Origin of the sequence: Pseudomonas sp. NPDC089918, assembly GCF_050280605.1 — a bacterium.
Lineage (GTDB): Bacteria > Pseudomonadota > Gammaproteobacteria > Pseudomonadales > Pseudomonadaceae > Aquipseudomonas.
Genome location: NZ_JBNNVP010000009.1, coordinates 26,504 through 84,174 on the forward strand (window position 1 = coordinate 26,504; position 57,671 = coordinate 84,174).

General features: G+C 59.8%; 49 protein-coding genes and 1 pseudogene (1 of these 50 cut by a window edge). 34 read left to right on the plus strand and 16 right to left on the minus strand.

The features are described from left to right. The coding region (locus tag ACQKPC_RS08850) for a retention module-containing protein (protein WP_427624154.1) at positions 1-3,063 on the minus strand (3,063 nt) is incomplete at its 3' end. Between the two features lie 359 nt (positions 3,064-3,422). Between ACQKPC_RS08850 and ACQKPC_RS08855 the strand changes: the two genes are divergently transcribed. The 8 genes from ACQKPC_RS08855 (at position 3,423) to ACQKPC_RS08890 (ending at position 13,159) form a co-directional block, all read left to right on the plus strand. Next, positions 3,423-4,775, plus strand: a complete 1,353-nt coding sequence (locus ACQKPC_RS08855; protein ID WP_038978391.1) for a TolC family outer membrane protein — start codon at positions 3,423-3,425, stop codon at positions 4,773-4,775. Between the two features lie 39 nt (positions 4,776-4,814). After that, entirely contained in the window at positions 4,815-6,971 is a 2,157-nt protein-coding gene (locus tag ACQKPC_RS08860) for a type I secretion system permease/ATPase (protein WP_050682105.1), read from the plus strand. Next, a complete protein-coding gene (locus ACQKPC_RS08865) occupies positions 6,961-8,328 on the plus strand; it encodes an HlyD family type I secretion periplasmic adaptor subunit (RefSeq protein WP_063341962.1) in 1,368 nt (455 codons plus the stop codon). The genes ACQKPC_RS08860 and ACQKPC_RS08865 overlap by 11 nt, the downstream gene beginning before the upstream one ends. Positions 8,329-8,628: 300 nt before the next feature. Beyond that, entirely contained in the window at positions 8,629-9,540 is a 912-nt protein-coding gene (locus ACQKPC_RS08870) for a TauD/TfdA dioxygenase family protein (RefSeq protein ID WP_427624156.1), read from the plus strand. A gap of 15 nt (positions 9,541-9,555) precedes the next feature. Next, positions 9,556-10,581: an ABC transporter substrate-binding protein gene (locus ACQKPC_RS08875; protein ID WP_427624157.1), complete on the plus strand. Its 1,026-nt coding sequence runs from the start codon at positions 9,556-9,558 to the stop codon at positions 10,579-10,581. Between the two features lie 5 nt (positions 10,582-10,586). Continuing rightward, positions 10,587-11,447, plus strand: a complete 861-nt coding sequence (locus tag ACQKPC_RS08880) for an ABC transporter ATP-binding protein (protein WP_427624158.1) — start codon at positions 10,587-10,589, stop codon at positions 11,445-11,447. 19 nt (positions 11,448-11,466) lie between these two features. After that, positions 11,467-12,333 (plus strand): ABC transporter permease, encoded by an 867-nt coding sequence (locus ACQKPC_RS08885; protein ID WP_063341959.1) that lies wholly within the window; start codon positions 11,467-11,469, stop codon positions 12,331-12,333. Positions 12,334-12,670: 337 nt separating this feature from the next. Continuing rightward, positions 12,671-13,159 (plus strand): glycine zipper domain-containing protein, encoded by a 489-nt coding sequence (locus ACQKPC_RS08890; protein ID WP_427624159.1) that lies wholly within the window; start codon positions 12,671-12,673, stop codon positions 13,157-13,159. Positions 13,160-13,228: 69 nt separating this feature from the next. Here the strand turns inward: ACQKPC_RS08890 and ACQKPC_RS08895 are convergent, their stop codons facing one another. The 4 genes from ACQKPC_RS08895 to ACQKPC_RS08910 form a co-directional block, all read right to left on the minus strand. Then, on the minus strand, positions 13,229-13,660 hold the full coding sequence (locus ACQKPC_RS08895; RefSeq protein ID WP_427624160.1) for an acyl-CoA thioesterase: 432 nt from the start codon (positions 13,658-13,660) through the stop codon (positions 13,229-13,231). 176 nt (positions 13,661-13,836) lie between these two features. Beyond that, positions 13,837-15,063 (minus strand): 3-hydroxyacyl-CoA dehydrogenase NAD-binding domain-containing protein, encoded by a 1,227-nt coding sequence (locus tag ACQKPC_RS08900; RefSeq protein WP_427624162.1) that lies wholly within the window; start codon positions 15,061-15,063, stop codon positions 13,837-13,839. 228 nt (positions 15,064-15,291) lie between these two features. Continuing rightward, the gene (locus tag ACQKPC_RS08905; protein ID WP_427624163.1) at positions 15,292-17,226 is read right to left on the minus strand and encodes a RecQ family ATP-dependent DNA helicase; all 1,935 of its coding nucleotides are present in this window, start codon (positions 17,224-17,226) and stop codon (positions 15,292-15,294) included. Positions 17,227-17,648: 422 nt separating this feature from the next. Beyond that, the gene (locus tag ACQKPC_RS08910; RefSeq protein ID WP_427624164.1) at positions 17,649-18,152 is read right to left on the minus strand and encodes a polysaccharide deacetylase; all 504 of its coding nucleotides are present in this window, start codon (positions 18,150-18,152) and stop codon (positions 17,649-17,651) included. A 311-nt stretch (positions 18,153-18,463) separates the two neighbouring features. Between ACQKPC_RS08910 and ACQKPC_RS08915 the strand changes: the two genes are divergently transcribed. The 7 genes and pseudogenes from ACQKPC_RS08915 (at position 18,464) to ACQKPC_RS08945 (ending at position 22,318) form a co-directional block, all read left to right on the plus strand. Then, positions 18,464-18,757, plus strand: coding sequence for a hypothetical protein (locus ACQKPC_RS08915; RefSeq protein ID WP_008076544.1), 294 nt, complete (start codon positions 18,464-18,466; stop codon positions 18,755-18,757). An 83-nt stretch (positions 18,758-18,840) separates the two neighbouring features. Then, positions 18,841-19,008 carry a hypothetical protein gene (locus ACQKPC_RS08920; protein WP_427624243.1) on the plus strand — a complete coding sequence of 56 codons (168 nt, stop codon included), beginning with the start codon at positions 18,841-18,843 and terminating at the stop codon, positions 19,006-19,008. A gap of 338 nt (positions 19,009-19,346) precedes the next feature. Continuing rightward, positions 19,347-19,643 carry a hypothetical protein gene (locus ACQKPC_RS08925; RefSeq protein WP_427624165.1) on the plus strand — a complete coding sequence of 99 codons (297 nt, stop codon included), beginning with the start codon at positions 19,347-19,349 and terminating at the stop codon, positions 19,641-19,643. A gap of 113 nt (positions 19,644-19,756) precedes the next feature. Then, positions 19,757-19,921: pseudogene (locus tag ACQKPC_RS08930) on the plus strand (transcriptional regulator); the annotation flags it as partial. A 56-nt stretch (positions 19,922-19,977) separates the two neighbouring features. After that, the gene (locus ACQKPC_RS08935; protein ID WP_427624166.1) at positions 19,978-20,331 is read left to right on the plus strand and encodes a DUF1493 family protein; all 354 of its coding nucleotides are present in this window, start codon (positions 19,978-19,980) and stop codon (positions 20,329-20,331) included. Positions 20,332-20,555: 224 nt separating this feature from the next. Next, positions 20,556-21,050 (plus strand): helix-turn-helix domain-containing protein, encoded by a 495-nt coding sequence (locus ACQKPC_RS08940; RefSeq protein WP_427624167.1) that lies wholly within the window; start codon positions 20,556-20,558, stop codon positions 21,048-21,050. Beyond that, positions 21,047-22,318 carry a type II toxin-antitoxin system HipA family toxin gene (locus ACQKPC_RS08945; protein WP_427624168.1) on the plus strand — a complete coding sequence of 424 codons (1,272 nt, stop codon included), beginning with the start codon at positions 21,047-21,049 and terminating at the stop codon, positions 22,316-22,318. The genes ACQKPC_RS08940 and ACQKPC_RS08945 overlap by 4 nt, the downstream gene beginning before the upstream one ends. A gap of 157 nt (positions 22,319-22,475) precedes the next feature. On the opposite strand, the gene ACQKPC_RS08950 is transcribed toward ACQKPC_RS08945, so the two are convergent. From ACQKPC_RS08950 to ACQKPC_RS08960, 3 genes are all read right to left on the minus strand, one after another. Then, positions 22,476-24,017 (minus strand): phosphoenolpyruvate carboxykinase, encoded by a 1,542-nt coding sequence (locus tag ACQKPC_RS08950; protein WP_427624170.1) that lies wholly within the window; start codon positions 24,015-24,017, stop codon positions 22,476-22,478. A gap of 179 nt (positions 24,018-24,196) precedes the next feature. After that, on the minus strand, positions 24,197-25,099 hold the full coding sequence (hslO, locus tag ACQKPC_RS08955) for an Hsp33 family molecular chaperone HslO (RefSeq protein ID WP_007903074.1): 903 nt from the start codon (positions 25,097-25,099) through the stop codon (positions 24,197-24,199). A 225-nt stretch (positions 25,100-25,324) separates the two neighbouring features. Beyond that, complete coding sequence (locus ACQKPC_RS08960; protein WP_007903079.1) at positions 25,325-25,732, minus strand: RNA-binding S4 domain-containing protein; 408 nt, start codon at positions 25,730-25,732, stop codon at positions 25,325-25,327. Positions 25,733-25,964: 232 nt separating this feature from the next. Here ACQKPC_RS08960 and ACQKPC_RS08965 point away from each other — a divergent pair, with 232 nt between their 5' ends. Both ACQKPC_RS08965 and rimK read left to right on the plus strand, forming a co-directional pair. Continuing rightward, positions 25,965-26,426, plus strand: coding sequence for an ATP-dependent zinc protease family protein (locus tag ACQKPC_RS08965; RefSeq protein WP_173667533.1), 462 nt, complete (start codon positions 25,965-25,967; stop codon positions 26,424-26,426). Next, positions 26,423-27,328, plus strand: coding sequence for a 30S ribosomal protein S6--L-glutamate ligase (rimK, locus tag ACQKPC_RS08970; RefSeq protein WP_007903081.1), 906 nt, complete (start codon positions 26,423-26,425; stop codon positions 27,326-27,328). Before ACQKPC_RS08965 ends, rimK begins: the two co-directional genes overlap by 4 nt. A gap of 126 nt (positions 27,329-27,454) precedes the next feature. Here the strand turns inward: rimK and ACQKPC_RS08975 are convergent, their stop codons facing one another. Both ACQKPC_RS08975 and ompR read right to left on the minus strand, forming a co-directional pair. Then, positions 27,455-28,768, minus strand: coding sequence for an ATP-binding protein (locus ACQKPC_RS08975; protein WP_063341947.1), 1,314 nt, complete (start codon positions 28,766-28,768; stop codon positions 27,455-27,457). Positions 28,769-28,882: 114 nt separating this feature from the next. Next, on the minus strand, positions 28,883-29,623 hold the full coding sequence (ompR, locus tag ACQKPC_RS08980; RefSeq protein WP_007903084.1) for a two-component system response regulator OmpR: 741 nt from the start codon (positions 29,621-29,623) through the stop codon (positions 28,883-28,885). Between the two features lie 360 nt (positions 29,624-29,983). Between ompR and ACQKPC_RS08985 the strand changes: the two genes are divergently transcribed. The 6 genes from ACQKPC_RS08985 to tauC all read left to right on the plus strand — a co-directional run bounded on the left by ACQKPC_RS08985 (position 29,984) and on the right by tauC (position 37,534). Continuing rightward, positions 29,984-32,308 carry a Tex family protein gene (locus ACQKPC_RS08985; RefSeq protein ID WP_008076563.1) on the plus strand — a complete coding sequence of 775 codons (2,325 nt, stop codon included), beginning with the start codon at positions 29,984-29,986 and terminating at the stop codon, positions 32,306-32,308. Next, on the plus strand, positions 32,308-32,691 hold the full coding sequence (locus ACQKPC_RS08990) for a PaaI family thioesterase (RefSeq protein WP_218399306.1): 384 nt from the start codon (positions 32,308-32,310) through the stop codon (positions 32,689-32,691). The genes ACQKPC_RS08985 and ACQKPC_RS08990 overlap by 1 nt, the downstream gene beginning before the upstream one ends. A gap of 339 nt (positions 32,692-33,030) precedes the next feature. Continuing rightward, entirely contained in the window at positions 33,031-34,614 is a 1,584-nt protein-coding gene (gene gshA, locus ACQKPC_RS08995; protein ID WP_427624171.1) for a glutamate--cysteine ligase, read from the plus strand. A gap of 301 nt (positions 34,615-34,915) precedes the next feature. After that, positions 34,916-35,893, plus strand: coding sequence for a taurine ABC transporter substrate-binding protein (tauA, locus tag ACQKPC_RS09000; protein ID WP_427624172.1), 978 nt, complete (start codon positions 34,916-34,918; stop codon positions 35,891-35,893). A 16-nt stretch (positions 35,894-35,909) separates the two neighbouring features. Then, the gene (gene tauB, locus ACQKPC_RS09005) at positions 35,910-36,704 is read left to right on the plus strand and encodes a taurine ABC transporter ATP-binding subunit (RefSeq protein WP_427624174.1); all 795 of its coding nucleotides are present in this window, start codon (positions 35,910-35,912) and stop codon (positions 36,702-36,704) included. Continuing rightward, the gene (gene tauC, locus ACQKPC_RS09010; protein WP_427624175.1) at positions 36,701-37,534 is read left to right on the plus strand and encodes a taurine ABC transporter permease TauC; all 834 of its coding nucleotides are present in this window, start codon (positions 36,701-36,703) and stop codon (positions 37,532-37,534) included. The genes tauB and tauC overlap by 4 nt, the downstream gene beginning before the upstream one ends. A gap of 74 nt (positions 37,535-37,608) precedes the next feature. Here tauC and ACQKPC_RS09015 read toward each other — a convergent pair whose 3' ends face one another. After that, entirely contained in the window at positions 37,609-37,920 is a 312-nt protein-coding gene (locus ACQKPC_RS09015) for a DUF6916 family protein (RefSeq protein ID WP_008076576.1), read from the minus strand. A 55-nt stretch (positions 37,921-37,975) separates the two neighbouring features. Beyond that, entirely contained in the window at positions 37,976-38,563 is a 588-nt protein-coding gene (locus tag ACQKPC_RS09020) for a phage tail protein (protein WP_427624176.1), read from the minus strand. Positions 38,564-38,809: 246 nt separating this feature from the next. Here ACQKPC_RS09020 and ACQKPC_RS09025 point away from each other — a divergent pair, with 246 nt between their 5' ends. The 7 genes from ACQKPC_RS09025 to ACQKPC_RS09055 all read left to right on the plus strand — a co-directional run bounded on the left by ACQKPC_RS09025 (position 38,810) and on the right by ACQKPC_RS09055 (position 52,569). Then, positions 38,810-40,381, plus strand: a complete 1,572-nt coding sequence (locus ACQKPC_RS09025; RefSeq protein ID WP_008076580.1) for a glycosyltransferase family 39 protein — start codon at positions 38,810-38,812, stop codon at positions 40,379-40,381. A gap of 159 nt (positions 40,382-40,540) precedes the next feature. Next, positions 40,541-41,377, plus strand: a complete 837-nt coding sequence (locus ACQKPC_RS09030; protein ID WP_427624177.1) for a sulfotransferase family protein — start codon at positions 40,541-40,543, stop codon at positions 41,375-41,377. Positions 41,378-41,511: 134 nt separating this feature from the next. Then, positions 41,512-48,711, plus strand: coding sequence for an Ig-like domain-containing protein (locus tag ACQKPC_RS09035; RefSeq protein ID WP_427624245.1), 7,200 nt, complete (start codon positions 41,512-41,514; stop codon positions 48,709-48,711). A 40-nt stretch (positions 48,712-48,751) separates the two neighbouring features. Then, positions 48,752-50,266, plus strand: a complete 1,515-nt coding sequence (locus ACQKPC_RS09040) for a TolC family protein (RefSeq protein WP_427624178.1) — start codon at positions 48,752-48,754, stop codon at positions 50,264-50,266. Beyond that, positions 50,250-50,855, plus strand: coding sequence for an adenylyl-sulfate kinase (gene cysC, locus ACQKPC_RS09045; protein ID WP_427624179.1), 606 nt, complete (start codon positions 50,250-50,252; stop codon positions 50,853-50,855). Before ACQKPC_RS09040 ends, cysC begins: the two co-directional genes overlap by 17 nt. Next, entirely contained in the window at positions 50,852-51,637 is a 786-nt protein-coding gene (locus ACQKPC_RS09050; protein WP_427624246.1) for an aspartyl/asparaginyl beta-hydroxylase domain-containing protein, read from the plus strand. The genes cysC and ACQKPC_RS09050 overlap by 4 nt, the downstream gene beginning before the upstream one ends. Next, on the plus strand, positions 51,625-52,569 hold the full coding sequence (locus ACQKPC_RS09055; RefSeq protein ID WP_427624181.1) for a sulfotransferase family protein: 945 nt from the start codon (positions 51,625-51,627) through the stop codon (positions 52,567-52,569). Before ACQKPC_RS09050 ends, ACQKPC_RS09055 begins: the two co-directional genes overlap by 13 nt. A gap of 120 nt (positions 52,570-52,689) precedes the next feature. Here the strand turns inward: ACQKPC_RS09055 and ACQKPC_RS09060 are convergent, their stop codons facing one another. Together ACQKPC_RS09060 and ACQKPC_RS09065 are read right to left on the minus strand one after the other, a co-directional pair. After that, complete coding sequence (locus tag ACQKPC_RS09060) at positions 52,690-53,448, minus strand: slipin family protein (RefSeq protein ID WP_008009522.1); 759 nt, start codon at positions 53,446-53,448, stop codon at positions 52,690-52,692. 22 nt (positions 53,449-53,470) lie between these two features. After that, positions 53,471-53,998, minus strand: coding sequence for an NfeD family protein (locus tag ACQKPC_RS09065; RefSeq protein ID WP_218396769.1), 528 nt, complete (start codon positions 53,996-53,998; stop codon positions 53,471-53,473). Between the two features lie 210 nt (positions 53,999-54,208). Here ACQKPC_RS09065 and ACQKPC_RS09070 point away from each other — a divergent pair, with 210 nt between their 5' ends. Next, a complete protein-coding gene (locus ACQKPC_RS09070) occupies positions 54,209-54,676 on the plus strand; it encodes an aminoacyl-tRNA deacylase (RefSeq protein ID WP_007899556.1) in 468 nt (155 codons plus the stop codon). A 135-nt stretch (positions 54,677-54,811) separates the two neighbouring features. Then, positions 54,812-55,057: a DUF2789 domain-containing protein gene (locus ACQKPC_RS09075; protein WP_007899563.1), complete on the plus strand. Its 246-nt coding sequence runs from the start codon at positions 54,812-54,814 to the stop codon at positions 55,055-55,057. A 3-nt stretch (positions 55,058-55,060) separates the two neighbouring features. Here ACQKPC_RS09075 and ACQKPC_RS09080 read toward each other — a convergent pair whose 3' ends face one another. Together ACQKPC_RS09080 and ACQKPC_RS09085 are read right to left on the minus strand one after the other, a co-directional pair. Then, positions 55,061-55,342: a type II toxin-antitoxin system RelE/ParE family toxin gene (locus ACQKPC_RS09080; RefSeq protein WP_008068579.1), complete on the minus strand. Its 282-nt coding sequence runs from the start codon at positions 55,340-55,342 to the stop codon at positions 55,061-55,063. Further along, a complete protein-coding gene (locus ACQKPC_RS09085; RefSeq protein ID WP_401171826.1) occupies positions 55,339-55,617 on the minus strand; it encodes an antitoxin of toxin-antitoxin stability system in 279 nt (92 codons plus the stop codon). The genes ACQKPC_RS09080 and ACQKPC_RS09085 overlap by 4 nt, the downstream gene beginning before the upstream one ends. 232 nt (positions 55,618-55,849) lie before the next feature. Here ACQKPC_RS09085 and ACQKPC_RS09090 point away from each other — a divergent pair, with 232 nt between their 5' ends. Both ACQKPC_RS09090 and ACQKPC_RS09095 read left to right on the plus strand, forming a co-directional pair. Beyond that, entirely contained in the window at positions 55,850-56,485 is a 636-nt protein-coding gene (locus ACQKPC_RS09090; protein WP_008068581.1) for a hypothetical protein, read from the plus strand. 282 nt (positions 56,486-56,767) lie between these two features. Then, on the plus strand, positions 56,768-57,671 hold the 5' portion of the coding sequence (locus ACQKPC_RS09095) for a YdgA family protein (protein WP_427624183.1). It continues 608 nt past the right edge of the window; 904 of the gene's 1,512 nt are visible here — the first part of the coding sequence; it begins with the start codon at positions 56,768-56,770; its stop codon lies off the right edge, out of view.

Below are 57,671 nucleotides of genomic sequence, written 5' to 3' on the forward strand. Positions count from 1 at the left end.
GCCGACCGGGATGGTGATGGTCTGGCCGTTCGACAGGGTCACAACCACCGGCGAACCGGTGACCGGTGCGCTGACGGACGCGGTGTAAACCACGGTCCCGCCTTCAGCGATACTCGAAGTGGCACTCAGCGAAACGGTGCTGGTGTCGATGGTGTCGTTGACGGTGGTCGCCGCCGGTGTATTGCTGGCAACCAAATTCTCGAAATTGCCGCCGGTCGCGTCTTTGATGGTTGCTTCGACGGTGCCGGTGTCTTTGTAGACGTCGTCCTTCGGCGCATCGACAGTCACGGAACCGGTGGTTTTGCCCGCTTCGATGGTGATCACGGCGCCGTTCGACAGGGTCACGGTCACTGGTGTACCGGCCGCATTGGTCAGGGTTGCCGTGTAGGTGATCTGGCCGCCTTCATCCACCGAACCGCTGGCAGTCAGCGACAGGTTGGTCATGTCAGCGGTGTCAGTGATCGAGGTGTCCGCTGACTTGCCGTCGACCTCCAGTTTCTCGTAGTTGCCGCCCTTGGCATCGTCGATCTTCACGCTCAACGAGCCGCCGCCAGCCAGCGCATCGTTCGGCGCGGTGAAGTTGACAGAACCGCTGCTTGAGCCGACCGGGATGGTGATGGTCTGGCCGTTGGACAGGGTGACAACCACTGGCGAACCGGTGACCGGTGCGTTGACGGACGCGGTGTAAACCACGGTCCCGCCTTCAGCGACAGTAGACGTCGCCGTCAGATTAACCGTCGAAGTGTCGAGAGTGTCAGTCACCTCGGTGACCGCTGCCGCCGGGTCCGTCACCAGGTTCTCAAAGTTGCCACCGGCGGTGTCCGCGATGGTGACTTCGACCTTGCCGGCATCTTTATAAACATCATCGGCAGGCGCATCGACGCTCACGCTGCCGGTAGTCGCGCCGGCGGCGATGGTGATCACCGCGCCGTTGCTCAAGGTCACAGTGACCGGCGTGCCGGCCGGATTGGTCAGGGTCGCGGTGTACAGAATCTGACCACCTTCGGCCACTTCGGTGGACGCAGACAGGCTCAGGCCGGTGTCATCTTTCGAATCGGTAATGGTGGTGAGCGCCGGCTCGCTGCTCGGGGTCAGTTGCTCGAAATTGCCGCCGGTGGTGCCGGTGATCGTAGTGCTGACGGTGCTGCCGTTGTTGTAGACGTCGTTGGCCGGCGTATCGACGGTCACGCTGCCGGTGGTCTTGCCCGCTTCGATGGTAATGACCGAGCCGTTGCTCAAGGTCACGGTCATCGGCGTCCCGGCCGGGTTGGTCAGGGTGGCGGTGTAGGTGATCTGGCCGCCTTCGACGACGGTGCCGGTGGCGCTGAGGCTCAGGCCGGTATTGTCGATCGAGTCGGTGATGGTGGTGACGGCAGGCGTGGTGCTCGGTACCAGGTTCTCGAAGTTGCCGCCGGTAGCGCCCGTGATCGTGGTGCTGACAGTGCTGCCGTTGTTGTAGACGTCATTGGCCGGGGTTTCGACGTTCACGGAGCCGGTGGTTTTACCGGCTTCGATGGTGATGGTCGAACCGTTGGACAGGGTCACGGTGACCGGTGTCTGCGCCGGGTTGGTCAGGGTCGCGGTGTAGGTGATCTGGCCACCTTCAGTGACACTGCCGGTGGCGGACAGGGTCAGGCCAGTGTCGTCGACCGAATCGGTAATGGTGGTGACAGCCGGAGTCGGGTTCGGCACCAGACTCTCGAAGTTGCCGCCGGTAGTCCCGGTAATCGTGGTACTGACGGTGCTGCCATTGTTGTAGACGTCATTGGCCGGCGTCGGAACGTTCACGCTGCCGGTGGTCTGGCCGGCATCGATGGTGATGGTCGAACCGTTGGACAGGGTGACGGTGACTGGTGTCTGCGCCGGGTTGGTCAGGGTCGCGGTGTAGGTGATCTGACCGCCTTCGGTGACAGTCGAACCCGCCGTCAGCGTGACGGTGGTGGTGTCGGCGGAATCGGTAATGGTGGTGACGGCCGGGGTTGGATTCGGCACCAGATTTTCGAAGTTGCCGCCAGTCGCGCCGGTAATCGTGGTGCTGACGGTACTGCCATTGTTGTAGACGTCGTTGGCCGGCGTCGGAACGTTGACGCTGCCGGTGGTGTTGCCAGCGGCGATGGTGATGGTCGAACCGTTGGACAAGGTGACGGTGACCGGCGTTTGCGCCGGGTTGGTCAATGTCGCGGTGTAGGTGATCTGGCCACCTTCAGTGACGGTCGAGCCCGCTGACAGTGTGACGGTGGTGGTGTCGACGGTGTCGGTGACCTGGGTCACGGCCGGAACGGTCGGCGGGGTGATCACGATACCGCTGCCGCCCGTGGTGCCGGTGACGGTCACATTGATCTGGGTCGAGTCGTTATAAACCGTGTCGTTCGGTGCCAGCGGAACGTTGACGGTGCCGGTGGTTTGGCCGGCTGCAATCACGATCACCGAGCCGTTGGACAGGGTAATGGTCAGGTCGGTCAGCGGCGCCTGGGTCAGGGTCGCGGTGTAAACCAGCACGCCACCGGCCTCGGTGATGGTCGGCGTGGCGCTCAGGCTCAGGGTCGATTCGCGCAGGGCATTGGCGCTGGTGTCGGCAGTCTGGCCGCCGGTGGTGTCTTGTGTTGCCAACGCGGCAGTGGCGAGACCCTCTGTCGGGAAGCCGATAGTCGGGTCGACCCGGGCAGCGGTTGCCTCCAGGGCCACAAAGCTGTGGCCACCACCGGTAGAGCCGCCCCCGCTCGCAGCCGTAGGGCCGGCCGCGGTGGCTTCAAGAGCGGTGGTCGGGTCGACGCCTGCAGCGATGGCTTGTTGCAATTCGTCAACCGATGGCGCGGCTTGTGCAGTGGCTTGCACAAGGTCGGTGCTGGAATCCGGATCGCTGCCGCTCCACTGAGTGTCGCGGCCCAGGTCCAGGGTCCGGCCATCAGCCAGTTCGAGCGTAATGGCGCCGGCGGCACCGGTGTCTACCTGATCGCCGACCAACAACCGGTCGCCTTCAACGAGTACGCGGCGGACGCCTTCTGGCGACACCGCGAAAACCTGACCAACAATGCTTTTGACGATGGCAACAACACTGCTCATTGAAGACTCTCCGGGTGTCACGTTCAGTTGACCTCCATGAACCGCTCGGCGTGTTCGCCGATCGGGGCTGGACGTACTTTCTAAGATGTTTGATGCATAACTTTGACGCGGTAAGCGTCAATAACTTGGCTATATTTTTTCGAAATTAACTTTATGCCAAACTATTGACCTTAGGGGAGCCATCCTAAACAATCGTCCTAGTAATGTCACATTGATATTTAAGCGGCGACCTGTCCTGCAGCGTGTGATCCAGTTCCGATTTTGAACTTTCCGACATACGGTCATTCCGGTTGCCATCATCCGATGCAGCGCCACGTACTGCAGTGATTCAAGACAAGAAGTCCCGGGAAATTCCAACTATGCGTTTGCACCTGTTCAAGGTTCTACCCTTCGCCCTTGCCGCCAGCTTTGTTCAGGCGCAAAGCCTCCCGCAGGCCATGCAGCAGGCGCTGGATGTTCATCCGGAAATTCAGGCAGGGGTTAACAGCCGATTGGCCGCGGATTATCAGTTAAAGGCCGCCAAAGGGGGATACCTGCCGAGGGTCGATCTGCTGGGCGGTTATGGTCGTGAAGGCACCGACAGCGTCACCACCCGCGCCGCTGGCAACAATAACCACTGGGAAACGTTGAACCGTAGCGAGTCAAGTTTACGTCTGTCGCAGATGGTGTTTGACGGTTTTGCGACGTCCAGCGAAGTGGGGCGTCAACAAGCCACCGTTAATTCCCGCGCTTATTCCTTGCTGGGCACGTCGGAACGTACCGGGCTGACCGTCGCTCAGGTCTATCTCGATGTATTGACCCGCCGCGAATTCGTGCGCCTGGCCGAAGACAACCTGAAGAACCACGAACGGATTCTTGACCAGATCAAGTTGCGCACCCAGCGCGGCGTCGGCAGCGGAGCTGACCTGGATCAGGCTGACGCGCGCATGGCCCAGGCCCGCAACAACCTGATCACTGAACAGACCAACCTGGCTGATGCCGAAACCAACTTCCTCAGCGCCGTCGGCCAGATGCCCGATCAACTGGAGCGGCCTGCCGATTTCATGGCGCTGTTGCCGGCCAACCTGAATGAAGCCCGGGCGCAGATGCTGGAAAACAGCCCGATCCTGCGCTCCGCTGAATCCGATATCGCCGCCGCCGAGAAGCAGTACGAAGCCGCCAAGTCGAGCTTCTATCCGCGCTTCGATGCCGAACTGGGTCGCAGCGCCGACAACGATCTCGATGGTCAGAATGGTCACAGCAACGAATGGCAGGCCATGCTGCGCATGCGCTTCAATTTGTTCGCCGGTGGCAGCAACAAGGCTGATCTGGAATCCAAGTCCTACCTGTCGAACCAGGCGCTGGATATTCGCAACAATGCCCTGCGCGTGCTGAATGAAGAACTGGGCCTGGCCTGGAATGCCTTGAACAACGCCAATGCCCAAGTGCCGATCGCCCAGCAGTATGTCGATCGCAGCGCCAGTGTACGCAGTGCTTATCAGAAGCAGTTCAGCCTCGGAGAACGCACTTTGCTCGACCTGCTCGACAGTGAAAACGAGCTGTTCAGCGCTTCCCGTCGGCTGGCCGAGATCAAGAACATTCAGTTATTTACTCAGTACCGAATCAAGGCGACCATGGGCGAATTGCTCAAAAGTCAGGGCGTAGTCGCACCGTTGGCATCCGTTGTGCAAAACGACGTGAAGCCCAAGGTTCAGTTGCCCGGGATGAATTGAGTCCTGCCTCATTTTAATCGTTAGCCAAGAGTGTCGAGCGTGGAATCAGAAGTCAGTCGAGTTCAACTCATTCATGATCCGCGCGCGCTGCATGACGATCCGTTACTGGACGGCCTGCTAGCCCTTTGCACTTTGCACCAGAAACCGGCCAGCGCCGCGATGCTGACCACCGGCCTGCCGTTACCCAAACAACGCCTGAGCGTCGAACTGCTGCCCCGCGCGGCCGCTCGCGCCGGGCTGCAAGGGCGGGTACTGCAACGCAAGCTGGAGCAAATTCCGGCGATTGCCATGCCGGCGCTGTTGCTGCTCAAGGAAGGTCGCAGCGCGGTGCTGCTCGGCTGGCACGGTGAAGACCAGGCCCGCCTGCTGCTTAGCGAAAGCGATGGTGGTGAGGTCTGTGTCAGCCGTGAACTGCTCGCCGACGATTACAGCGGCAAAGTCTTCTTCGCCCAACCCCAACATAAATTCGACGTTAACCACGGCACGCTGATCCCGCGCGCGCGTTCGTGGTTTCGCGACACCCTCAAGCGTTCGCGCTGGCTGTACGCCGACGCCATCGCCGCCAGTTTTCTGATCAACATCATTGCCATGGCCGCGCCGCTGTTCGTGATGAATGTCTATGATCGCGTGGTGCCAAACCAGGCCGAGTCGACCCTGTGGGTACTGGCCATCGGCATCACGGGCGCTTATCTGTTCGACCTGATCCTCAAGAGCCTGCGCAGCCTGTGCCTGGACCTGGCCGGCAAGAAAACCGACCTGATCATCTCCGCGACGCTGTTCGAGCGCATCGTCGGTATGGCCATGAAATACCGCCCGGCCCGTGTCGGCAGCTTCGCCCAGAACATCCATGAGTTTCAGAGCCTGCGGGACTTTCTCGCATCGCTGACCCTCACCAGCCTGATCGACCTGCCGTTTACGCTGCTGATCTTCATGGTCATCGCGATTCTGGGCGGGCATCTGGTGTGGATTCCGGTGCTGGCGTTCCCGATTGCCTTGCTGATCGGTTATGCCTTGCAGAAGCCGCTGGTGGCGACCATGGAACGAACCATGGCCCTGGGCGCCGAGCGTCAGTCGAGCCTGATCGAAACCCTCGCCGGCCTCGATGCGGTGAAGGTCAATAACGCCGAAAGCGAACGCCAGTATCAGTGGGAACAAACCATCGGCACCCTCAGCCGCCTCGAGCTGCGGGTGAAAATGCTGTCCGGTCTGGCGATGAACATCACCTTGCTGATTCAGCAACTGGCCGGGGTGATCATGATCGTCTTCGGCGTGTACCAGATCATCGACGGCCACCTGAGCATGGGCGGCTTGATCGCGTGCTACATGCTCAGCGGTCGTGCCCTCAGTCCATTGGCTTCGTTGTCCGGCCTGCTGACCCGCTACCAGCAAGCCCGTGTGACCATGACCTCGGTCGATCAGATGATGGAGCTGCCCCAGGAGCGCAATTTCGACGAGCGCCCACTGAGCCGCAAGGTGCTGCAAGGCGCCATTGAATGCCGTCAGCTGAGCTTCACTTACCCGGATCAGCAGAACCCCGCGCTGAAGAACATCAACCTGATCATCAAGCCCGGCGAGAAGATCGGCATCATCGGTCGCAGCGGCTCGGGCAAAAGCTCCCTGGCCAAACTGCTGGTGGGCCTCTATCAGCCGGACGACGGCGCGCTACTGGTGGATGGTGTGGATATCCGTCAGATCGACGTCAGCGAATTGCGCCACAACATCGGCTACGTGCCCCAGGACATCCAGTTGCTTGCCGGTACCCTGCGCGACAATTTGGTGTCGGGCGCGCGCTATGTCGAAGACGAATTGGTGCTGCAAGCCGCGGAACTGGCCGGCGTCCACGAATTCGCCCGTCTGCACCCGCAAGGTTATGAGCTGCAAGTCGGTGAGCGTGGGCAGAACCTGTCCGGTGGTCAGCGTCAGAACGTCGCCCTGGCCCGAGCGCTGCTGCTCAACCCGCCGATCCTGTTGCTGGACGAACCGACCAGCGCCATGGACAACACCGGTGAAGAACGCCTCAAGCAACGCCTCGCTGCGGTGGTTGAGAACAAGACCGTGGTGCTGGTGACGCACCGGGCTTCGCTGTTGTCGCTGGTGGATCGTCTGTTGGTGATCGACCGTGGGCAGATACTCGCCGATGGCCCGAAAGCCGCCGTGATGGAAGCGTTGAAGAAGGGGCAGATCAGTGTTGCTTAAGTCCGGGGTCAAGGATTCCATCCGCCGTTACTTCAAAGGCTCCGCATCGCTGCAAGGCCAGCCCCTTCCCGAGGTCAACAAAGCGCTGATCGAAGACGCCCCGCGCGTGGTGCGGTTGACGATCTGGGCGATCATCGGCTTCTTCGTATTCTTGATGCTTTGGGCCAACTTCGCGGTGATCGATGAAGTCACCAAGGGCGACGGCAAGGCGATTCCGTCGTCGAAGATCCAGAAAATCCAGAACCTTGAGGGCGGTATTGTCTCCGAGTTGTTCGTCACCGAAGGGCAGATCGTCGAGGCTGGCGCGCCGCTGATTCGTCTCGACGACACACGGTTTGCCTCCAATGTCGGTGAAACCGAAGCCGATCGGCTGTCGATGCTGCTGCGTGTGGAGCGCTTGAGCGCCGAGGTCGATGACCGTCCGCTGAACTTCCCCGCCGACGTGCTCAAGGCTGTTCCTACTCAGGCTGCCAGTGAAGAGTCGCTGTATATCAGCCGTCGTCAGCAACTGTACGATGAAATCGGTGGCTTGAAAGAGCAGTTGATCCAGCGTCAGCAAGAGCTGCGCGAGTTCACCTCCAAACAGTCTCAGTATCGCAACGCGTTGTCGCTGCAACGTCAGGAAATCAACATGTCCGAGCCGTTGGTGGCTCAGGGCGCAGTGTCGCCGGTGGAGGTTTTGCGACTCAAGCGTGCCGAGGTCGAAACCCGCGGCCAACTGGACGCCACTACGCTGGCGATTCCTCGGGCCGAATCGGCGATCAAGGAAGTGCAGCGCAAGATCGACGAGACTCGCGGCAAATTCCGCAGCGAAGCCCTGACCCAACTTAACGAAGCGCGCACCGATCTGAACAAGGCCCAAGCCACTGGCAAGGCCCTGGAAGACCGGGTTAGCCGGACGCTGGTGACATCGCCGGTGCGCGGTATCGTCAACAAGTTGCTGGTGAACACCATCGGCGGCGTGATCCAGCCGGGCAGCGATCTGGTGGAGATCGTGCCACTGGATGACACCTTGCTGGTAGAAGCCAAAATTCGTCCGCAAGACATCGCGTTCCTGCATCCGGGGCAGGACGCCACGGTGAAGTTCACGGCCTACGACTACACCATCTACGGCGGCCTGAAAGCCAAGCTGGAGCAGATCGGTGCCGACACCATCACCGACGAAGACAAGAAGACCACGTACTACATCATCAAATTGCGCACAGAGCGCAGCCACCTCGGGACGGATGAGAAGCCGTTGTTGATCATCCCCGGGATGGTGGCATCGGTGGATATCATTACCGGCAAGAAGACCGTGCTCAGTTATTTGCTCAAGCCGATTATTCGGGCGCGCGCCGAGGCGTTGCACGAGCGGTAGGACGCTAAACCTGTGGCGAGGGAGCTTGCTCCCGCTGGGGCGCGAAGCGGCCCTCCAAAAAAAGGGACTGCTACGCAGTCCAGCGGGAGCAAGCTCCCTCGCCACAGGTTACTCATCGCCTGTTCTGCCATATCGTTATTCACTAACGGTATTTAAATTTCAATTCTTATACCTATAAAGTCACTCCCCTGCGTACCTGCCGACCAATCGGCGCGCCGCACGACACGAACCAACACGGGACCTCCGTGAGTTTCTGATCGATGCGCGCCCTTGAGCGCGCTGTGCGTGGGAGTGATTTTTATGTCAGCCGTCTCTTTTTCTCCAAAGCCTGCCTCAACCGGCGTCGCCGCGTTCGCGTCGCAATCCTTCGAAATCCGCCCGTTCAGCGGCGCCGTCGGTGCTGAAATCATCGGCCTGGACCTGTCCCGCCCGATCAACAACCGGGATTTTGCCCGCGTCCATCGTGCGCACCTGGATCATCACGTGGTGGTGTTCCGCGACCAGCGCATTACTCCCGAACAGCAGATCGCCTTCAGCCGCCGTTTCGGTGTGTTGCAGATCCATGTACTCAAGCAATTCCTGCTGGCCGGGCATCCGGAAATTCTCATCGTTTCGAACATCATCGAGAACGGCCAATCCATCGGCCTCGGGGATGCCGGCAAGTTCTGGCACTCGGACCTTTCCTATAAAGAGCTACCAAGCCTGGGCTCGATGCTGCATGCCCAAGAGCTGCCGTCCGAAGGTGGCGACACGCTGTTCGCCGACATGCACAAAGCCTGGGACAACCTGCCCGAGGCGCTGCGCAAAGCCGTCAAAGGTCGTTCGGCCGCGCACTCCTACACGGCGCGCTACAGCGAGAGCAAATTCGAGGGTAACTGGCGCCCGACCCTGACGCCGGAGCAACTCGCTCAGGTCGCCGAAGTGGTTCACCCCATCGTCCGCACCCACCCGGAAAACGGTCGCAAAGCGTTGTTCGTCAGCGAGGGCTTCACCACCCGCATCGTCGGTTTGCCGGAAGACGAGAGCAAACAATTGCTCGACGAGCTCTACGCCCACAGCGTGCTGGCGCAAAACATTTACCGCCATCAATGGCAGGCCCACGACCTGGTGTTCTGGGACAACCGTTCGCTGATTCACCTCGCCGCCGGATGCCCCAGCCATCTGCGCCGCAAGTTGTATCGCACCACCATCCAGGGCGACGCGCCTTTCTGATTTCGGAGAACTCCCATGTCCAAACGTCTTCCATTTGCACCCTTGGCTGCGGCCATTGGCCTGGGTTTCAGCCTGCTCGCCGGCAGCCTGGTGGCGCCGACCGTCGCTCACGCCGAAGGTGAAATCCGTATCGCCGAACAGTTCGGCATCGTTTATCTGCTGCTCAACGTGGTGCGCGATCAGAACCTGATCGAGAAGTACGGCAAGCAGGAAGGCATCGACATCAAGGTCGACTGGACCCAGCTCTCCGGCGGCTCAGCGGTCAATGATGCGTTGCTTTCCGGTTCCATCGACATTGCCGGAGCCGGCGTCGGCCCGCTGCTGACCATTTGGGACCGCACCCACGGCAAGCAAAACGTCAAAGCCGTGGCCTCCCTGGGCAACTTCCCTTACTACCTGGTGAGCAATAATCCCAAGGTCAAAACCATCGCCGACTTCACCGAAAAGGACCGCATTGCGGTGCCGGCGGTCGGGGTCTCGGTGCAGTCGCGCTTCCTGCAATACGCGGCGGCCAAGCAATGGGGCGACAAGGAGTTCAATCGTCTCGACAAGTACACCATCGCCGTTCCGCACCCGGATGCCACCGCGGCACTGATCGCCGGCGGCACCGAGTTGAGCGGGCACTTCTCCAACCCGCCATTCCAGGATCAGGCGCTGCAAAACCCCAACGTGCATGTGGTGCTCAATACCTATGACTTGCTTGGTCCGAACTCGCCGACTGTGCTGTTCGCCACCGAGAAATTCCGCAACGAAAACCCGAAAACCTACAAAGCCTTCATCGCCGCACTGACCGAAGCGGCCGAGTTTGCGCAGAACGATAAAGGTGCGGCGGCCGACACTTACATCCGCGTCACCAAGGCCAAAATCGACCGCGCGGCGTTGCTGAAAATCATCGACAACCCGCAGTTCGAATTCAGTATCACGCCGAAAAACACCTACCCGCTGGCCGAGTTCCTCTTCCGCGTCGGTGCGATCAAAAACAAACCGGATTCGTGGAAGGATTACTTCTTCCAGGACACCAAACCGCTGCAAGGGAGCTGACCGACATGAACGCCCCTTTGCAAGGCCACACGGCCAGCAAGCCGATCGCGGCAGCTCAAGCGCTGCTGTCGGTCGACCAGGTCAGCCTGGAATACCGCACGCCTGCGCGGGTGGTTCGAGCGACCCATCAGGTCAGTTTCGAGATCGATCCGGCGGACCGCTTTGTGCTGCTCGGTCCTTCGGGCTGCGGCAAGTCGACGTTGCTCAAAGCCGTTGCCGGGTTCATCCCGCCCTGTGAGGGTGAGATTCGCCTGCAAGGCCAGCGGGTCGATGCGCCAGGGCCAGACCGGATCGTGGTGTTCCAGGAGTTCGATCAACTGCCACCGTGGAAGACCGTCAAACAGAACGTGATGTTTGCGCTGCTCGCGTCCAAAACCCTCAAGCGCAAAGAGGCTGAGGAGCGGGCGCTGCATTATCTGGACAAAGTCGGTCTGGCGGCGTTTGCCGATGCCTATCCGCATACCTTGTCTGGCGGCATGAAAGCTCGCGTGGCCATTGCTCGCGCCTTGGCGATGCAGCCGAAGATCCTGTTGATGGACGAGCCCTTCGCCGCCCTCGACGCGCTGACCCGACGCAAGATGCAGGAAGAGTTGTTGCTGCTCTGGGAGGAGGTGCGTTTCACGTTGCTGTTCGTCACTCACTCCATCGAAGAGGCGTTGGTGGTGGGCAACCGGATTTTGCTGCTGTCGCCTCATCCGGGGCGGGTGCGGGCGGAAGTCCACAGCCATCAATACGACTTGCACAGCTTGGGGGGCGTGGCGTTCCAGGAATCGGCGCGGCGGATTCATCGGCTGTTGTTCGACGAAGGTCAGTCGCCGGAAACCGAGCGTGAGCTGGATTTCGCCGACATTCGCATCGCTTATTGAGCCATTGGAGGATTGCCCGATGAGCCATTCATCATCTGCGCGTAAAGAGTACGAAACTGTTTTGCAGCCGCTGACCAGCGTACCGCTGGAGCGTGAATTACCGCTCGGCCAGCGTCTCTGGCAGCAAGGCTGGCTACGCAAAAGCCTGATCCTGATTTTGCTCGCGGTGCTTTGGGAAGCCGTTGCCCGTTATCAGAACAACGACCTGCTGCTGCCGAGCTTTTTGCAAACCGCCAGCGCGCTGCAGGATGGCCTGCTCAGCGGCGAACTGCTGGGCAAGGTGTGGATTTCGCTGGTGGTTTTGCTCAAGGGTTATCTGATCGGCATCGTTCTGGCGTTTGTCCTGACGACGCTGGCGGTGTCGACCCGGTTCGGTCGCGATCTGCTGAGTACGCTGACCTCGATGTTCAACCCGTTGCCCGCGATTGCCCTGTTGCCGCTGGCGCTGCTGTGGTTTGGCCTGGGGCAGAACAGCCTGATTTTTGTACTGGTGCATTCGGTGCTCTGGGCGTTGGCCTTGAATACCTATGCCGGGTTTCTCGGTGTCTCGGAAACCTTGCGCATGGCCGGGCGCAATTACGGCCTCAAGGGTATCCGTTTCGTGCTGTTCATCCTGATTCCGGCCGCGTTGCCGTCGATTCTTGCCGGGCTGAAAATCGGCTGGGCCTTCGCCTGGCGTACGCTGATCGCCGCCGAACTGGTGTTTGGCGCTACCAGCGGCAAGGGTGGTCTGGGGTGGTACATCTTTCAGAATCGTAATGAGCTGTATACCGACAAGGTGTTTGCCGGGTTAGCGGTGGTGATCCTGATTGGGTTGCTGGTGGAAAACCTGGTGTTTGATACGTTGGAGCGGGTGACGGTGAAGCGGTGGGGGATGCAGCGGTAGGTTCTGCGGTGTCTGATCTGGCTCCATCGCGGTCTTCGGTGGACACAGCATTTGTGTTCGACCGAAACTCCACTGTGGGAGCGAGTCTGCTCGCGATGGCGGTAGAACATTCAACGAATTTTTTCGAGCCGCACTTTCCAATCGCCCACAAAAAAGGCCGTTTCTGTATCAAAACGGCCTTTGCGAAGTAGTTAAAGACCGGCGAAAAACACTTAAGTTCCGCCCAAAAAACAGTAACTTATAGAATTGTGCTCAAGTCGTGTTACTCGTCGGATTTCTATTGTCACAACCATGACACAGCCTCAGGATCGCGCCGTCATCCCCTTGAGGTTCCTCTATGAAGTTCTCCTCGATTCTCTTGTTGTCCCTTGGCCTGGTCAGTGGCTTCGCTTCTGCTGGCGGCACCACCGAAGCAGGTGTGGGCGGCGCATTGGGCGGGGTTCTTGGCTCGGTCGTCGGTCAATCGCTAGGCGGCAGTACAGGTTCAACCATTGGCGCGGCCTTGGGCGGCGCGGGTGGTAGCGCAGTCGGCGCAGACAAACGCAGCCGTGGCGAAGCCGCCATTGGCGGTGCGCTGGGCGCAGCAGGCGGTAACGTGGTCGGCCGCAGCATGGGCGGCACCACCGGCAGCCTGATCGGTTCCGCAGCAGGTGGCGGCGCCGGTGGCGCGCTGGGTAACTACATGGGCAACAAGAGCGACGACGATGATCGTCGTTCCTATCGTCGTGGTTATGATGATGACGATCGTGGTTACTACCGTCGCGGCCATCCAGGTCGTGGTCATGCCTATGGCCATCGCAAGCATAAACATCGCTATCGCGACTGAGGCTTGAATCGCCTCGTTTACCGGTAGATCAAAAAATCGCAGCCCTCGGGCTGCGATTTTTTTTGCCTCTCAGATCGCCAGTCGCTCCAACGCCCCGCGCAATCCGACAGGAATTGCCACCGGTTGATTCGTGGTCCGATCCACAAACACATGCACGAAGCGCCCCGCCGCACAGGCATCATCTTCACCTGCCTTGAACACCGCCAATTCGTACTGCACCGAGCTGTTGCCCAACTTGCCGACCCGCAGGCCGATTTCGATCCGGTCCGGGAAAGCGATAGAGGCAAAGTAGTCGCAGGCCGAACTCACCACAAACCCCACCACCTCGCCGTCATGGATATCCAGGCCACCGACTTCGATCAGGTAGGTGTTTACCGCCGTATCGAAAAAACTGTAGTAGGTGACATTGTTGACGTGACCGTAGGCATCATTGTCGTGCCAGCGAGTGGTGATGGGCTGCAAGTGCGAGTAATCGGTGCGTTGGGGCATCGGGTTGGACATCAGCGTCGATTCCTGGAATTGAATAGCGAGTCTAAAGCGAAAACCGCGTTATCGTTCTTCGCGAGCAAGCCCGCTCCCACATTCAATCTTTATTGGACACAGGTTTTGTGTACGGCTGAGATCCAGTGTGGGAGCGGGCTTGCTCGCGAAGGGGCCTTCACAAACGCCACATAAAATCACATGTCAGCGAACCCTCGCCCCTCTGCCGCCAGCTCACCAATCAACCGCGCCGGCGCCCAGTGATCGCCCTGCTTGGTCTCAAGCTGCAACAACCGCAGATGAATATCTTCCAACCCTTGCTGATCCGCCCAGGCCATCGGCCCGCCCTTGTCCGCCGGGAAGCCATAACCGTTGAGATAGACCAGGTCGATGTCATGCGCCGATGCCGCGATACCTTCCTGAAGAATCTTCGCCCCTTCGTTGACCAGCGCCAGCAAACAACGCTCCAGAACCTCTTCAGGGCCGATCTCACGACGCTGGAACCCCAACCCTTCGCTGACTTCCAGTACCAGCGCATCGACTTGCAGATCGTGCTCAGCCTGGCGACTGCCCGGTTCGTAGTGGTAATACCCGTCGCCACTCTTCTGACCGAAACGCCCGAGCTCGCACAAGCGGTTGTCCACTTGAACCTCCGGCGCATCCTGGCCCTTGCCTGCCAGCTCCCGAGCACGCCATTCCAGATCGATGCCGACCACGTCGTACATGCGGAACGGCCCCATGGCGAAACCAAAACCTTGCAGCGCCGCATCCACCTGATAAGGCAAAGCGCCCTCCAGCAGCATCTTGCGTGCTTCTAGTACGTAGGGATGCAGCATGCGGTTGCCAATGAAGCCATGGCAGTTGCCCGACACCACGCTGACCTTGCCCATGCGCTTGCCCAGTTCCAGCGCCGCATCAAGCACCGCCGGCTCCGTCTGGGCGCCGCGCACAATCTCCAGCAATTTCATGATGTGCGCAGGGCTGAAGAAATGCAGGCCCAGGACCTGTTGCGGACGGCGAGTGGCAGCGGCGATGGCGTCAATGTCCAGCGCTGAGGTATTGCTGGCCAGAATCGCTTCAGGTTTGAGCAGGCCGTCGAGTTCGCGGAAGATTTTCTGTTTCAACTCGAGGTTTTCGTAGACCGCTTCGATGACCAGATCGACATCGCGGATCGCTGCGTAATCAGCCGCCGCCGTCACCCGTGCAATGCGCGCATCCGCCTCTGCCTGATCGATCCGTCCCTGACGCACGTTGTGGGCGTAAGTCTCAGCTACGCTGGTCAGCGCTTGCTCAAGCATCTGCGGATTGTTATCGACCCATTGCACCGGCACCCCGGCGTTGGCCAGGCACATGACAATGCCACGGCCCATGGTGCCCGCACCGATCACGGCGGCGCGCTGAATATCGAACGGTGTCTGGCTCATGGTTGTTCTCTTGTTAGCGATCCAAAGACAGTCCTCACCATAGTCAGGCGTCGGGCTTTTTTGAAGTTTATTCCTGTGATGAGCGACATTCAGGGGATGGATAAGCTTTCAAAAGCACCGATATCCCTGTGGGAGCGGGCTTGCTCGCGAAAGCGGTGTGTCAGGCAACATCAATGTTGAATGTGATGGCCCCTTCGCGAGCAAGCCCGCTCCCACATTGACGGTGCTTCAGCTTGGCAGGTGCGACTGGGACCAGTCGCGCACGTCGCCATACGGATAATCCTCCAACGCCGCAAACCCCGGAATCGAGCGCGCCTTGAGCTTGGTAAACAGCGGCACGCTGATCCCACACAGAAACCGCGTGATGCGCTCTGCCGATGGAGCACTCCCCGTGTGCTGCTCGTGCTTGTGGATAAAATCACCACACAGCGCCTCGAAATTTTTATCCACAAGCGCTGGCAATTCTGGCGGTGCCGGCAATCGCGCCACGTGACCGTGACACACGGAACAATGCCCGCACTGCTTCGGTGCGTTTTCGTCGCCGAAGTACTCCGCCAGGCGATAGCCCAGGCAGTGGTCAGTAGCGAACAGATCGAGCATGGCGTGAATCCGAGCGATCTCGGTGCGCTCGTGTTGGGTGAAGTAGGCGTGCAATTCAGCGCTCAGGGTTTGGGAATCAAAGTCCGCTTGCAGCAGGCTGTAGACCTCGGTCATCTGCTTGCTTTCAACCTCGACCCAGCCCTTCTCCTGGAAGTAATCCAGCGCCTTGACCACCCGACTGCGCTCGGCGGAATACTGCTCATACAGCGCATCGAAATTCACCGTGGCCCAGGTCCGTGCGCGGCTGGAGGTCTGGATGATCGCCGAGACGAAGTCCTTTCGCTCACCTTCAAATCGGGCAAGCAATGCTTCGGGTTCCTGCAAATACTTGAATCGGTACTCGGCGTAATAGGCATAACGCGGGGCGATCATTGCGCGCAGTTCCAGCTGCACCAGCAAAGTCTTGAGCGGTAACTGGCGAATGTTGCTCTGATCGGCCAAAGGCCCCAGCAGAAATTCCCATTGCCCCTCGGGCGCAGTGGCTTGCAACTCGTCGAGCACGCAACGAATGCCGTCCCGTTCCGGCGTGTCGCCGTAGACGAAGTTTTCCAGCACGTTGAGGCTGTCGCGGTTGGCCAGCACCAGGCAATCGGACGGCTGACCGTCACGCCCGGCGCGACCGATTTCCTGGCTGTAGTTTTCGATGGATTTAGGCAGGTCGAAATGCACCACGTTGCGGATATCGCTTTTATCGATGCCCATGCCGAAGGCAATGGTGGCGACGATGCAATTGGATTGCCCACCCATGAACCGCCGCTGGATTGCTTCGCGCTGTTCGTGCGGCAAACCGGCGTGATAGGCCTCCGCCTGAATGCCGCTGCGGGTCAGATGCTCGGCAATGTGCTCAGCGGTTTTCTGCAGGGTGACGTAGACGATACTCGGCTGGCCGGGACGCTGGCTCATCCACTCGACAAGGCGTCGTCGCTTGTCCTGGCCGCGTACCGGTTCCACCAACAGATTGAGGTTGGGCCGGTAGAAACCGGTCGTCACCACATCCTCAGGGGCGATGGCGAATTTAGCCTGCATGTCGGCGATCACCTTGGGTGTCGCGGTGGCGGTCAGCAGCAGGGCCTGAGGAATGTTGAACTGGCGTTGGTAGTCCGGCAGCTTGAGGTAATCGGGGCGAAAGTTATGGCCCCATTCAGAGATGCAGTGGGCCTCGTCCACCACCAGCAGCGAGATCGGCACCTGCTGCAAAAAATGGCGGAAGCGCTCGTTCTTCAGTCGCTCCACGGAAATCATCAGAATCTTCAGCTCGCCGGACTTTGCCCGGGCCATCACATCGCTGGCGTCATCGCGGCTCTGGGCCGAATCGATACTGCCCGCCGCAATGCCGTGGCGCTGCAAGAACGCTAACTGATCCTGCATCAACGCCAGCAAAGGCGAGACCACCAACGTCAGGTGCGGCAGCAACAAGGCCGGCAGTTGATAGCAAAGGGACTTGCCCGAACCGGTCGGGAAAATCGCCGCCGCCGAGCGGCCGGCCAACACAGCACTGACCGCCGCCTCCTGGCCGGGTCGAAACTGTGGGTAACCGAAAACCTGTTCCAGGGTGTTGTGCATAAGCTGTCACTCCGTTGACCGCTGCGAAGCCCAAAGCCTAGCTGGCGAACGCAGCGGGTCGAGAAAAGGTCGGGGGTAAAAACGATACTGGATGATACAGCGTCACCCCATTGATTCCTTCGCCACGGATTGAAACAAACGAGGCACTTTGCCCCCTGACATCAGCCCCTGTCAGCCGGTAAGGTTCACCCCGAGAAAAACCATCATCCGCGAAGTTTTCATCAAGGCAGGACGCCCGCACGCGGATTCTTATGAAGGAACAACCATGCCATACACTCAGTTTTTACCCATTGTCCTTGTCTTTGCATCTCTGCTGCTGAGCGGGTGCATGAAGCTCCCTGACGAACCTCCGCTCCTCGCTACGCCCACAACTCTGGGCGGCGCCTCACAGACTTAGTCATCGATTGACTGACGTCGGGTGGCTACGGCACCAACACCGCCACCCGCAACTGCTCATCCAGCGCCTGCTCATGAAACACCCGGCTCTTGCTCGCCCAAACTGCATAAGCCGGGTTGATTTCGCCCGTGAACGCCGCCGCCAACTGACGCAAATCCGCGACACTTCGCACACGGGGGCAGAAAGGTTCGCCGTCACAGTTCTGGCTGGCGTTGTGGTAGGTGACCAGCAACCGATCCCACAACCCCTCACGCACTTGCCTGACCGATTTGAGCTTCACAGCCGGCACACCCAGCCGCTGTTTCAGACCCTGTTCGTCCAGCGCTTCGCTGGCCAGCAGCGCCTTGCCCACCATCAACACCTCGGCGCGGGATGCGGTGTCGACATCTGCCTGAGTGGTCAGCGCCTGTGGCCAACCGTTGCGGTCCATGTTGGCGAGGACCAGCGAATGAACGACGTCAGCAGCGCCCGCCATCCGACAAGCACCAGCCCACAACAATAAAATCGAGGCCATACGTAGCCATTGCATACCTAATTCCCTTTAAGAGTTGACTCAGACGTTTCGAAACGTCCTACAAAATCTGGCGCGCACCCTACGGAGGTTCAGTGCGCCACGCCTGACAATCCCGTAGGAATATCGACCTCTCGGGGGAAAAGCTTAAAAAATAGTCGGTACGTGCGTAGGCAAAGGTCGATAGCGCCGGTAAACCCCCTACAAAACCCGTCCATTTACGTCTTATTGCGACGCCTCGCTGCCGCCCTCTATAGTTTCCGACTCGGCTGAAAACACTGTGTCGGCCCGCCGGCGAGCCTGCCCGATTTCCCACAGGACTGACCTCGATGAACACGTTCCAACCGTTAACCAACCGCTATCGCCCGCTCAAAACCAGCTACAGCGAAACCCCCGTGCTGGTCATCGACACCCAAGCCAATCCTCACGAGATTCTCGATGCCGCCCAGCAACGCATCCGCGCCGCCAGCGACCTGCTCGAAACACTCTATTGCCTGTGCTTCAAACAGGCTGACGTGAAAGACATTCCAAACATCGTCAGTGCGCTGTACCTGCTGACCCAGGATGGTCACGAATTGCTTGAAGTTGCCCGGCAGCGACTGCCGAGAATCACTACCAATTGATGCCAGAAAACAAATCCAGACCCACATGAAGATCCCTGTGGGAGCCGGGCTTGCCCGCGATGAACGATAACGCGGTATGCCTGATGAAAAACGAAACATCCGATGCTCAACGACCACTCGATAAAGCGGCCTGCGGCACATGGTTCAGAGCACAAGTACAAGCCAGCCTCGACGACCCTCGTCCCTGCATTCCCAATGAAGAAGTCAAACGCGTAATGGCAATTAAACGAGAGAAAATGCGGAAGGGATAAGTCCGTCAGCAACGGCCTATCAAAGCTTCATCCCGTTCCTACAACCGAAGACACCTTGTCGCCTATCGCTGCCCGCAACTCACACCTATAGTCGTGACTGTCGCTGCCAAATCAGCGGCTCGGGCTTGGTCACCCGAATGGATCATACTTACGCGTTCGCTGTATGCTGCCGGCACCTCAAGTGTCTGCACGCTTTATGGTGGCTGTGTTTGGGACGCCTTCGGGCGTGCCGGGTATGCGTGTGATCCTCACCGGTTGACCAACCTGAACACAGTCCACCTCCCATCGCTTGGTCACGATGGTGGTGGCTTCATTTGATGCATTTGAGGATAAACACAATGAATTCATGGAAACCGCTCACCGATCGTTACCGCCCGCTCCAATCCAACCTCACCGATTCCCCGCCCCTGATCATCGACACAGAGGCCAACCCCCAGGACATCCTCGAAGCCGCCCTCCAGCGCATCCGAGCGTCCAGCGATCTCCTCAAAACCTTGCACTGCGTTTGCTTCAAACACGGCGACGTAGAAGACATCCCCCACATCACCCACGCGCTCTACCTGCTGACCCAGGATGGCTGCGACCTACTGAAAGTCGCCCAGCAACGCATGATGGGCTGGAAAGCACCAAGCTGACACCGAGGGAAGATCGTTCCCACGCTCCGCGTGGGAATGCCTCCACGGACGCTCCGCGTTCGGCTCTTGGAGCGTGGAACATCGAAAGCCGTCATCGAGTACTGGAGGCAACCATGAGCAAGTTTTTTGATGAGCTAATGGAAAGCGTGCAACAGATGAACGAAATCCTGCGCGGTGAGCGTGAGCCTTCCCGCGAATTCCATGTTGACGCGTTGCGAGTCAAAGAAATCCGCAAAGCTACCGGTCTGACTCAGGCCAAATTCGCAGCGTTGATCGACGACCGACGCGCCGCAAAGTCAGGCTTAATCGGTACACACCCAACGGAATATGCGCCATGAACCTCTCTCCCAACTTCCCCGACGACCACGCCATGCACTTGCTCATGCAGCTGCTACACGAAGAACTTGGCCTGCCTGAACGCAAAACGCTCAGCCTCAGCACCTCGATCAATTTCGACCTGAGCTGCGACAGCGCTGATGCGCGGCATTTGATGGAAGCGCTGGAAGAACAGTTTGGGATCGACTTCGTGGACTACGACGCCTATCGCTACTTTCAGCCGGAAGGGTTTGATGTGTTCCTCAAACGCAGGGCGAAAGGACGTGGCGACAAAATCCCACTGACCATTGGCATGCTTTACCAAGCGGTCAAGTTGCAACGGTGGGATACACAAGGATTGGAAGGCCTGTAACGCGCATATCGCAACACAAGTGGCATTATTCTGGCTGTTTAAGCTTATTACGACTGGAATAATGGCAGTTAATGATGATCGATCAAATCCTGTCCTGCTGCATAAACAAGGAATGGCGGCACATAACAAGCTGATCCCGTAACCTCGTGAGACAGTGAAGCAGCATTTCCATTAAGTGCTATTATTCTGGCAGTTTATGCTTAAAAGTGAAGGAATAATGGCATATGGCTAAGAAAACAGCGCCACTTTTGCCCGCCGCATCCAAGCTGCTCTCTGAGTTTGGCGAGCGACTGAAACTCGCTCGACTGCGCCGAAAACTGACAGCCAAGCAAGTCGCCGAAAGGGCTGGCATGTCACTGACAACACTGCGCTCTCTGGAGTCAGGCGGAGCAGGCGTGACCATGGGCGCGTATTTGTCGGTCATGCAGGTGCTGGGGCTGGAAAAGGACTTGAGCAAGCTCGCCGCAGTGGATGAGTTAGGGCGCCAACTGCAAGATGCTCAGTTAACCCCCGGAGCGAAACTCACAGTCAATAAACGCCGAAGCGCACGAAGCATTGCTGCGACCAGAACGCCGCCCCCCGCTAATGAAAAGAGCGGCCAATTCATTGAAAAATCCGGTCCCGAATCAAATCGCGTTCCTGATTTCCCTTTCAGCACCCACTCGTTATCTCGCTTGGTGATCAAGAAAAAAAACAAACCTACGGAAAGTGAAAAATGACATTAATCGCTGTGTATGCCGATTGGGAAACCTTGAACGGTCCAAGACGACTTGGGTTCTTGCACGTAAGAAAGACTCGCTCCGCAAACGTATTTGAGTTTGAGTACGACTCTGCCGCACTGGCCGATCCAGCGTTAAATTTCATTTCTCTTGATCCTCGTATCGGGCTTTTTGAAGGCCGTCAGTACCCAGGTCAACATCAGAGCCGGTTTGGCCTATTTGCTGACTCAAGCCCTGATCGGTGGGGTCAGTTGCTTATGAAACGTCGACTGGAGCGAGATATCCGCGAGGGCTTGGTACCTGACGGAACCAAGCTGTACGAATCCGACTTTCTTTTGGGGGTTCATGACCGCTACCGGGTCGGGGCGATCCGCTACAAACTCAATGACCAAGGCAATTTTCTGGATGATCGCGATGGATTGGCTGCTCCACCCTTCGTCGAGTTACGCGCCTTGGAGCAGGCAAGTCGCGCACTGGAGAGCGATGAGGACAACACCGCTCCCGATGGACGCGAATGGCTGAGAATGTTGATTGCACCAGGCGGCTCATTGGGCGGAGCCAGACCTAAGGCCAGCGTCGCTGACGAAGCTGGTCATTTGTGGATCGCTAAATTTCCAAGCACTCGCGATGACTATGACGTCGGTGGTTGGGAGCTGGTGGCAAATGCCTTGGCGGATAGCTGCGGGCTGCGGGTAGCGACTGGTGTGGCGCAACGCTTCGCGAGCGATCATCACTGCTTCATGGTTAAGCGCTTCGACCGAACAAAAAATGGTGGTCGACTGCACTTCGCCTCAGCCATGACCATGACAGATAGGGTAGACGGCGACGATGCATCGGCAGGTGCCAGCTATCTGGAGTTGGCTGAAGTACTCATGAAGCACGGCTCAGAAACTAACGCGGATCTTCGCGAGTTGTGGTCTCGTATCGTGTTCAACATCTTGGTTTCCAATACCGACGACCACCTGCGCAATCATGGTTTTATCCTTGATCCTGGTCGAGGATGGCGCCTGTCTGAAGCCTACGATATGAACCCGGTACCCCATGCCGATGGATTGAAACTCAACATCACCGATTCAGACAACGCCTTGGATCTTGAGCTCGCTCGCGAAGTTGCAGAGTACTTCCGTATCAGCCGTAAAGACGCAGACGAAATTATCGAGAATTTCCGGGAAGCTGTCAGCCAATGGTCAACCGTGGCTAGTGCTTTAGGGCTTTCGAAGCGAGAGAGAGACAACATGGCCCCAGCGTTTCGGCTGGCAGGTAATTAGCCTCAACGCACCAACTACGGCTCATGACTTCGATTCACGCTTCCTCCCCACACTCGGTCGCCTACGGGGACCTTCACCCACAAGATTGCACCCATGCTGGGCGCCCACAAAAAAGCCGCCCTCAAAGGGCGGCTTTTTCATTCGCTAAATCCAGACCTTACAACTTCGGCCCAGCAGCCTTGATCGCGTCGCTCACGTCGAACTTCTTGAAGTTCTCAACAAACAACCCAGCCAGTGCTTTAGCAGCTTCATCGTAAGCAGCCTTGTCAGCCCAGGTGTTACGTGGGTTCAACAGGCCAGTTTCAACGCCCGGTACGGCCAGTGGCACGTCGAGGTTGATGGTGTCCAGGTGCTCGGTCTCGGCACCGATCAGAGCGCCGCTCTGGATCGCTGCGATCACGCCACGGGTGGTCGGGATGTTGAAGCGTTTGCCGACGCCGTAGCCGCCGCCGGTCCAGCCGGTGTTGACCAGGTAGACCTTGGAGCCGAAGCCGCGGATGCGTTTGATCAGCAGTTCTGCGTATTCGCCGGCCGGGCGCGGGAAGAACGGTGCGCCGAAGCAGGTGGAGAAGGTCGACTTGATGCCGCTGCCGGAACCCATTTCGGTCGAGCCCACCAGTGCGGTGTAGCCGGACAGGAAGTGGTAGGCCGCTTGTTCTTCGCTGAGGATCGACACTGGCGGCAATACGCCGGTCAGGTCGCAGGTCAGGAAGATCACAGCGTTTGGCTCGCCACCGAGGTTTTTCTCGGAACGCTTCTCGACGTGCTCCAGCGGGTAGGCCGCGCGGCTGTTCTGGGTCAGGCTGCCGTCGGCGTAGTCAGCCTTCTTGGCGTCGTCCAGCACAACGTTTTCCAGGACTGCGCCGTGCTTGATGGCTTTCCAGATGACGGGTTCGTTCTTCTCGGACAGGTCGATGCACTTGGCATAGCAACCGCCTTCGATGTTGAACACCACACCCTCGCCCCAGCCGTGTTCGTCGTCACCGATCAGGTAACGGCTTTCGTCGGCGGACAGGGTGGTCTTGCCGGTACCGGACAGACCGAAGAACAGGGTTACGTCGCCCGCTTCACCGATGTTGGCAGCGCAGTGCATTGGCAGCACGTCGGCGGCCGGCAGCAGGAAGTTCTGCACCGAGAACATGGCTTTCTTCATTTCACCGGCGTAGCGCATGCCGGCGATCAGCACTTTCTTCTGGGCGAAGTTGAGGATCACGCAACCGTCGGAGTTGGTGCCGTCACGCTCTGGCACGCATTCGAAGTTGGCAACGTTGAGGACTTGCCACTCGTCACGACCAGCCGGGTTGTACTGGGCCGGGTTGATGAACAGGCAACGACCGAACAGGTTCTGCCAGGCAGTCTGGGTGGTCATCTTCACGGCCAGGTAGTGCTCTTCGGCAGCACCTACGTGCACGTGGGAAACGAAATGCTCTTGCGCGTTGTTGAAGGCCTCGACGCGAGCCCACAGGGCATCGAACTTGTCGGCCGGGAACTTGCGGTTGATCGGGCCCCAGGCGATGGCGTCCTGGGTGGTCGGCTCTTCAACGATGAAACGATCGACTGGCGAACGGCCGGTACGGTGACCGGTGCGAACAACCAGCGCGCCGGTATCGGCAAGCTCGCCTTCACCGCGATTCAGGGCTTCTTTAACCAGATCATCAACACTCAGATCGGTGTACACGGCGTTATTGGCTTGCGTCATGAGGTTCCCCGTCGGCCAGTGGCCGAGTGCTCCAAACGTTTTGTAGTAGAAAGTCGTGCACTACTACCGCGAAAAAAGTGGGCCGGATTATGCCAGAAAAGCCCAAAAAGTGTAGGGCCCTCCCGTCAGAACGGCGTTATTCCGGCGTTAAGCAGTGAATTTACCTGCACTGAAACGTTTTAGTGACGGGTATCTGACGGCGTATCGACCCCTGCACCAGCAAACAATTGGGTGATATCGGCTGCGTCGAACAGGTAACGTTCGTTACAAAACTGACAATCGATCTCGATGCGGCCGCCATGTTCGACGACCAGCTTCTGAGCATCTTCCAGACCCAAACTGACCAGCGCATTGCCCGAGCGTTCCCGGGAGCAACTGCAATGGAAGCGTAGTTTCTGCACATCGAACAGGCGCACCTGCTCTTCATGGTAGAGGCGATGGAGCACGGTTTCGTTGTCCAGGCTCAGCAATTCATCGGCGGTCAGAGTACCGCCCAGCGTGGTGATGTGCTGCCAGCTGGCGGCGCGTTCTTCTTCGTCTTTCAGACGGTCGGCAGGCAATTGCTGCAGCAACAGACCACGGGCACGACGGCCATCGGCGTAGAGCCAAAAGCGGGTATTGGTTTGTTGGGACATGACGAAGTAATTGGTGAAGCACTCCGACAGGGTCGCGCCGTCGAGGTCGACGATGCCTTGGTAGCGTTGGCCCTGAGTCGGGTCGACGGTCAGCGCCAGCACGCCATTGGGCATCAAGTCGGCGAGGGTCGCGTCGGGGGCGATCTGGTCGGCTTCGTAACGAGCCAGGCCACGGATTTCGCGCTCGCTGGAGCACTCGATCATCAGCAACGGCACCGGGCCTTCGGAGCGGGCCTGCAGAATCAGCAAGCCATCGAACTTCAAGGTGCCAACCAGCAACGCTGCCGCTGCCATCAACTCGCCCAGCAGTTGTGCGACCGGCTCCGGATAGGCGTGTTTGGCGAGGACTTCGGCATAGCTACGCTCCAACCCAACCAGCTCGCCGCGGGTGTCGCTGTCATCGAAGATGAAGCGTTGGGTGTAGTCGTTATCCGATAGATTGGTCATAGGTCTGGGTATCTGAAAGGGTGACAAAAAAGAAAAATCGCGTCGTTTCCGCATTTTTGGGCGGGTAAAGTTCAGCCGTAAGGGCATTTTATGAACAATCCGGGGTTGTTCCAAGCAAGGTCAAACCTCGGTTTTCGACGAACGGTATTTTCATTTTGCCGCTGTCGAGTACACCCATATGGCTGCACAGGTGCGCGATTGCAAGTCTGTGCCCGACGGCGATCACTACTCGTCGTTGCTGTTACCGCGAAACTTGAACAGATCCCGGCGCTGCTTCTTGCTCGGTTTGCCATCGGTGCTCACGCCCAACGCCCCGGCCTTGCGCATGGCCGCAGCCGCTTCACGTTTGGCGATGCTGGCTTCGGTTTCGGCATACAGGGCCTGAGCCTCCGGCGCGCCACGACGCACGATCGACAGCGCCTGGACCACCACCGTGCGTTCCTCGAAGCCGGTGCGAATCTGAAACTCATCGCCGACCCTCGGCTCCTTGCCTGGCTTGCAGCGCTCGCCCCGGCAATGCACCTTGCCACTCTCAATCGCGGCCTTGGCCAAGGCACGTGTTTTATAAAAACGCGCGGCCCACAACCATTTATCGAGACGGACCTTGTCGTCCTCTTCGCTTTTTTGTGCCATTGGATGACCTCATTCTGAAATATCGATGAACTGTACTACCGTTTCTGTCGTGCCATGAATCACCACGCTGTGGATTAGAATGCAGGCATTCCCCCGCACATTGAGGGATGGAAATTCGGGCCGTAGATATCTGTCGCCTTTTACCCATTATTCTGCGTGAATACCGCGAATTCGGCCGCACGCGGTCTGAGCGGTTTTTGCCGGTTGAGCACTTTTGAAGACATTTGACCATTTGACCGTTATCGGTCTGCGCGAGTGGGTGGCGCTCCCGGATTTGGGAGTCGCTGGCCTTCGGGCAAAAATCGACACCGGCGCCAGCACCTCCAGCCTGCATGCCACCGACATCGAGCCGTTCGAGCGCGACGGGGAACAGTGGGTGCGCTTCACTGCGCACCTGGGCACGGTGGTGCAACTGCGGCACCGACGCTGTGAAGCCCCGCTGGTAACGAGGAAAACCATTAAAAGCTCCAATGGCCATGCGCAGATGCGCTATGTGGTCAGCACCACCCTGGCCCTCGGTGATCGGGTCTGGCGGGTCGAGTTCACCCTTGCCTGCCGCAAGTCCATGCGTTATCGCCTGTTACTCGGTTCCAAAGCCCTGATCGACGGCCAGTTGGTGGTCAATCCGGGCATCAAATATGTACAAGACAAGCCGGTGTTCCCGGTATCTACCTTCTCCACAGGTGTTGCATGAAGATCGCTGTGCTGTCGCGGAACCCGCGTCTGTATTCCACCCGTCGTCTGGTCGAAGCCGGTATAGAGCGTGGCCATGAAATGGTGGTGATCGATACCCTGCGCGCCTACATGAACATTGCCAGCCACAAGCCGCAGATCCACTACCGTGGCAAACCGCTGGAGGGTTTCGATGCAGTGATTCCGCGGATCGGTGCATCGGTGACGTTTTACGGCTGCGCGGTGCTGCGCCAGTTCGAAATGATGGGGGTGTTTCCGCTCAACGAATCGGTAGCCATTGCCCGTTCGCGAGACAAACTGCGGTCGCTGCAATTGCTGTCGCGCCGGGGGATCGGTTTGCCAGTCACCGGCTTTGCCCACTCCCCGGATGACATTCCCGACCTGATCGAGATGGTCAACGGCGCACCGCTGGTGATCAAGGTGCTGGAAGGCACTCAGGGCATCGGTGTGGTGCTGTGTGAAACGGCCACGGCGGCGGAATCGGTGATCGAGGCTTTCATGGGCCTGAAGCAAAACATCATGGTTCAGGAATACATCAAGGAAGCCGGCGGCGCGGACATTCGTTGTTTCGTGGTTGGCGACAAGGTGATCGCGGCGATGAAGCGCCAGGCCAAGCCGGGGGAGTTTCGCTCCAACCTGCATCGCGGTGGCAGTGCGAGCCTGATCAAGATCACACCGGAAGAACGCATGACCGCGTTGCGAGCGGCGAAGGTCATGGGGTTGGCGGTGGCGGGGGTGGATATCCTGCGCTCCAATCATGGGCCGCTGGTGATGGAAGTGAACTCGTCGCCGGGGCTGGAAGGGATTGAAACCACCACCGGGAAGAATGTGGCGGGGATCATTATTGAGCATCTGGAGAAGAATGGCGGGCCGAATATGACGCGGACCAAAGGTAAAGGCTGAAGCTGACTCGGTGATCGTTCCCACGCTCTGCGTGGGAATGCAGCCCGGGACGCTCCGCGTCCCCTCCAGAGCCGAACGCGGAGCGTCCGAAGAGGCATTCCCACGCAGAGCGTGGGAACGATCGGGTTAGACGGCATCCCTCGGCAACATCAACCCAAGCGGCAACCGCACCCGCGCTTCCAGCCCACCACCGGAGCGGTTGCGCAGCTCGACATTCCCGCCATGCATCGAAGCGATCCGCTTCACGATCGCCAACCCCAACCCGGTCCCCTTACCGCCCCGGGCCCGATCGCCACGGGTGAACGGGTTGAAGATCGCCTCCAGCTCCGATGGGTCGATTCCCGCGCCACGGTCCATGACGCTCAATACCACATACGGCGCACTGGAATCTCCGGACACATAAGCCGCCACTTCAACGCCGCTGCCGGCGTGATGCAAGGCATTGCCGATGAGGTTGTTCAGCAACCGTTTCATCGACACCCGCCGTAGCGGGAACGGCTGGATCGGTTCGAGGCGCAAGCGCACTCTCTCTTCGTTCTGGTTATATGGCGCGGCAACTTCGCGAACCAGATCGCTCAGGTCCACTTCTTCCACCGACTCATCACGTCCGTCACGAATGAAGGCCAGGAACTGATCCAGAATCGCGTCCATGTCTTCGATGTCGCGGATCATGTCGTCTGTCAGGTCACTGTGGGCACCCATCAGTTCCAGGGACAGCCGCAAACGGGTCAGGGGCGTGCGCAGGTCGTGGGAGACCCCGGCCAGCATCAGTTCTCGCTCGCGGCCGGCTTGTTCGACGTCTTCAGCCATTTGGTTGAAGGCGCGATAAACCTCGGTCATTTCGCTCGGTGTATCGCTGATCGGCAGGCGCACGCTGCGGCCCTGACCCAGTTGCCTCGCGGCATAGACCAGGCGTTTTAGCGGTTGATTGAGCTGGCTGACGAAAATCCACGCCGAGGCGGTGGACAGCAGGCCGATGGCGAGGAACCAGCCGAGCACATTCCAGATTTTCTGGCCGCGCAATGGGTGCGGATACAACGGCACTTTCAGCCAGCCATCGCCCAGGCTGGGTGCCCGCACCCACAGCGCCGGCGGTGAGTGCATGCGTAATCGCACTTCGGTGTCGGCGCCCAGTTCATCCTGCATCTGGCGCTGGTAGATCTCGCTGTAAGGCCAGTGTTGTTCGCCTTCCGGCACACCGGCACCCACCACCCGAATCAGGGTCGCGGCATCGGCGATCTTGGTGCGATTTTCTTCGTCGGCGGCCCAATAGGCACGCAGCGTCAGGGCGACGCCGTGGCTGTATTGGCGATCCACCAGCACATCTTCGTTCATCAACAGATAAACCAGGGTCAGCGCCTTGGAGAACAGGACGACGATCAGCACCAGCCACAGGGTGCGGGAGAAGAAGCTCTGGGGGAACCAAACAGGGGTTTTCATGAGTAACCGCTACACACTTGCAGGAGCGAGCATGCTCGCATATTGCGGATCACGGGTCTGCGGGAAAGGTCATCTGACCCCTTGCCCGCAAGACCCGCTCCTACAAATCACCGATCACTTCGTGGCGGCGCCATCCGGAACGAACACGTAACCCACGCCCCAGACAGTCTGGATGTAGCGTGGTTTGGACGGATCGGGTTCGATCATCCGGCGCAGACGGGAAATCTGCACGTCGATGGAACGCTCCAGGGCATCCCACTCGCGGCCACGGGCCAGGTTCATCAGTTTGTCGCGGGTCAGTGGCTGACGCGCGTTCATGACCAACGCCTTGAGCACCGCAAACTCACCGGTGGTGAGCATGTGCACTTCGTCGCCGCGCTTGAGTTCGCGGGTGGCCAGGGACAATTCGTAGTCACCGAAGGTCACGCTTTCGTCTTCGCTGCCCGGGGCGCCCGGCACCGGTGCCGCCTGACGACGCAGAACCGCTTTGACCCGAGCCATCAGCTCGTCCGGGTTGAACGGCTTGGCCAGGTAATCGTCGGCGCCCAGTTCCAGTCCCTTGATGCGGCTAAGCTCATCGCCCTTGGCGGTCAGCATGATGATCGGAATCTGATTGTTCGCCGTGCGCAGGCGGCGGCAAGCGGTCAGGCCGTCTTCGCCGGGCAGCATCAGGTCGAGGACGACCAGGTTGAACACTTCACGCGCCAGCAGGCGGTCCATTTGTTCCGTGTTCGGGACGGCGCGGGCACGGTAGCCCTTGCTGACGAAAAAGCGCTCCAGCAGGCTGCTCAGCCCGGGATCGTCGTCAACAATAAGAATTTTTTCGCCTTCAGCAATGTTTGCAGTGCTGCTCATTGGATGCTCCTTTGATCTCGGCGCGCATTATGGCGTAGCTGCCGTTATACGCACCGTGTGCATTGTTAGCAGATTTTTCCTTCACCGCCAGAAATCCGGGCATTGTGCCTACAGCCCGCGATGCCCCCGAATGGACAGAACGCTGGTTATAATGCGCGGCCTTTTGTGTCAGGCAACGTCTGATCGTTACTGTAAGCAGCCGCTTTTTTTTCATGGCGCGGGCAGTAATTGTTCGATTTCACGGGTCAACGGGAAGCCTGTTGACCCAGGTAGCGGCGCACGCCAGGCCGCTCAACCAGACTCGCCGAGCCCTTATCTCTGCGCCTGCGAGCCTGCTTTCACAATTTGTCAGGTGGTTTTATGGACAGCATCAACAGCCGCATCGCCGAGGAACTCGGTGTACGCCCACAACAGGTCGAAGCGGCCGTCGCGCTACTCGATGAAGGGTCTACCGTTCCCTTCATCGCCCGCTACCGGAAAGAAGTGACCGGCAGCCTCGATGACATCCAGTTGCGTCATCTGGAAGAGCGTCTGCGCTACCTGCGAGAACTCGACGAACGGCGGATCAGCATCCTCGCCAGCATTCAAGAGCAGGGCAAACTGACCCCGCAACTCGAACGCGACATCAAACTCGCCGACACCAAGACCCGTCTCGAAGACTTGTACCTGCCGTACAAGCAGAAGCGCCGCACCAAGGGCCAGATCGCCCTGGAAGCCGGCCTCGGCGAACTGGCCGACGGCCTGTTCAACGACCCGACCCTGAACCCTGAAGCCGAAGCCGCGCGTTTCATCGACGCCGAAAAAGGCGTGGCCGATGTGAAAGCCGCCCTTGAAGGCGCCAAGTACATCCTCATGGAGCGCTTCGCCGAAGACGCTGGCCTGCTGGACAAATTGCGCAACTATCTCAAGCAGGAAGCCACCCTCAGTGCCCGCGTGATTGCTGGTAAGGAAGAGGAAGGTGCCAAGTTCCGCGACTATTTCGAACACGACGAACCGCTGAAAAGCATGCCATCGCACCGCGCGCTGGCGATTTTCCGTGGCCGCAACGAAGGCATTCTCAGTTCCGCGCTGAAAGTCGGCGATGAACTGCCGGGCACCATGCACCCGTGCGAAGGCATGATCGGCCAGCAATTCGGCATCCAGAACCAGAACCGTGCCGCCGACAAATGGCTGGGCGAAGTGGTGCGCTGGACCTGGAAGGTCAAGCTCTACACCCACCTGGAAACCGACCTGCTGGGCGAGCTGCGCGACGGCGCAGAAACCGAAGCAATCAATGTGTTCGCACACAACCTGCACGACTTGCTGCTGTCGGCCCCGGCCGGCCCGCGCGCCACCCTGGGCCTCGACCCGGGCCTGCGCACCGGCTGCAAGGTCGCCGTGGTCGATGCCACCGGCAAGCTGCTGGATCACGCCACGGTTTACCCGCACGTGCCGCACAACAAGTGGGACCAGACCCTCGCCGTGCTCGCCGCCCTGTGCGCCAAGCATTCGGTGGACCTGATCGCCATCGGCAACGGCACCGCCAGCCGTGAAACCGACAAGCTCGCCGCTGAGCTGATCAAAAAATACCCAGCCATGAAGATGACCAAAGTCATGGTCTCCGAGGCCGGCGCATCGGTTTACTCGGCGTCGGAACTGGCTTCCAAGGAATTCCCGGACCTCGACGTATCGATCCGTGGCGCGGTATCGATTGCCCGTCGTTTGCAGGATCCGCTGGCCGAGCTGGTGAAGATCGATCCGAAATCCATCGGCGTTGGCCAGTACCAGCACGACGTGTCGCAGCTGAAACTGGCGCGCGGCCTGGACGCGGTGGTCGAGGACTGCGTGAACGCCGTGGGCGTCGACGTCAACACCGCTTCCGTGGCGCTGCTGGCGCGCATCTCCGGCCTCAACGCGACCCTGGCGCAGAACATCGTCAGCCACCGCGACGAGCACGGCGCCTTCAAAACCCGTGCGGCGTTGAAGAAAGTCGCGCGTCTGGGTGAAAAAACCTTTGAACAGGCTGCAGGCTTCCTGCGCGTAATGAACGGCGACAACCCGCTGGATTCGTCCGCGGTCCACCCGGAAGCCTATCCGCTGGTGCAGCGCATTGCCGCTGAAACCGACCGCGACATTCGCTCGCTGATCGGCGACGCGAGCTTCCTCAAACGTCTCGATCCGAAGAAGTACACCGACGAAACGTTCGGCTTGCCGACGGTCACCGACATCCTGCAAGAGCTGGAAAAACCCGGTCGCGACCCGCGTCCCGAGTTCAAGACCGCCGAGTTCCAGGAAGGCGTCGAAGACCTCAAGGACTTGCAACTGGGGATGATCCTCGAAGGCGTGGTCACCAACGTGACTAATTTCGGCGCTTTCGTCGACATCGGCGTGCATCAGGACGGTTTGGTACATATCTCCGCGCTGTCGGAGAAGTTCATCAAGGATCCGCGCGAAGCGGTGAAGGCCGGTGATGTGGTCAAGGTGAAGGTCATGGAAGTCGACATCCCGCGCAAACGCGTTGGCCTGTCGATGCGTATGAGCGACACCCCGGGCGAGAAAATCGACGGTGCCCGTGGCGCGCGTCCGGGGTCGGCACCACGCCAATCCCAGAACACCGCACCGCGCAAGGAAACCACGGCAGCAGCCCCGGCCAACAACGCCATGGCCTCGCTGTTCGCTAACGCCAAACAGTTGAAAAAACGCTGATGGAAATCCCGGCCGGCTTGACCGAAAGCGCGTTTTTCAAGCTGCTGGGGTGTCGCTTGCACAGTCTGGAAACCGGGGTGGCGCAAGTCGCCCTGGTGCTTGCGCCAGAACTGCGCAATCGCGGCGGCAAACTGCACGGCGGCGCTTTGTTCAGTCTGGTAGACATTGCCATGGGGCTGGCCTGTTCCAGCACCCACGGCTTTGACCAGCAGAGCGCAACCATCGAGTGCAAGATCAACTACATCCGCGCCGTCGCCGACGGTGAAGTGATGTGCACGGCACGGGTGATCCATCCGGGCCGCCGCACGCTGGTGGTCGAAGCCGACGTGATGCAAGGCGACAAACTGGTCGCAAAAGCACAAGGCACGTTCGCTGTCCTGTAGCCCCCAATCATCAATTTGAGTTAATTTCGGCGCTGTGACTGCAGCGTCGGAGTTTTCTGTGGGAGCGCCTGTGGCGAGGGGGCTTGCCCCCGTTTGAGTGCGTAGCACTCACAAGATCCTGGAACATCAGAGATTTTGGGGCTGCTTCGCAGCCCAACGGGGGCAAGCCCCCTCGCCACAGCCCGCTCCCACAGGGAATTGCGGTGATCAATCCTTAATTGGCTGGCATCTGTTCTGTGCGGCTCAAGAACCAGGCGAAAACGCCAGTTTTAACTTCACCCTTGTAGACCGTCTTGCCCACCCCCATATTGGGGCGACTGACGCGTGAAGGAATCCAACTTGAGCGAACTTCTCAACCGCCGCCTGGCTCTGCTCGGCGAGCGCGCTAACCTCTCTCTGCTCGAACAGTGCCTTCACGGCATCGAACGTGAATGCCTGCGCGTAACCAGCGAAGGTCGCCTGGCGCAAACGCCGCACCCGGAAGAATTGGGTTCCGCGCTGACCAACGAACAAATCACCACCGACTATTCCGAGTCGCTGCTGGAATTCATCACGCCGGCCCTGCCAGACCCGGTGGATACCCTGGCGAGCCTCGATAAGATCCATCGGTTTGCCTACAGCAAGCTCGGCAACGAGTACTTGTGGAGTCCATCGATGCCGTGCCCGTTGCCGGCCGAGGAAGACATCCCGATCGCTTATTACGGCACTTCCAACATCGGGCAGCTCAAGTACGTCTATCGCAAGGGCCTGGCGTTGCGTTACGGCAAGACCATGCAGTGCATCGCCGGGATCCACTACAATTTTTCCCTGCCGGAAAAGCTCTGGCCCCTGCTCAAAGAGGCTGAAGGCTTTGACGGCACCGATCGCGACTATCAGTCGTCGGCCTACATCGCGCTGATCCGCAACTTCCGTCGCTATAGCTGGCTGCTGATGTACCTGTTCGGTGCCTCGCCTGCCCTGGACGCCGGTTTCCTGCGCGGTCGCTCGCATCAGTTGGAACAGCTGGACCCGGACACGTTGTACCTGCCGTACGCCACCAGCCTGCGCATGAGCGATCTGGGTTACCAGAGCAACGCCCAGGCCGGTTTGACGCCGTGCTACAACGATCTGACCAGCTACACCGACAGCCTGCGCAAAGCGGTGGCCACGCCTTACCCGTCGTACGTCGAGATCGGTACGCACCAGGACGGTGAGTGGGTTCAGCTCAACACCAACATCCTGCAGATCGAAAACGAGTACTACTCCAACATCCGCCCGAAACGCGTGACCTACACCGGCGAACGGCCGATTCAGGCGCTGGTGGCCCGTGGCATTCAGTACGTCGAAGTGCGCTGCCTGGACATCAACCCGTTCCTGCCGATGGGCATCGACCTCACCGAGTCGCGGTTCCTTGATGCGTTCCTGCTGTACTGCGCGCTGAACGACAGCCCGCTGCTGACCAGTACCTCGTGCGGCAACGCGACCTCGAACTTCCTCAGCGTGGTCAAGGAAGGTCGTCGTCCAGGCCTGCAATTGCAACGCGACGGGCTCCCGGTAGACCTCAAGGAATGGGCCGGCGAATTGCTGGAAAAGATTGCGCCATTAGCGGCATTGCTGGATCAGAGCCATGGCGGCGATGCTCACAGCAAGGCACTGGACGCACAGCTGGCCAAGGTCAAGGACTCGTCCCTGACGCCATCGGCTCAGGTGTTGGCGGCGATGGCCGAGCACAAGGAAAGTTTTGCTCAGTTCTCCTTGCGTCAGAGCCAGGCGCACGCAGAGTTTTTCCGCAGCGAGCCGCTTTCAAGCGCAGAACAGACTAGATTTGAAGAGTTGGCACGTTCGTCGCTGGCTCAGCAGGTGGAGCTGGAACAGAACGAAGTTGGCGATTTCGATGTGTTTGTCGGGTCGTATCAGGCGAGTATTCTGGCGATCAGCAACTAAACTCTGAAGGTCCTTCGGACCTTTTCGCGGGCAAGCCTCGCTCCTACAGGTTTTATGATCGTTCCCACGCTCTGCGTGGTAATGCCTCAAGGGACGCTCCGCGTCCAGGTGACGCGGAGCGTCACCGGCTGCATTCCGATGCGGAGCGTGGGAACGATCGATAAAAAGCGATACACAACTATGCTCCCTTAGAATTTTCCGCTCATAAGGTAATTCGAAAAAGTTATTTATTTTCGGATTCTTATATCATTTAGTCTCCTTTTCACGCCGACTCTCGGTCGCCTGACAAGGAGCTTTCCCGATGAAACTGACTTCTCCTCTTCGCCTTCTGGCCGCCGCGTTTCTGGCTTCGGCGAGTTTCCTGGCTCAGGCGGCAGATGTGACCGTCGCCTACCAGACCACCGTTGACCCGGCCAAAGTCGCCCAAGCCGACGGCACCTACGAAAAAGCCACCAAAGCCGACATCGACTGGCGCAAATTCGATAACGGCGCCGACATTATTGCCGCCATCGCTTCCGGCGATGTGCAAATCGGCTACCTCGGTTCCAGCCCCCTGACGGCGGCAATCACCCGCAAAGTCCCGGTGGAAACTTTCCTCATAGCCACTCAGATAGGCGCTGCCGAAGCGCTGGTTGCGCGAGACGGTTCCGGGATCAAGACCCCGCAAGACCTGATCGGCAAGAAAATCGCCGTACCGTTCGTTTCCACCGGCCACTACAGCCTGCTGGCCGCGCTGAAACACTGGAACATCGACCCATCGAAAGTCACCGTGCTCAACCTCGCGCCGCCAGCGATCATTGCTGCGTGGAAACGCGGTGATATCGACGCCACCTACGTCTGGGACCCTGCCCTCGGCGTGGCCAAGGAGAACGGCAAAGTGCTGATCACCTCGGGCGAGTTGGCCAAGTTCGGCGCACCGACTTTCGATGCCTGGATCGTGCGTAAGGATTTCGCCGCGAAGCACCCGGAAATCGTCACCGCGTTCGCCAAAGTGACTCTCGATGCCTACGCCGACTACCGCAAAGACCCAAAAGCCTGGCTCGCCAACCAAAGCAATGTCGACAAACTGGTGAAGCTCTCCGGTGCCAAGGCCAGCGACATTCCATTGCTGCTGCAAGGCAACGTGTTCCCGCTCGCGGCTGATCAGGTGATCACCCTCGGCGCGCCGACTACCAAGGCCATCACCGACACCGCAGTGTTCCTCAAGGAACAGGGCAAGGTCGAGGCCGTGCTGCCGGACTACGCGCCGTACGTCAGCGCCAAATACATCACCAACTGATCGGGAGTTAACCGCAATGGCTTTGCTACAGCTGGAGCGTATCTGCGCACAGTATCCCGGCGCAGCGGAACCTGTGCTGGCGGATATTTCCCTGAGCCTGGGGCCCCGGCAGTTGCTGGTTGCCCTCGGCCCGTCCGGCAGTGGCAAGACCTCGCTGTTGAACCTGATTGCCGGTTTTGTCGAACCCAGTTCCGGGCGCATCACCCTTGACGGTGTGCCGGTCAAAGGCCCGAGCGCCGAGCGTGGCGTGGTGTTCCAGGACGACGCCCTGCTGCCTTGGCAGGACGTGCTGGCCAACGTCGGTTTCGGTCTGGAGCTGGCTGGCGTTGCCAGGGACAAACGCGAAATTCGCGCCCGGGAAATGCTCGCGCTGGTGGACCTTTGCGGTTTCGAACACCGCCGAATCTGGCAACTCTCGGGCGGGCAGAAACAACGTGTCGGCCTCGCTCGCGCCCTCGCCGCAGACCCTCGGGTTTTGCTCATGGATGAGCCCTTCGGTGCGCTCGATGCCTTCACCCGCGAACAGATGCAGGAGCTGTTGCTGCAAGTCTGGCAGCGCACCGCCAAACCGGTGTTCCTGATTACCCACGACATTGAAGAAGCGGTATTCCTCGCCACGGATCTGATTCTGCTGGCGCCTGATCCTGGGCAAATCGTCGAGCGCCTGAACCTGGATTTCGGTCAGCGTTATGCCGCCGGTGAGTCGGCACGCTCGATCAAGTCCGACCCGCGCTTTATCGAAACCCGCGAACACGTGCTCGCCAAAGTGTTCTCCCAACGCAGTGCCGTCCAGCGACAGGAGCGCGCATGAGCACCTATGAAATTCCCGCCGCGACGGTGAAGTCGAGCTCGACGGTCATTGCGCTGCGTCGCAGTTTGAACACACGCTGGATCAGCGTACTAACGCTGGTCGCTCTCGTTGCCATTTGGTGGGCCGTCACGGCCACAGGTTTGATCGAACCGCTGTTCCTGCCGCCGCCGTCCGCCGTGCTGCAAAAAGGCTGGCTGCTGGTAACCACCGGCTACATGGATTCGACCTTGTGGCAGCATTTGGGCGCAAGCCTCAGCCGTATTGGCCTGGGCCTGGGCTTCGCCGTGCTGACCGCCGTGCCGGTGGGCATCGCCATCGGCCACAATCGCATCGCTCGCGGCATTCTTGATCCGCTGATCGAGTTCTATCGCCCGATTCCGCCGCTGGCTTATCTGCCGCTGATCGTGATCTGGTGCGGTATCGGTGAGTTGTCGAAAGTGTTGCTGATCTACCTGGCGATCTTCGCGCCGATCGCGATAGCCACCGCCACTGGCGTACGCACCGTCGACCCGGCGAAATTGCGCGCCGCACAGTCGCTGGGTGCGACTCGGGCGCAGTTGATTCGGCATGTGATTCTGCCCAGTGCCTTGCCGGACATTTTGACCGGCGTGCGGATTGGTCTGGGTGTGGGTTGGTCGACATTGGTGGCCGCCGAGTTGATCGCCGCCACCAGTGGTTTGGGCTTCATGGTGCAATCGGCCGCGCAATTCCTGGTCACCGATGTGGTGGTGCTGGGGATTCTGGTGATCGCGCTGATCGCTTTCGCCATGGAAATGGGCCTGCGTGCCCTGCAACGCAAACTCGTGCCATGGCATGGCCAGGCTCACTGAGTATTCAATGTGGGAGGGTCTATGGCGAGGGGCAAGCCCTGCGGCAGCTCCTACATAAGGCGATCGGCGTCGCTTTAATTGAACGCGATGTAGAAGTAGCCCAGCTGTGGATCCCGCCCCATCGGGGGGACCCTCGACACGAAAATGTCTTTCACCCGGCCCAGTTCCGGCAATTCCATCACACACAAGCCATCGACAAAGTCAGTGGGTTGCAGGCTATTGAACTCGACGCTGAACGGCATGCGCTCGCTGTTTGGCAGCTGTGAGCGGGGCGTTTCTGCAAGGGTGTCGATATGGATCGGCAGTTCACTGCCATCGGGCAGCCGCAGCGTCCCCGTCTTGCCCAGCAGTGCCTGAAAGTGTTGGCTTTGAACCTGTTGCAGCATGGCATCACTCCATCAGCAAAAGTGGCCGGGGGATTGGCATCCCCCGGCCAGACCCTCAGTTGCGCGAAGGGAAAAGACCGTTCAGGGCGATGCTGAAGTTGAGCACCAGGAACGGGTTCATCACCTCCATGGGCAAGCCGTTGCCGGCGGACGAGATTTCCCCTGTTACCGTAGTGGCCACGCCCTTGAGCGGTACGGCCGCAGCACCTTGCTGATCGGAGTAAATACTCGCCGAACCGGGACCGCCGCCCGAGGCACCAATGAACGAGTTGGTTGCGGTCGGGTTGGTGACCGGGTTGCTCGCCGGGCTGGCCAGTTGCAGGGTGGTGGTGGCCGTGAGTCCGGACAAGGCGTGGGTGTGGTTGGGCAGGTTAGTGATGGTCGCGGTGACGTTTTCGGTCCCGGAGGCTTCGCCGATGACGCGCGGGGTCAGGCCCAAGCCGTTGCCCATGGCGACTGGCATGCGACCTTGCAGGTTGGGCAGCATGAAATTGGTGGTGCCATTGCCTCCGTAGTAGGTTCCCAGCAGTGCGAAAACCGTGTTGTATTGCGCGATGCTCAGCGTCTGGCCGTTGCACAGGGCCCAGCCGTTGGGCGCGAAGTTAAAGGCGAAAGACTGAATAGTGCCGATGAATACTTCCATGGTTCCTCATCCCTCAGGTTAGTGTCTGATACGTCACGTTGCAGGCCCGGTTAACCGGGCAGTTCGCGCTGATCAGCCGACTCCTTTCATCTCCGTGGCTGGGTCACGCCACGCCAAAGCGTAGACGCTGATCGGAATGATTGCCGGACGTCGTCCGTCGCAAGGCCAGCATCGACGTCGGGCTCGCGCCTGTCCTACAGTGCTGGGGAAGCTTCGGTTTTCACATGGCCGTTGCAAGGGGAGGTAATGGAGGCGCGCAGAGAAACACCGCTGGGCGATACTCAGGACCCGCATGCGATGCCGGGGTTGTGGGCGGCTGTCCGTCGCTTGCTGCGATGGGCGCGGGAGCACTGGCTGTTGTCGATCCTGGTATTGGCCGCGCTGGCGCGTTTTTACGACCTGACAGCGGCGGCGATCTGGGGCGACGAAGGGTCTAGCTTGTTGCTGAGCCAGTATTCCCTGGCCGGGATCTGGGAACATGCGGCTCATGATGTGCATCCACCCCTGTATTTCATGCTTCTGCACGGCTGGATCGGCCTGTTCGGCGACGGCATTTTTTCGATTCGCTGCCTGAGTGCGCTGCCGGGGATTGCCACGGTGGGGCTCGGCGTCTGGCTGGTGGACCTGCTCGCGACCCGCCGCGCCGCGTTGCTGGGCGGAGTCCTGCTGGCGCTGCTGCCCACGGCGGTGCGTTACAGCCAGGAAGTGCGGATGTATTCGCTGCTGGGCCTGTGGCTGATCGGCGCCACGATCGCCTTGATGTATTGGATCAGGCGGCCGCAACGCACGCGCTATCTGGTGATGTACACCCTGCTGATGAGTGCCGCGTTCTACACCCATTATTTCACGGCGCTGTGCGTGCTTTGTCACTGGCTGTATCTGGGACTGATCCGCGTGCAGCCAGGGTATCGATTGCGGCACATTCAGCGCTCCGGCTGGTGGCTGGCCAATATGGCGATTGTGGCGTTGTACCTGCCATGGCTGCCCAGTCTGTTCGATCTGGTGCAGCACATGGATCAGCTCAAAGCCAATGGCGATGTGGGGTGGGAGGCGCCCGTCACGCTCGGCTCACTGCCTTCAATGATCTGGTCGTTCCTGATCCAGGACGATGGCGAGAACCTGCCCACACTGATTTTTATTGCGTTGCCACTGGCGCTGCTGGCCCTGGCGGGCGTGGCGCTGGCGCGCGATCGCAGTGTTTTCCGTGGCAGTGCGCTGGCGCTGATCTACACCGTTCTCCCGTTGTTGTTGGTATTTGCGGTGTCGTTCATATCGCCGGTGTTCATCGAGCGTTACCTGACCGCTTATGCCCTGGGCTTGCCGATGCTTGTGGCGCTGGCCATCGATCGTTTGTACGCGGACTTCAAGGTAGTGGCGCTGGCCGTGCTGATGCTGTTTGTCGGCGTCGAACTGGTGGGGCTGAAGAACAATGCCACGGTGGATACCGACGATCAGATCAGCGTCATGGTCAGCTATGTGAACCAGCACTTCGCTCCCGGCGACCGAATCGTCACCAGCGACATGCTCTGGTACCTGAGTTATGTCTATTACAACCGCACTGATGCCAAACCATTGCTGTACACGCCGCCGTTGGCCAATGGCAGGTCGAGCCGGCCGAACGCTTACGGTTTTGGCACGTTGGTGACCGGTGAGGTCTATCTGGATAGCCTCGGCAGCTTGCCCAAGGGCAATGGTCGCGTCTGGCTGGTCGGTAGCGTCGATGGACCGGACGAGTTCGCCCCTTTGCCCGAGGGCTGGCAACGCATCGGTGAAACCGGGGCGGGAGGCGCCAGGGCACGCTTGTATGTGCTGAACTAAGCCCGTGTTTTCAAGGCTTAATCGATTCATCTTTCAGCCGGTTATATCAATCGTTTTTTCCAGTCGATTTAGCTCCGATTTGATATCAAAGCACCACTAGTCGCAACACCATTCATGGTCTACGCTCGTCACGTAAAAGGACTTATGACGGGTGAATGGATGCAGCACTTTCACTTTATTTCCGGCTTGCCGCGTTCAGGCTCGACCCTGCTTTCTGCCATTCTTTTGCAGAATCCGCGTTTTCATGCCGGTATGACCAGCCCCGTGGGGGCGCTCTTTTCCGGTGTTCTGGAACAGTGCAGCGCCGGCAGCGAATTCGGTGCGGTGATCGACACCGACCTGCGTCGCCGTCTGTTGCGTGGCCTGTTCGACTCTTACTACGCCGACAAGGCCGAAAAACCGGTGGTGTTCGACACCAATCGCCTGTGGAGTTCGCGCCTGCCGGCGATCAGCGATCTATTCCCTCAAGCCAAAATCATTGCCTGCGTGCGCAATGTCGCTTGGGTCATGGACAGCATCGAGCGCCTGTATCGCGCCAACCCCTTCGAAAACACCAAACTGTTCGGTGATGCGGTCGAACGCAACACGGTCTATAGCCGCTGCGAAACCCTGGCCCAGCGCAATCGGCTGGTGGGGTTTTCCTGGGCCGCCCTGAAGGAAGCCTATTACGGCGAACACGCCGATTCGTTGCTGATCATCGATTACGACCTGCTGAGCCAGGCGCCTGAGCGGGTGATGCGCCTGGTCTACGATTTCATTGGCGAACCCTGGTTCGAACATGATTTCGACCATTTGGCCTACGACGCACCGGAGTTCGACCAGGCCCTCGGCCTCTCGGGGCTGCATAAGGTGAAGGCCAAGGTCCAATTGCAATCCAGGCGAACGATCCTGCCGCCGGATCTGTTCAAGCAGTACGCCGAGTTGTCTTTTTGGCTCGATGGCTCAGCCAGCGCCGCCAATGTCATTCGTATGAAAGCCGACGCCGCGATCAGTTGATCGCGGCGTTTTCATTGATGCGTCTAAAAGTTCGAGTCCGGGTGAGCAGCATGTGGTGGAGCAAAGGCAAGTCGCGGGTTACCGAAGGCGCACGAGCGCTGGCCTCGCCAATGATCATGTCCCTGGAGCCACGCATGCTGTTCGACGGCGCGGTGGCCGCCACGGTCGCCGACACTGCCCAGGCCGACAGCCATGCCACCGCCGAGGCGGTCAAAGCGCCGACCGCCGATCAACCGGTCGCCAGCAAGGACACCCACGGCCAGGCCGATGCCACACCGGCGCCAGCACCCGCTGCGGTGCCGGGGCAGAGCGTGGTATTCGTCGATTCGCGGGTCAAGGACGCTGGCAGTCTGCTTCAGGGTATTGCTCCCGGTACCCAGGTGGTTCAGCTCGATGCCAGCAAAGATGGCCTGCAACAAATCGCCGATTATCTGGACGGCCATCAGGGCATCAGCTCGGTGCAGATTATCGCCCACGGCAACGCGGGCGATTTGTGGCTGGGCAACAGCTACTTGTCTGCCGACAACGTCGCGGCCCGCAGCGCGGTGCTGGCGAAAATCGGCAAGGACATGAACGTCGGCGGCGACATCCTGATTTACGGCTGCTACACCGCCGAAGGCGAGCGCGGCTTGAGTTTTATCGACTCGCTGGCTCAATTGACCGGCCGCGATGTGGCTGCCTCCAGCGATCGCACCGGGCTCGGTGGCGACTGGGATCTGGAAATTGCCACCGGCAACATTGAAAGCGCCAATGTCCTCTCGACCACGGCCATGACCGACTATCAGTGGGGGCTGGCTACTTGGAACGCCACTAACAACGCCAACGCGGGCGTCGGTTCGCTGCGCGCGGCCATCGCCTCGGCGCAGAACGGCGACATCGTCACCTTCAGCAGCAGCATGACGGTGCAGCTGACGTCCGAACTGTTGATCAACAAGAACATCACCGTTGATGGCGACTTGAATAACGACGGTGCGGCTGACGTGATTCTCGACGGTCAGTACAGGACCCGAGTGATTGAAGTGACGGCCGGCAGTATCGTGACCCTCGATGGCCTGGTGATCACCCGTGGCCTGGTGTCGGGCGCGGGCGGCAACGGTGGCTACGGTGCCACGGGCGCGATGGCCGGGGGGATTTTCAACGCAGGGATTCTGACCCTGAACAACGTTACCGTGACCTCCAACGCCGCTTCCGGTGGTGGCGGCGGCGGCGGTGTCACCGGCGCTTTTTACGGCGGTGGCGGTGGTGGCGGCGGCGGCTTGGGCGGCCAGGGCGGCGGGCATGGCGGTTCGGCAGGGCCGGGCACCGGCACATTGGGCGGCCAGGCGGGCGGCGGCGGTGTTGGTGGTTACGGCGGCGGTTATGACGCCACCCACATGGGTGGTCGCGGCGGTACCACCACTGGCGGGGCTGGCGGCATAGGTGTTTCCTATTACAGCAACGGCGGTAACGGTGCGACGGCCACCAATGGCACGATTTCCATTGGCGGCGGTGGCGGCGGGGCCGGATGGGACAAGGTCGGTGGCGCCGGCGGCAACGCGGTGGGCGGGATCTACAACGCCAGCAGCGGCACCATCACCATCGTCGGCACGTCGACCATCAGCAACAACATCGGCGCTGGTGGCGGCGGTGGCGGTGGTGGTGGCCAAGGCAGCAATGCCAGCAATGGCGGCATTGGTGGCCGTGGCGTCGGTGCGATCTGGAACAAAGGCACGCTACTGATCACAGCCGCCAACTTCGCGGCCCTGGCCGGTAATGCCGCGGCCAGTGGTGCAGGCGGTACCGCGCAGGGCGGTGGTTCAACCGGCACCTCGCCGACCTCTGTCGCGACCATCTACAACGACGGTGGTGTACTCAACACCGCGTATTCGCCACCGCCGACCGCGACCATTGTGGTCGCTGATACCACACTGAGCATCGGCGAAACGTCCCTGGTGACCATTACCTTCTCCGAGGCGGTAACCGGTCTCACCAATGCGGATCTGACCATCGCCAACGGCACCTTGACCGCGGTAAGCAGCGGCGATGGCGGCATTACCTGGACGGCAACCTTTACCCCGTCCGCCAGTATTTCCGATACGACCAACGTCATCACCCTGGACAACACCGGTGTGATAAACGGCCTGGGCACCCCCGGCGTCGGCACCACCAACTCCAATAACTACACGGTCGACACCGTACGCCCGACCGCCAGCATCGTGTTTACCGACACGGCGCTGAGAATCGGCGAAACCTCCCTGGTGACCATCACTTTCAACGAAGCGGTTACCGGTCTCACCAATGCCGACCTGACGATTGCCAACGGCACCTTGACCTCGGTGAGCAGCGGCGATGGCGGCCTCACCTGGACGGGGACTTTCACGCCGAGCGCGAGCATCACTGACACGAGCAATCTGATCACCCTGGACAATACCGGGGTCAGCGATCTGGTGGGCAACGCCGGCAGCGGTACCACCGATTCGAACAATTACGCCATCGATACCGTGCGGCCAACGGCAACGATCGTGGTGACAGACAATGCGCTGAGAATCGGTGAAACCTCGCTGGTGACCATCACCTTCAGCGAAGCAGTCAGCGGTTTCACCAACGCCGACCTGAGCATCGCCAACGGCACCTTGACGGCGGTCAGCAGCAGCGACGGTGGCATCACCTGGACCGCGACCTTCACACCTTCCGCGAGCACTAACGACGCGACCAACCTGATCACCCTGAACAACACCGGGGTCAGCGATCTGGCGGGCAACGCCGGCAGCGGCACTACCGATTCGAACAACTATGCGATCGATACGCTTCGTCCGACCGCAACCATTGTGGTGACGGACAATGCGCTGAAAATCGGCGAAACCTCGCTGGTGACGATTACCTTCAGTGAAGCGGTCAGCGGGTTCACCAACGCCGACCTGACCATTGCCAACGGCACCTTGACCGCGGTGAGCAGCAGCGATGGCGGTATCACCTGGACAGCGACGTTTACCCCGACCGCCAGCATCACCGACACGACCAACCTGATCACCCTGGACAACACCGGCGTGGCTGATCTGGCGGGCAATGCAGGCAGCGGCACTACCGATTCCAACAACTACGCCATCGACACTGTGCGGCCTACGGCAACCATTGTGGTGACGGACACGGCGCTGAGAATCGGCGAAACCTCGCTGGTGACCATCACCTTCAGTGAAGCGGTCAGCGGTTTCACCAACGCCGACCTGACTATCGCCAACGGCACCCTGACCGCGGTCAGCAGCAGCGACGGCGGCATCACCTGGACGGCGACCTTCACACCTTCCGCGAGCATCAATGACACGACCAACCTGATCACCCTGGACAACACCGGCATCGCGGATCTGTCGGGCAACGCTGGCAGTGGCACCACTGATTCCAACAACTACGCCATCGACACCGTGCGTCCGACCGCCACGATTGTGCTGGCCGATACGACACTGACAGCAGGTGAAACTTCGCTGGTGACCATCACCTTCAGCGAGGCGGTCAGCGGATTCACCAATGCCGACCTGAGCATCGCCAACGGCACGTTGAGCGCGGTGAGCAGCAGTGACGGCGGCATTACCTGGACCGCGACCTTCACGCCAACCGTCGGCGTGAGTGACCCGAGCAACGTCATCACCCTGAACAATACCGGTGTGACCGACATCGCTGGCAACACCGGCAGCGGCACCACCAGCTCTGGCAACTACACCATCGATACGGTGCTGCCGACCGCGACCATCGTGGTCGCCGACAACGCCCTGAAAATCGGTGAAACGTCACTGGTGACCATCACGTTCTCCGAGGCGGTGAGCGGTTTCACCAACGCCGACCTGACCATCGCCAACGGCACCCTGACCGCGGTGAGCAGCAGTGACGGCGGCATCACCTGGACGGCGACCTTCACCCCGACCGTCAGCATTACCGACGCGACCAACCTGATCACATTGGACAACACCGGCGTGCAGGCTGTCGGCACGGGTAACGTGGGCAGCGGCACCACTGATTCCAACAACTATGCGGTCGACACCGTGCGGCCAACGGCAACCATCGTGGTGACGGACACCGCGCTGAGAATCGGCGAAACGTCGCTGGTGACCATCACTTTCAGCGAAGCGGTCAGCGGCTTCACCAACGCGGACCTGACCATTACCAACGGTACCCTGACCGCGGTGAGCAGCAGCGACGGCGGCATCACCTGGACCGCGACCTTCACCCCTTCCGCGAGCATCAACGATACAACCAACCTGATCACCCTGGACAATACGGGCATCGCGGATCTGGCGGGCAACGCCGGCAGCGGCACCACCGACTCCAACAATTACGCCATCGACACCGTGCGCCCGACCGCGACGATTGTGCTGGCCGATCCAACACTGACAGCGGGCGAAACCTCGCTGGTGACCATCACCTTCAGTGAAGCGGTCAGTGGTTTCACCAACGCCGACCTGACCATCGCCAACGGCACCTTGACCGCCGTGAGCAGCAGCGACGGCGGCATCACCTGGATCGCGACCTTCACGCCAACCGTCGGCGTGAATGACCCGAGCAACGTCATTACCCTCGCCAATACCGGCGTGGCGGATCTGGCCGGCAACACGGGCAGCGGCACCACCAACTCCGGCAACTACACCATCGATACGGTGCTGCCGACTGCCACTATCGTTGTTGCCGACAATGCGCTGAAAATCGGTGAAACCTCGCTGGTGACCATCACCTTCAGTGAAGCGGTCAGTGGTTTCACCAACGCTGACCTGACCATCGCCAATGGCACCTTGAGCTCGGTGAGCAGCAGCGACGGCGGCATCACCTGGACCGCAACCTTTACGCCGACCACTGCCATCACCGACACCAGCAACGTCATCACCCTGGATAACAGCGGTGTACAAAACGGCTCGGGCAACGCCGGCAGCGGCACTACCGATTCCAACAACTACGCCATCGACACCGTGCGCCCAACGGCCACCATCGTGGTCGCGGACGCGGCGCTGGCGGTGGGGCAAACCTCGGTGGTGACCATCACGTTTTCCGAGGCAGTGACCGGTTTTACCACGGCCGATCTGACGGTGAGCAACGGTACCCTGAGCAATCTGAGCACCAGCGATAACATCACCTATACCGCCACCCTGACGCCAACGGCGAGCATCACCGACTCGACCAACCTGATTACCCTGGACAACACCGGAGTGATCGACGGAACAGGCAACACGGGGACCGGTACCACCGATTCGAATAACTACGCCATCGACAGCCTACGCCCGACCGCCACTATCGTGCTGAGCGACACGACCCTGAAACCGGGCGAAACCGCGCTGGTGACCATCACCTTCAGCGAGGCGGTAACGGGTTTCGACAACAGTGACCTGAGCATCGCCAATGGCACGTTGAGCGCGGTGAGCAGCAGCGACGGCGGCATCACCTGGACCGGGACCTTCACCCCGACCGCCGGGATTACCGATGCCAGCAACATCATCACCCTGAACAACAGCGGCGTCTCGGACCTGGCCGGCAATGCCGGGTCAGGCACCACCAACTCGGCCAACTATGTGGTGGAAACCGAGGTGCCGACCGCCACCATCGTGGTTGCCGACAATGCGCTGAAGGTCGGAGAAACCTCGTTGGTCACCATCACGTTCAGCTCGGCGGTCAGTGGTTTTGACAACGCCGACCTAACGATAGCCAACGGCACCCTCAGCAACGTTTCGTCCATCGATGGTGGCGTGACCTGGACCGCGACCTTCACGCCTACGGTCAGCGTGACGGACACCACTAACCTGATCAGCCTGGATAACAGCGGTGTGACCAACGCGTCGGGCAACAGCGGTGTCGGCGTGACCGACTCCAACAACTACGCGATTGATACCGTTCGTCCTGATGCGACCATTGTGGTGGCGGACAATAAGCTGGGCATTGGTGAAACCACCACGGTGACCATTACCTTCAGCGAAGCGGTGTCCGGTTTCGACCTGTCGGACCTCAGCGTGGCCAATGGCGTGCTGTCCAGCCTGGCCAGTAGCGACGGCGGTGTGACCTGGACCGCCACACTCACACCGACCGCGAGCCTCAACGATGCGACCAACCTGATCCTGCTCGACACCGGCAATGTGCTCGACGCGGCGGGTAATGCCGGCGCCAGCATCGCCATTTCCAACAACTACGCGCTGGATGCGACTCGCCCGACCGTCACCATCGTGGTTGCCAACCCGAACCTGGGCATTGGCCAGACGACGCTGGTGACCTTCACGTTCAGTGAGGCGGTAAGCGACTTCGATTTGTCGGACTTGAGCGTCACCAACGGCGAGCTGACCAATCTGGCCAGCAGCGACGGCGGCAAGACCTGGACCGGAACGTTCACACCCACCGCAAGCATCACCGACCCGAGCAATTTCATTGCGCTGGACACCAGCAATGTAACGGACCTGGCGGGCAACATGGGCGCCAGCGTCGCGGTGTCCAATAACTACGCCATCGATGGCGAACGGCCGACGGCCACGGTGGTGGTTGCCAACCCGAACCTGGGCGTGGGCCAGACCTCATTGGTGACCTTCACCTTCAACGAAGCGGTGAGTGGCTTCGACCTGTCCGACATCAGCGTGGCGAACGGCAGCTTGTCCAGTTTGAGCAGCAGCGATGGCGGTAGAACCTGGACCGCGACCCTGACGCCGAACGCCAATGTCAGCAGTGGCAACAATGCGATCAGCCTGAGCGTCGCTGGCGTCAGCGATTCAGCAGGCAACGCGGGTAGCGGTGTCAGCCTATCGAACAGCTATGCGATCAATACGGTCGTTGCACCGTCGTCCCCGCCTGTCGTGGTGCCGCCGGAACCCGAGTTCCGGGTCACGGTTCCTGTCACCGTGCCCGATCTGCCCAACGTGCCATTACAACCGATCATCTTCACTGCGCCCACTGGCGATCTCGGCTCGCCGCTGACCTTTACCCCGCTGTTTGAACAGCGAGTGATCGGCAACGGCATTCGGCCTTTGGGCGATATTTTCATGAGCCACGGGGCACTGACGCCTAGCTTTATCGCGCAGGTATTCAGCAGCAGTGAAAACGGTGGCGATGGCTCAGGTCACGGCTTCCTCGGTTTTGGCGGTGGCGACGGCGGGGTCTTTGGCAGCAGCACGCTGTCAAATTTGTTCAATCAGGACACGGGCGGTGAGGGGGAATCGCTGAACGCCTTCGGCCATAACTCAATCAGGATGGGAGATGCTTCCCAAGGACTGCGCGGTGTGTTTGGCGCACCGAGTCTTGGTCAGCAATTGCAACAACTCAAGGACACCGAGCAGCGGCAGGTCGAAAGCCTGGCCGCGGCTTTGCACCAGGTCGGCATCAGTGAAATGCAGGCCTGAAAAAACCATTAAAGCAGGGCGGCATCTGGGGGCTCCAAGGATGAAGAGAAGTCAGAAGTTATTCGGCGCCAGCCTGCTGGCGCTGGCGATCAGCGGGTGTGCAGTCACCAGTGAACCGATCGAACGCAGCGTCAGCCAACAGCGCGCCCAAAGCGATCTGCAAAACATGTACAAGGGGCAGGAACCTCTCAGCGGCCCGCTGACCCTGCACCAGGCCATGGCCCGGGCGGTGAAATACAACCTCGAAGGCCGGCTCAAGATCATGGAAGAGGCCTTGGCCAAGCGCCAACTCGACCTCGCCAGTTTCGACATGCTGCCGCGCATGGCGCTGGACGCCGGTTACGTGGGGCGTAACAACGTCAGCGCCTCCAGCAGCCAGAGCGTCGAGACCGGGGCCCAGTCCCTGGAACCGTCGACCTCCCAGGACCGCGACCGTGAAGTGGCAGACCTGACCATGGTCTGGAACGTGCTCGACTTTGGTGTCAGCTACATCAGCGCCAAGCAACAGGGCGACCAGCGACTGATCGTCCAGGAGCGTCGGCGCAAGGTTATCAACACCATCGTGCAGGACGTGCGCTCGGCCTATTGGCGAGCCATGGCCGCCGAACGTTTGCTCAAACAGATCGACAGCCTCATGGTTCGGGTCGAAACCGCTCGCACCAATAGCCAGAGCATGAGCGAGCAGCGTATCGGCGATCCGATTCAGGCATTGGGCTATCAACGCTCGCTGATCGAAGCCACCCGGCAACTGGAAGAACAACGCCGCGCACTGTCGTTGGCGAAAACCGAACTGGCAACGCTGATCAACCTGCCGCTGAGCACCGAGCTGACGCTGGCAACCCAGGACGATTACATCATCCCGGAACTCAAGGTCGATCTCGCCAGCCTGGAACAGGAAGCCCTGACCAGTCGGCCGGAGTTGCGCGAGCAGGATTACCAGACCCGGATCAGCGCCGCCGAAACCCGCAAAGCCATGCTGCGTCTGCTGCCGGGGCTGGAGTTTGCCGCTGGCGGGCATTACGACAGCAACTCGTTTTTGGTGGAGCAGGGCTGGGCGGATTACGGGGTGAAAGTCACCTGGAACCTGTTCAATGTGATTTCCGCGCCCGCCGCGATTGACGTTGCCAAGGCCGGTGAAGAAGTCGCCGCGGCGCGCAGGCAGGCGATGTCGATTGCCATACTGGCGCAGCTTTACGTGGCCAACGCCAACTATCGCGAGGCGATGCGGCAGTTCAAGACCAATCAGCAACTGTCAGACATCGATGGACAAATCGTCGGCCAACTGCGCAATCGTCATCAGGCGGCCGGGCTGGGCGAACTGGACCTGATCCAGGGCGAGCTGAACACCTTGCAGGCCGATCTGCGACGCGACCTGTCTTACGCCGATCTGCGCAACGCTTACGGGCAAATCTTCGCCAGCGCCGGTCTCGATCCCCTGCCGGACGAAGTGCAATCGACCGAAGTCCAGTCCATCGCCACGGCCCTGGCCAATCGCGAAGAGGCGTGGGCGGCGGGCAATATCTCTGTGCCGGTGGCCCATGCCCCGGTCCAATAATCTGCTGGCGCCGACGGCGAGCATCAGCCGCGCCCAAAGGGAGACCCGCAACGGCCATCGCGGCACGGCAATTTTGCTGACCGGTTTGCCGGCCGCGGGCAAATCGACATTGGCCCAGGCACTGCACGCCGAGTTGTTCGAGCACGGCGTGCAGAGTGTGGTGCTCGATGGCGACGGACTGCGGGTCGGGCTCAATCGCGATTTGGGGTTTACCGACAGCGATCGCCTGGAAAACATCCGCCGCGCCAGTGAACTCGCGGCACTGTTGGTCGAGAACGGCCAGATCGTCATCCTCGCGATGATCGCGCCCTTGGTGGAGTTACGTGAATTGTTCGTCCAACGGTTGGGCGAGGACTACCGCGAAGTCTGGTGCAGTGCCTCGTTGGCGGTGTGTGAACAGCGTGACCCCAAAGGTCATTACGCCCGGGCTCGACGGGGTGAGTTGGCGGGGTTTACCGGTATTTCCGCGCCTTACGAACCACCGCCATGCGCGGCGCTGGTGCTCGACACAGGTGCGCAGTCGGTGGAGGCCTGTCTCGACCGTTTGCTGACCTGGCTCGGCGAATGCGCGGTGCTGCCGAAACGATGAGTCGGCCGGCCTTTTCCCGCTTGCCGGTAACGGTGGATTTGCCGTTGCTGTTGCAGGCATTGACGGTGATTGGCGAGGGCGACTGGCACAGTCACTTCAATAGCGATTATTACGCTGGCGACTGGAGCGGTGTGGCACTGATTTGCGCGGCCGATGCCTTGACTGAACTGTCGCCCGGTCGCGGCGAGACGCTGTTGCGTGCGCCTTGGCTGCAAGATGCTCGATGGCAGCAAGGGTTGCGGGATCTGCCGCTGCAGATCGTCTGCGCGCGGCTGCTGCGGCTCGGCCCGGGCGGGCGCATCCATGAACATCGCGACTATGACCTGGGCGCGCCAGACGCTGACTTGCGTCTGCATATCCCGTTGCTCAGTCCACCCCGAGTGGACTTTCTGCTGGACCGCCAGCGCATGCCGATGGCCGCTGGCGAATGCTGGTTTCTCGACCTGTCGCGGCCTCATCGCGTGGACAATCGCGATACCCGGGCACGGGTTCATCTGGTGCTCGATTGCCGGCCCGGTGCCTGGCTGGAGCAGGCGATTATCGACGGGTTGGCAACCACGCCACCGCCGCAATTCGGTCATGACGCTTTAGCGCAGTTCCAGGCGTTGGTGGCCAGCGATCCGCAGCTGTGCAAGTCCTTGCAGGGGGTGCAGGACAACGAAGCCTTTATCGTCCGTACCCTGGAACTGTCCGCCGAGCGTGGACTTGCGTTCACCGCTGAAGAACTGCGCGCGGCGATGCGCGACGGTCGCCGTCAATGGAATGAACAATGGAGCGCCTGAACCTGGAAGGCTGGTTGCCGATTCGCGTGTGGCAAGAGGCCGGGCAATGGCAAGTCGACTGGTGCTGGTTCGGTGACACGCCGCTGCATCAGCCGTTTTTTCGTGAGGCCGTGGAAGACGCGCTGCGACTGCCGTTCAATCAGGCGTTTCGCCGGAAAACTGCATTGTCGACCCTCGCTGACTGGCAGGTTTGCAGCCCTGGGCTGGCCCCGAGTGCGTTTATCTTTCATGCCTCGCGATGTGGCTCGACCCTGATCAGCCAGATGCTGGCGCAACTCGACAGCCACATTGTCGTCAGCGAGCCACCGCCGCTGGATGCGTTGTTGCGCAGTGATTTGCCCGCCGTCGAGCGCCGTGCTGCCATCAAAGGGGTGCTGTCTGCTTACGGGCAACGTCGGCTCGGTTCGGAGCAACGACTGGTCATTAAGCTCGATGCCTGGAACATCACTGAATTGCCTGTGTTGCACGAGTGTTTTCCCGAAACGCCTTGGTTGTTTGTGTACCGCGATCCGCTGGAAATCGCCGTCTCGCATCTGCGCCGTCCGGGCATGCACATGGTGCCGGGGATGATCGGGACGAGCGGGCTGGACGACGAATTGCCGTTCGATAGCCGCGAGGATTACATCGCCCGGCGGGTGGGGCGGTTACTGGCGTCGGGGTTGGCGCAATGCCGGGCGTTTGGCGGCCTGGCGGTGAACTACAGCGAACTGCCACAGGCCATGGCGGGGCGGTTGGCTGAGTTTTTCGGGTTGGATGAATTGCAGCGTGAGCAAGTGTTCGCGGCAGTGGGGCAGCATGCCAAGCAGCCGTCGCAGGTGTTTGTTGGTGACAGCGATAGCAAGCGTCGTGAAGCCTCGGTGCTTCTTAACGAACGCATACAACAATGGGCGCTAGAGCCTTATAAGGCTTTGGAAAAAATGCGCAAAATATGATTGGAATGGCTTTTTGTGGCGAGGGAGCTTGCTCCCGCTCGGCTGCGAAGCAGTCGCAGGTTTTAGGGCCGCTACGCGACCCAGCGGGAGCAAGCTCCCTCGCCACAGGTCATCGGTGCATCAAGGCTTGGACGACAAATCCGCCATCCCCTTGAGCAATTCGATCGGCAGCGGAAAGACGATGGTCGAACTTTTATCCCCGGCAATCGAACTCAGCGTCTGCATGTAACGCAGCTGCATGGCACCCGGCTGGCGTCCGAGCATTTCGGCGGCCTGCATGAGTTTTTCCGAGGCTTGCAACTCGCCTTCGGCGTGGATCACCTTGGCCCGACGTTCCCGCTCGGCCTCGGCCTGCTTGGCGATGGCGCGAATCATCGATTCGTTGAGGTCCACGTGCTTGATCTCGACGTTGGCCACCTTGATGCCCCAGGCGTCGGTCTGCGCATCGAGTACTTGCTGGATGTCGACGTTCAGCCGTTCCCGTTCGGCCAGCAATTCATCGAGTTCATGTTTACCGAGCACCGCCCGCAATGTGGTCTGGGCCAGTTGGCTGGTGGCCATGAGAAAGTCTTCGACCTGAATGATCGCCCTTTGCGGATCGAGCACGCGGAAATACAGCACCGCATTGACCTTGACCGAGACGTTGTCCCGGGTGATGACGTCTTGCGGCGGTACGTCGAGCACCACGGTACGCAGGTCGACGCGAACCATTTGCTGGACCACTGGAATCAGCAGGATCAGGCCAGGGCCCTTGACCTGCCAGAAGCGTCCGAGCTGGAACACCACGCCGCGTTCGTATTCGCGCAGGATACGGAAGGTCGACCCCGCCAGTGCAATCAGCAGTAACAGCAGCGCGGCAAAACCCAGTTGCAGACCCATGACTATTCTCCGCCATCATTGTTCATACGGGCGCCGCGTCAGCCGCGACCACTTCCAGCAGTAGACCCTTGCGTGCCACTACCCGGACCTGTTGACCCGGTTGCAGCGGTGTTTCGCTCATTGCCTGCCATTGCTCGCCTTGCAGGTGCACCCAGCCGATATAAGCGTTACCGGCCTGCAACGACGTTATCGGCGTCACGGCGCCCAGTATTTCGGCGTCACCGCTGACGTTGCGGCGCGGTCGGGTTTTCAAGGCGCGGATCACCAGGAAAATCAGTAGCAGTGCGCTGATCAGTCCCAAGCCGATCATCAACGGAACAGGGACTTCGGCGTTAGTCAGAATCACTGCCCCAATCACGAACATCACAAGGCCGCCCAGGCCGACCACGCCGTAATTGGGCAAGGCCGCCTCGGCGATCAGAAACGCAATGCCGAAGGTGATCAACCAGAGCCCGAGGGGATCGGGAACCAGCACCACGAGAGTGTCCGCCGCGAAAACCGGTCCGCTCAGGGCCAGCAGCAGCGTAATTGCACAGCAACGCATGTTCACTTGACCCTCCGGGAGAGTCATCCGTCCGCGAGCCGTTCATGACTCTGTATACAAGTCTAGTTGACCCTGCATTGGTATGAATTTTGACCAGTGTCGACAGCGTCCGACGGGCGGATTTCCCGCCGGATCCCACCAGCGGGCCTAGACTTTTAAGGGAGGCAAAAGTTAACCATCGTCCGCGATTCGTTGCTGCGGACACCGAGGTGCATCATGCGTATGGCAAAAACCGTGCAGAACAGCCTGGACAAGGCCCACTGCGAATATGACATCGTTTCCCACCCGCACTCGGCCAGCAGCCTTGAAACGGCTCGGCTCGCGGGTATCCCTGCCGAACGGGTCGCCAAATCGGTGATCCTCGACGACCGCCACGGGCATTACTTGATGGCCGTGCTGCCTGCCAGCCGTCACCTGGACCTGAGCAAAGTCCGTGGCAGCAGCGAATGGCAAGTCACCCGGGAAAGCAACCTGCCGCACCTGTTCGACGATTGCGAACGCGGCGCCGTGCCTGCACTGGGTGAATCCTACGGGATGGACATGGTCATCGACCCACAGCTGACCCGGCAGAAAGATATTTACCTGGAAGCCGGCAACCACAACAACCTGGTACACATGAGCGTGCCGGAATTCTTGAAAATGGTGCCGCATGCCGAAGTGTGCGAGTTGAGTCTTTCGGCATAACAGTCGCCCCGACTGACGTCTTCGCGGGCAAGCCTCGCTCCTACAGGACTTGCGAAAACCCTGCGGGTACGGGCTTGCCCGCGAATAGCCGCACCGCGGTCACCCATCCAATAAGCGATCACCAAGGAGCCCGACATGGAATCCCCAACCCACAGCCTCCCATCCCTGTTCAAACAACTCGGCCTGCCGGATGACGCCGAAAGCATCGATAAATTCATCGCCACCCATTCACCGCTCAAACCCGAACTGCACCTGGCCGACGCGTTCTTCTGGAGCGAGAGCCAGGCAGAGCTGCTGCGTGAGGAGATTCTGGATGATGCCGATTGGGCGGAGGTGGTGGATCAGCTGGATGTGATGTTGAGGAAGGGGCGGGGGGTGTAACAATCATCTTTCTGGTGGCCACTGTCGGGACGTATGCGCTAGAGCGAGTATCCAGATCGCGTCTGGCCCCAGTTCATAAACGACACGATAGCTCTGATGTGGAATTAACTCGCGGGTACCTGCAATGATTCCGCCAGGGCCGCTTTCTGGGTATTGGGCAATGCGGGATATCGCGTCCTTGAAGCGGTTGTCCATGTCGATGGCGGCTTGCGGGTTGACGGCATGCAGGTAATCCCAAATGTCTGCACGATCCTGTGCTGCTGTTGGCGTCCAGATTATCTTCATTCTTGTATGGTTGCTCGCACTCGCCTGGCAGTGAATTCTGCTTCAACTTCTTCATTGGTCAGGCCATCCCCAGCGCGCATGGACACTCGGGCCTTATCGACCTTACGTTGCAGGAACGCTTCGTACTCGCGCGATTCTCGTTGGGTTTGAACGAATTGACGCATCATTTCCCTGACGATTTGAGAGGCAGGACGATGAGAAGCTTCTGCTTCGGCCATGAACTGTTCACGCAATTCGGGTTCGAGTTTCATCGTAAAAACGGCTTGTTTTGACATGTCCAAGTCCTCGGAATATGTACTGACGAAGTATATACATCTTCACTACATTCTTTGGTTCAAGCTTGTACACGTCACGACAGACGGACGTTCCTTGCATTGCGGCCGGGAAAGCGGACGAACGCAAGGGTCACACCCCGGCAAACCCTGAGGCCGTTGCTATGCTTTGACTTGATGGGGGCGCGTGGCGAACCCGTCGATCAAGGCTTGCGTTGATCATGGGGATCTAATAATGAAAAACCCTTACGCTCCCGGCTTCTGGTGCGCCATTGCGGCATTGGTTTTGCTGTCGGCCACCTATTTCTACGGCGTCATGCTGGCCCACCAGCTCGACACGGCGCTGATATTCCTCGACAGCGCGGCGGCGTTGATCGCCGTGATGGCTATCGTGGTGGTCGCCTGGGCTTCATTACAGAACCAGCGCATCAAGAAGCGACAACTTGAACAAGGCAAGACCCTGGTGCTGATCTGGGACACCAAGGTGGCTTTGCGTCGCGTCGAAACGGTGTTCGACCGGTATTTCTGGGGCAGTTACTGGCAACCGGGGCGCACGTTCCAGGAAGTCATGGGCGAACTCACCGGCACGCCGCTGGAAAAAAGCCTCGAAACCTTGAAAAAACAATGCCTGGCGCTGGACAAGCAAGTGGCCGATGAAGGGTGGCACTGGCTCAACAATGCGCGAGAGCTATCGGATGTCGCCAACGCCATGGCCCGTGAACGCTATCAGCTGGATTTCTGCGACCCGCGCGCGGAAGTGACCGGCGGGGCGGTGATCAATCGGGATTTTGAAGTGCTGGTGTATACGTGGACCGCCCGGCTCAAGAGCTTTGATCATCAATTGGATGAGATTGAGGTTCAGTATTCCTGAGTTTGATGTTGGCAGGACTGACGCCATCGCGGGCAAGCCCGCTCCCACAGGTTCAGCGCAATCCTTGTGGGAGCGGGCTTGCCCGCGATGGCGATCTCATGACCACCAAAACTCTCGCCCCCATGCGCGATCCATAGACACTCTTTCACCTTTAATCATTGGGCCGCTTTGCGGAGCAAATGCTAATCTCCATCCCACTTTCAGCGCAGTCGTGACCGCAACCCGCCATGGGTTCAGGGAAGACGACCACATTTTCAACAACGGACATTGAACGGGTACTTCATGAATAAATCAGCAGGCGTGCTTCTAGGAATTGTCGTGGCCATCGGTGCAATCAGCGCTGGCGGTGCGTGGTACACCGGCAGCAAACTCGATGGGGTGCTGAATACCTCGATCACCGACGCCAACAAAGAGCTGCAAGCCGCGCTGGCTGGTTCCAACGGCACGGCGTCGCTGGAACTGGTGTCGCTGGATCGCCATGTGTTCAGCAGCACCGCGCACTACCGCCTCAAGGGCGAAGGCGAGATGTTTGGTGAAGCACCGGTCGAGTTGCTGTTCGTCGACCGCATCGAACACGGTCCGCTGCCGTTCTCGCGCCTGGTGTCGCTGAAGTGGTTGCCGGTCCTGGCGACCAGTCACTACGAGCTGGAAAAGACCCCACTGACCGAAAAGTGGTTCGCTGCCGCCAAGGACAAATCCCCGGTCAAAGGCGTGGTTAACATCGGCTACGACAACTCCACCAAGGGCACCCTCGAGTTTCTGCCGCTGGAAACAGCACTGGATGACAAATCCAATCTGACCTTTTCCGGTATGAAACTCGATGTAGCCGCCAGTGCCCAGGCGCAAAAGGTCAAGGCAGACGGTTATATGGACAGCCTGAAGCTGACCACCGTGGCTGAAGATCAGACCCCGGTGCAGGTCGAGCTCAACGGCTTGACCGTGGCCAGTAACCTGAACAAAAGCACGTACGGCTATTACACCGGCGAAAACACCGTTGTGCTGACCAGCAGCAAAACCACCTTCGGCGCCAAGCAATCGGTACTCGGCGTCAAGAACTTTGAAATGAAGAACCAGACCGAGGAAACGGGTACCAACGCTTCGGGGCGTGCCGATTACAAGGTCGGTGAAGTGTCCTTGAACGGCAAGGTTATCGGCTCTGCGAAGATGGCCATGAGCCTGAAAAACC

Excerpts from the sequence above, each read along its gene's own strand:
- ACQKPC_RS08920 (WP_427624243.1), top strand. The coding sequence starts at position 18,841 with ATGAAAAACGAAACATCCGATGCTCAACGACCACTCGATAAAGCGGCC.
- ACQKPC_RS08905 (WP_427624163.1), bottom strand. The coding sequence starts at position 17,226 with ATGCACAACACCCTGGAACAGGTTTTCGGTTACCCACAGTTTCGACCC.
- ACQKPC_RS08855 (WP_038978391.1), top strand. The coding sequence starts at position 3,423 with ATGCGTTTGCACCTGTTCAAGGTTCTACCCTTCGCCCTTGCCGCCAGC.
- ACQKPC_RS08880 (WP_427624158.1), top strand. The coding sequence starts at position 10,587 with ATGAACGCCCCTTTGCAAGGCCACACGGCCAGCAAGCCGATCGCGGCA.
- ACQKPC_RS09070 (WP_007899556.1), top strand. The coding sequence starts at position 54,209 with ATGCGTATGGCAAAAACCGTGCAGAACAGCCTGGACAAGGCCCACTGC.
- ACQKPC_RS09050 (WP_427624246.1), top strand. The coding sequence starts at position 50,852 with ATGAGTCGGCCGGCCTTTTCCCGCTTGCCGGTAACGGTGGATTTGCCG.
- tauC (WP_427624175.1), top strand. The coding sequence starts at position 36,701 with ATGAGCACCTATGAAATTCCCGCCGCGACGGTGAAGTCGAGCTCGACG.
- cysC (WP_427624179.1), top strand. The coding sequence starts at position 50,250 with ATGCCCCGGTCCAATAATCTGCTGGCGCCGACGGCGAGCATCAGCCGC.
- ACQKPC_RS08895 (WP_427624160.1), bottom strand. The coding sequence starts at position 13,660 with ATGTCCAACCCGATGCCCCAACGCACCGATTACTCGCACTTGCAGCCC.
- ACQKPC_RS09075 (WP_007899563.1), top strand. The coding sequence starts at position 54,812 with ATGGAATCCCCAACCCACAGCCTCCCATCCCTGTTCAAACAACTCGGC.
- ACQKPC_RS08910 (WP_427624164.1), bottom strand. The coding sequence starts at position 18,152 with ATGCAATGGCTACGTATGGCCTCGATTTTATTGTTGTGGGCTGGTGCT.
- ACQKPC_RS08945 (WP_427624168.1), top strand. The coding sequence starts at position 21,047 with ATGACATTAATCGCTGTGTATGCCGATTGGGAAACCTTGAACGGTCCA.
- ACQKPC_RS09030 (WP_427624177.1), top strand. The coding sequence starts at position 40,541 with ATGCAGCACTTTCACTTTATTTCCGGCTTGCCGCGTTCAGGCTCGACC.
- ACQKPC_RS08870 (WP_427624156.1), top strand. The coding sequence starts at position 8,629 with ATGTCAGCCGTCTCTTTTTCTCCAAAGCCTGCCTCAACCGGCGTCGCC.
- ACQKPC_RS09055 (WP_427624181.1), top strand. The coding sequence starts at position 51,625 with ATGGAGCGCCTGAACCTGGAAGGCTGGTTGCCGATTCGCGTGTGGCAA.
- rimK (WP_007903081.1), top strand. The coding sequence starts at position 26,423 with ATGAAGATCGCTGTGCTGTCGCGGAACCCGCGTCTGTATTCCACCCGT.
- ACQKPC_RS09060 (WP_008009522.1), bottom strand. The coding sequence starts at position 53,448 with ATGGGTCTGCAACTGGGTTTTGCCGCGCTGCTGTTACTGCTGATTGCA.
- ACQKPC_RS09020 (WP_427624176.1), bottom strand. The coding sequence starts at position 38,563 with ATGGAAGTATTCATCGGCACTATTCAGTCTTTCGCCTTTAACTTCGCG.
- ACQKPC_RS09035 (WP_427624245.1), top strand. The coding sequence starts at position 41,512 with ATGCTGTTCGACGGCGCGGTGGCCGCCACGGTCGCCGACACTGCCCAG.
- ACQKPC_RS09040 (WP_427624178.1), top strand. The coding sequence starts at position 48,752 with ATGAAGAGAAGTCAGAAGTTATTCGGCGCCAGCCTGCTGGCGCTGGCG.
- ACQKPC_RS09085 (WP_401171826.1), bottom strand. The coding sequence starts at position 55,617 with ATGTCAAAACAAGCCGTTTTTACGATGAAACTCGAACCCGAATTGCGT.
- ACQKPC_RS08925 (WP_427624165.1), top strand. The coding sequence starts at position 19,347 with ATGAATTCATGGAAACCGCTCACCGATCGTTACCGCCCGCTCCAATCC.
- ACQKPC_RS08990 (WP_218399306.1), top strand. The coding sequence starts at position 32,308 with ATGGAAATCCCGGCCGGCTTGACCGAAAGCGCGTTTTTCAAGCTGCTG.
- ompR (WP_007903084.1), bottom strand. The coding sequence starts at position 29,623 with ATGAGCAGCACTGCAAACATTGCTGAAGGCGAAAAAATTCTTATTGTT.
- tauA (WP_427624172.1), top strand. The coding sequence starts at position 34,916 with ATGAAACTGACTTCTCCTCTTCGCCTTCTGGCCGCCGCGTTTCTGGCT.
- tauB (WP_427624174.1), top strand. The coding sequence starts at position 35,910 with ATGGCTTTGCTACAGCTGGAGCGTATCTGCGCACAGTATCCCGGCGCA.
- ACQKPC_RS08890 (WP_427624159.1), top strand. The coding sequence starts at position 12,671 with ATGAAGTTCTCCTCGATTCTCTTGTTGTCCCTTGGCCTGGTCAGTGGC.
- ACQKPC_RS08915 (WP_008076544.1), top strand. The coding sequence starts at position 18,464 with ATGAACACGTTCCAACCGTTAACCAACCGCTATCGCCCGCTCAAAACC.
- ACQKPC_RS08940 (WP_427624167.1), top strand. The coding sequence starts at position 20,556 with ATGGCTAAGAAAACAGCGCCACTTTTGCCCGCCGCATCCAAGCTGCTC.
- ACQKPC_RS09090 (WP_008068581.1), top strand. The coding sequence starts at position 55,850 with ATGAAAAACCCTTACGCTCCCGGCTTCTGGTGCGCCATTGCGGCATTG.
- ACQKPC_RS08885 (WP_063341959.1), top strand. The coding sequence starts at position 11,467 with ATGAGCCATTCATCATCTGCGCGTAAAGAGTACGAAACTGTTTTGCAG.
- ACQKPC_RS09025 (WP_008076580.1), top strand. The coding sequence starts at position 38,810 with ATGGAGGCGCGCAGAGAAACACCGCTGGGCGATACTCAGGACCCGCAT.
- ACQKPC_RS08960 (WP_007903079.1), bottom strand. The coding sequence starts at position 25,732 with ATGGCACAAAAAAGCGAAGAGGACGACAAGGTCCGTCTCGATAAATGG.
- ACQKPC_RS08950 (WP_427624170.1), bottom strand. The coding sequence starts at position 24,017 with ATGACGCAAGCCAATAACGCCGTGTACACCGATCTGAGTGTTGATGAT.
- ACQKPC_RS08975 (WP_063341947.1), bottom strand. The coding sequence starts at position 28,768 with ATGAAAACCCCTGTTTGGTTCCCCCAGAGCTTCTTCTCCCGCACCCTG.
- ACQKPC_RS08985 (WP_008076563.1), top strand. The coding sequence starts at position 29,984 with ATGGACAGCATCAACAGCCGCATCGCCGAGGAACTCGGTGTACGCCCA.
- ACQKPC_RS09015 (WP_008076576.1), bottom strand. The coding sequence starts at position 37,920 with ATGCTGCAACAGGTTCAAAGCCAACACTTTCAGGCACTGCTGGGCAAG.
- ACQKPC_RS08875 (WP_427624157.1), top strand. The coding sequence starts at position 9,556 with ATGTCCAAACGTCTTCCATTTGCACCCTTGGCTGCGGCCATTGGCCTG.
- ACQKPC_RS08900 (WP_427624162.1), bottom strand. The coding sequence starts at position 15,063 with ATGAGCCAGACACCGTTCGATATTCAGCGCGCCGCCGTGATCGGTGCG.
- hslO (WP_007903074.1), bottom strand. The coding sequence starts at position 25,099 with ATGACCAATCTATCGGATAACGACTACACCCAACGCTTCATCTTCGAT.
- ACQKPC_RS08935 (WP_427624166.1), top strand. The coding sequence starts at position 19,978 with ATGAACCTCTCTCCCAACTTCCCCGACGACCACGCCATGCACTTGCTC.
- ACQKPC_RS09080 (WP_008068579.1), bottom strand. The coding sequence starts at position 55,342 with ATGAAGATAATCTGGACGCCAACAGCAGCACAGGATCGTGCAGACATT.